Genomic DNA, 42,086 nt, shown 5'->3' with positions numbered 1-42,086 from the left:
TTGAAGCCTACAAAAAATTTTGGAAGGGCTATGTTGATTTTAAGGGCCGTTCAACACCTTCAGATTACTGGTTTGCATGTTCGGCACATCTATTGATTTTCTTTACTTGGTATTTGCTCCTAGCAGTGTTTGAAAGAATGGTAGCTGAAACAGGATCAAGCGATTTATTTACTATTGGTGTTATTTTACTACTTATCTTTTTTGCCTATGGTGTTGCTGCGGTTTTACCTGGTATTGCTCTAACGGTTCGTCGTTTACGTGATGCTGGCTATAATTGGCCGTATATTTTTATTCCTTTAATCCCATTTGTCGGTATTTTTATCTTCATTTTTCTATTATGTCAACCAACAAAAGTAGAAGTGCCATTGAACAACGTCGATAACCCACAGCAATAATGACAATCAACCAACTCTTTGAGTTGGTTTTTCTAATGTCAAAAAAAGTTTTATGTTAATGTTGCACATTTTAATATTTCTGATATAATCTTATCTGAGACTAATCAATACTAAAATATATTTAAGAAATGTGAATATTCTATGAAACTACTTCGTCATTTAAAAGAAAAACGTTACCTTATTTTGGCATTTACCCTACCGGCTATTCTTTTGGCATTGGCTATTGTCTTTTTGCAGCCTGCGCAGAATCATGCTAAGGTCCAAGTTAAGGTGGGGACTAAGCAGTCATCATCAAGCAAACCCAAGGCTTCATCCAAGTCATCGAGCTCAAGTTCGTCGTCATCTTCTTCAACTTCAAGTGAGTCATCAAGCTCAACGGTAGAAGCAGCTAGTCAGACAGAAGCAAGCTCAACTCCTGCGGTAGCATCGGCACCAACGCCTTCTTCAGCACAAGAGGCTTATCAAGCGCCCCAGTATAACTATGTACCACCAACAGCTTATACAGAGTCACATAGTGATGCTCCAAGTTACACAGCTCCTGCCTACAGTGCAGATGTCAGCTCTGGGACAGCAGAATAAGGATTAAAGAAAAGGAATTTAGGTTTAGAGATGAAAAATAAAGTTTTAGCATTAGTAACAGGATTATCTAGTTTAGTCCTATTAGCAGCTTGTTCAAACCAGCAAAATGGGTTGACTTCGACGACTTCATCTTCATCAGTAGAGCAGTCACAATCAAGTAGTAGTGAAAGCTCTAGCATAAGTACAAGTTCAAGCTCTAGTCAAGAGAAAAAGGTAGATACCTCTGCCTATGATAGCATCATTAGTAAGTACCAAACGGCTGTGGCCAACAACCAAACGGATGCCTCACTTAATTCTCTCATTGTGACCTATGCTAATTCTCAAACAAGTCCTGCCTCAACGGTCTATACTTACCATGATTTGGATGGTAATGGTGTTGATGAGTTGATTCTTGCTTTTAAGCCAGGTAAACTCTTTAAAGAACATGTGATTACGGATATTTACACTATATCTAAGGATAGTGGTCAGGTTGTTCGTCTGACAGAGGGGCCACAACTGGGCATGTTGGGTGAGCGTATGACATTGGCCTACCTCATGGATAACACCTTTAGCTACTATGGTAGTGCTGGTGCTATGGCTGGTGGAGGTGCAGGCTACCGCTTTAGTAGTGATGGTCAGTCTCTTGTAAAAGAGGACAGTGATTCGGGTGCTGAAAAAGCAGATCTTTCTAGTTGGGATTGGAAGGACTTGGACAGTGCTTCAAGTAATAGTAGTTCTAGCACAGTGTCACAAACTCAAACCAGTTCGACAGCCCTTAAGGCTGATGAACTCAAAAATGGTAACTACAAGTCAGCTGTAGGGACATGGAAGTCTTCAAATGGAAAGACCATCACCATTACTTCGGACGGACAATTGGAACTCTGGGGATATACCTACCCAATTGATTCAGTGAGTGCAAAACAATCTGACTCAGGTGGGTTCAACCTAACTTATGTTGATTCCAATCCAACAGGTAATACCCCCATTCAGTTCTATCCTAAACGGGTCGCTGATTTTACAAATGCTGGAGACAGTAGCAAGGATCGAATCTTAGCGACGAATGGGATGCCTTCAGAGGAAAGTTATTTTTACAGAGTGGATTAATTTTTGAGAACCAATATATCAATCATAAAGTCAGGCCTAGGGTCTGGCTTTTTTGCCATCCTAACAACTTTCAAGGCGAGACAATTTCTCTATTCTTGTGCTATAATAAAAGTTATGACTAATGAATTTCACCATGTAACCGTTCTTTTGCACGAAACTGTTGATATGCTTGATATCAAGCCCGATGGCATCTATGTAGATGCGACTTTGGGTGGCGCAGGACATTCGTCTTATCTTTTGTCACAATTGTCTGAAAAGGGTCATTTGTACTGCTTCGATCAGGATCAAAAGGCTATTGATAATGCTCAAGTGCGTCTCAAGGATTATATTGATAAGGGGATGGTGACTTTCATCAAGGATAATTTCCGTAATCTCAAGTCCAACCTTGAAGCCTTGGGGGTGTCTGAAATTGATGGCATTCTCTATGACTTGGGTGTCTCTAGCCCACAGTTGGATGAGCGTGAGCGTGGTTTTTCCTATAAACAGGATGCCAAGCTGGATATGCGCATGAATGAGGAGGCGAGCTTGACCGCTTATGATGTGGTCAATACCTATCCTTACAACGATTTGGTGCGTATCTTCTTCAAGTACGGTGAGGACAAGTTCTCTAAACAGATTGCACGTAAGATTGAACAGGCTCGTCAGGTTAAACCAATTGAGACCACGACGGAACTGGCGGAAATCATTAAATCAGCTAAGCCTGCTAAGGAATTGAAGAAGAAGGGGCATCCAGCCAAGCAAATTTTCCAGGCTATTCGTATCGAAGTGAACGATGAGCTTGGTGCTGCGGATGAGTCTATTCAAGAGGCCTTGGATTTACTTGCTGTAGATGGTCGTATTTCGGTTATTACCTTCCATTCTTTGGAGGATCGATTGACTAAACAGCTTTTCAAGGAAGCCAGTACGGTAGATGTGCCTAAAGGTCTACCTTTTATTCCTGAAGACCTTCAACCTAAGGTAGCCTTAGTTAATCGTAAGCCAATCCTACCTAGTCAGGAAGAATTAGAAGCTAATAACCGCTCGCATTCTGCTAAATTGCGTGTGGCTAAAAAAATCAGGAAATAATTATGGAAAATAAGGAACATCAGATTGTTAATAGAGCTATTAGAAACCATATTCGTTTTATGACGCGTATGGAAAAGGCCTTCTATTCGGCAATTGTTTTGACAGCTATTGTGATGAGTATCGCAGTTGTATTTTTACAAGGGCGTAATCAGGCTATCAAGCAACAAATCACAGACCTTAATAGCAAGATTAGTGATGAAAAAACAGAGCTTAACAATGCTAAGCAGGCGGTTAATGAGTTGACTAACTCTGACCGTATTAAAGAGATTGCTAATAAGGCAGGCCTGTCTATTAATAACGATAGTATTAAGAGTGTGAAATAGCCAATGAACAGATTAAGAAAACTTAAACATTTATTTCTAAACTATGTCGTTAGGGATAGGCGAAAGCCAGCCCAGAACCGACAGCACGTTGGTCAGAACCTTATGGTTCTTAGTATCTTTATCTTTTTCGTCTTTATTATCAACTTTGTGGTGATTATCGGGACAGACAGTAAGTTTGGTGTCGATTTGTCGACCCAGGCTGCTAAGTCTTATAACACTAAGACCACAGTGGCTGCTAAGCGTGGTACGATTTACGACCGAAATGGAAATGTTTTGGCTGAGGATTCAACCAGTTATGCCATTTACGCAATCGTGTCTACCAGCTATGTGTCAGCGACTCAAGAAAAACTCTATGTCCAAGATAGTCAGTTTGACAAGGTTGCCGATATTTTAAAGGATAAGCTAGGAATTGAAAAGAGTGCTGCCTTGGCTCAATTGCGTACTAAGGGTGCCTATCAGGTTTCCTTTGGACTAAAGGGGAAGGGAATCACCTACTCTGTTAAAGAAGAACTAGAGAAAGCCTTTAAAGATGCGGGAATTAAGGGGATGGCCTTTGAAGCAACAACGTCACGTATGTACCCTAATGGGACCTTTGCGTCAGAGTTTCTTGGTCGTGCTGAAGCTGTTGAAAATAAAAAAGACGGTTCTTATTCTTTGATTGGTCAGACTGGTTTGGAGCGTTCGCTTAATAGCCTCTTGACAGGGACAGATGGTGAGGCCATCTATGAGAAGGATAAAAACGGTAATACTCTTCTAGGTACGGAAACCATTACCAAGGAAGCAATCGATGGTAAGAACATCTATACAACCTTGTCAGCGCCTCTTCAAACCTTCCTAGAAACGCAGATGGATACCTTTATGGAGCAGACAAAAGGGGTAAATGCTTCAGCGACAGTTGTTAATGCTAAGACAGGTGAGATTCTTGCAACGACACAACGTCCGACCTATAATTCTGATACCCTTGAAGGACAGGCTAAGAAGAACTATGACTGGGTTAACCGTCTTTACGAAGCCCAGTATGAGCCTGGATCAACCATGAAGGTCATGCTCTTGTCAGCTGCTATTAACAATGGAAGCTTCAACCCGAATGCGACCTATAGTAATGCCAACGGTATTAAGGTTGACGACGTTGAAATCAATGACTGGTCAATCAATGAAGGTATCTCAACAGGTCAAAACATGTCATTTGCCCAAGGGTTCTCCTATTCAAGTAACGTTGGTATGACCATTTTGGAACAAGAGATGGGGGACAAAGTCTGGTCTAACTACCTTTCTCTCTACAAATTTGGTCTTCCAACTCGCTTTGGTATGGTAGGTGAGTCTTCTGGTGTTGTCTCTCGAAACTCTGTTAATATCGCTCAATCATCTTTTGGACAAGGGATTTCAGTGACTCAGGTACAAATGCTTCGAGCCTTTACCGCAATTTCTAACAAAGGTATTATGCTGGAACCTCAGTTTATTAAACAGGTTGCTGATGTTAACCAAGGTACTGTCCGTACAGCTAAGAAAGAAGTTATCGGCAAGCCAGTTTCTAAGCAGGCCGCCTCTGAAACTCGTAATTATATGATTTCTGTTGGCACAGACCCAGAGTTCGGTACTCTTTACAATAAATCTGAAGGTTCACCGATTATCCAGGTCGGCAATTATGACGTTTCAGTTAAGTCAGGAACGGCTCAAGTTGCCGATGAAAAGACTGGGACTTACAAAGATGGGGCTAATGAAACTCTCAACTCAGTTGTGGCCATGGTTCCTGCAGATGATCCAGAATACATCATGTATGTGACTGTTCAAGAGCCTAAGACCTGGGATAATAATTTCTATGCGACTGTGGTTAACCCGGTTTTGGAAGAAGCCATGTCTATGGGCGACACCCTAGATACTTCTGTTTCTGAAGGTAGTGAAAAGACCGAAGAAACGAGCTATCAAACTGGCGATATTATCGGTAAGCGTCCAGGTGAGACAGCTAACACCCTTCGTCAAAACTTGATTCATCCGATTGTTTTGGGTGTTGGTGATAAGATTGAGAAGGTTTCTGTAGATGCCAAAGCCAATATTAAGGCTAATGAACAGATTCTTATCATGACCAATGACTTCACAGAACTTCCAGACATGTATGGTTGGACCAAGAAGAACGTTGAAACCTTTGCTAAATGGAAAGGCATTAAAATTACTTACAAGGGTGGCAAGTCAGGGACTGTTACCAAACAAAGTGTTGCGGCAGGAAAAGCCCTGTCTAAAACCAAGAAGATTACCATTACTTTAGGAGACTAAGATGACTATGAGTCTGATAGCAGGCGTGGCCGCCTTTGTGTTGACGGTGCTAGCCATGCCTCACTTTATTACTTACTATAAAATCAAGAAAATCGGTGGCCAACAAATGCATGAAGATGTGAAGCAGCATTTGGCTAAGGCTGGGACGCCAACTATGGGAGGGACAGTCTTCCTAGTAGTTGCTATCTTGGTTAGCTTGATTTTCAACTTCCACGTCTTTAGCGAGGGACACCAAGCCTATGGTGCCACAGTGGGGATTCTCTTTGTCATTTTGATTTATGGAATCATAGGCTTCCTTGATGATTTCCTTAAGATTTTCCGTCAAATCAATGAGGGACTTAAACCTTGGCAAAAGATGGCCTTGCAGATTATTGCGGGTTTGCTTTTCTACTTTATCCACGTACTTCCTAGTGGGACAGATAGCCTAGCTATTGGTGGATTAACCATTCACCTCGGTGTCTTTTATGTTCTCTTTGTCCTATTCTGGATTGTTGGTTTCTCAAATGCTGTGAACTTGACAGACGGTATTGATGGTTTAGCTTCTATCTCTGTGGTTATCAGCTTGATTGCCTATGGGATTATCGCTTTTGTCAAGGGTGAGTTCGCTATCTTGACCATCATTATCACTATGATTGGGGCTCTTCTTGGCTTCTTCGTCTTTAACCACAAGCCAGCCAAGGTCTTTATGGGAGATGTTGGTTCCTTGTCACTCGGAGCTATGCTTGCAGTTATCTCTATTGCCTTACGTGTAGAGTGGACCCTACTCTTGATTGGTGTGGTTTATGTCTTTGAGACAGCTTCTGTCATGCTACAGGTCAGCTATTTCAAATACACTAAGCGTAAGTATGGAGAAGGTCGTCGTATCTTCCGTATGACCCCATTCCACCATCACCTCGAATTGGGTGGTCTTTCAGGTAAGGGCGACAAATGGTCAGAGTGGAAGGTTGATGCTTTCCTTTGGGCAGTTGGAGCACTTGCAAGTGCCATTACCCTTTGGATGGTTCTTGGAAACGTTATGAAATAAATGAAAGGAGCAGAAATGCTCTTTTTTTGTTATAATGATAGGGATAGACTAGATAGAAAAGAAGTAAATAAACATGTCATTTAAAGATTTTAATTTTAAAACATTTATTCAGGAGGCTCTTGACGAGATTAAGTTTAAGGAGCCAACACCTGTTCAACAGAAATTGATTCCTGTAGTCCGTTCAGGTCGTGATTTGGTTGGTGAATCAAAGACGGGTTCAGGGAAGACACATACCTTCCTTTTGCCAATTTTTGAGAAACTCAATCCAAAGAGTGGAGATGTTCAAGTTGTTATCACAGCGCCATCACGTGAATTGGCGACACAGATTTACCAAGCGACAAAACAGATTGCTAAACACTCTGATACAGAAATTCGTGTTGTTAACTATGTGGGTGGTACAGACAAGCAACGTCAGATTGAGAAACTCAAGGTAGCCCAACCTCATATTGTTATCGGTACACCAGGGCGTATCTATGACCTAGTTAAGTCTGGTGACTTGGCTATCCACAAGGCCCATACCTTTGTTGTTGACGAAGCTGATATGACCATGGACATGGGATTCTTGGATACTGTGGACAAGATTGCGGCAAGCCTTCCTAAAGAAGTGCAAATTTTGGTCTTCTCAGCAACCATTCCTCAAAAATTACAGCCATTCTTGAAGAAGTATTTGACCAATCCCGTCATGGAACAAATCAAAACTTCAACAGTTATTGCTGATACCATTGATAACTGGTTGGTATCTACTAAGGGTCGCAACAAGAATGAACAGATTCTTGAGATGCTTAAGGGGATGCAACCATACCTGGCAATGATTTTCGTTAATACCAAGGAACGTGCAGACGATTTGCACAGCTACCTAGTGTCAAATGGTCTTAAGGTTGCCAAAATTCATGGAGGTATTCCACCACGTGAGCGTAAGCGTATCATGAATCAAGTCAAGAAGCTTGATTTTGAGTACATTGTAGCGACTGACCTTGCAGCGCGTGGGATTGATATTGAAGGGGTTAGTCATGTTATCAACGATGCTATCCCTCAGGATTTGTCTTTCTTTGTTCACCGTGTAGGGCGTACAGGACGTAATGGTTTGTCAGGAACAGCTATCACCCTTTATCAACCAAGTGACGACTCAGATATTCGTGAGCTTGAAAAGATGGGGATTACCTTTGACCCTAAAGTCTATAAGGACGGCGAGTTTCAAGATACTTATGACCGTGACCGTCGTGCCAACCGTGAAAAAGCCTATCAAAAACTTGATACGGAAATGATCGGTTTGGTTAAGAAGAAAAAGAAAAAAATCAAGCCTGGCTACAAGAAGAAAATTCAGTGGAAGGTTGACGAAAAACGCAAACGTGAGCGTCGTGCGGCTAACCGTGCTAAGGGGCGTGCTGAGCGTAAAGCTAAGAAGCAAAGTTTCTAAGTATTGGCTTCTAGGTGAGAGCAAATTTTAATTTAAAAATTCAAGAGGTTGAAACCAAAGTGTTTCAGCTTTTTTGATTATTATCAAACTTTTTGGAAACTCAAAAGACCTTATTTAGTTTGAAGATATATTTTTCTTTTGAGCCTAAGGTCTCAAAATTTCCCAACGCTTATGCCTACAAAGTCTTAGTCGTCATTATCACAGCGACAAGTCTCAGTATATGCTCACTACACTCGCAAAATAATTGGCTGTCTTAAGAACTGAAACTATGACAGATTTTAAATAGTTTTATCACAGCCATTTTTAAGAAACTTTTCGTTTAAAGTAAAATAATGTGTAAGTTTGAGGTTATTAGTTGAGTCAACTCTCAAAATCAGGTAGTGACATTTATGTCACTACTTTTTTGTTGGCTTTCTATCTATAATACAATCATAGCTTTTGAGAAAAGGCTAAAAAATATTTTAAAGGAGGTTGTTTTAATGACAACACAAATCATTAACAATTTTAACTCACTTAATTCCGAAGATCTTTCTACTGTTAAGGGTGGAGCATGTAGTTTTTGGGGAGCTACAGCTGCCGTAGGCGTCGGGGCTGTTGGAGGAGCCATTAAAGGTGGTATTCAAACAGGCACTTGGCAAGGTGCAGCCTTAAAGGGTATTGGTTATGGTATTAAAGGTGGGATTACTTATGGCCTTACTTGTCGTTATTAGGCGATTACTGAGTCAATTTTTTGGCCAAATAGTACTTGCGCTCCTAATTTATGGGCTTATATTCTTTGCTTGGCAACACTTTAGAGGAGAAATTTTCTCAATTGTGTGCATCTATGTTAGTATATCCCTAGCAGATGACGTCTATCATCTCGCAGAAGAATATGTAAAAAAGAAAGTTAACTAGGAATACGTTCTTGTTTGAAAAATAGCATGTAAAAACTTGACAGAATGATTGTCAAGTTTTTTTGTGTTAAAATAGAAGTCATGAAAGACATGATTCGAATTCTTCATATCAATGATTTACACTCTCATTTTGAACAGTATCCACAACTCAAGCGAGCTGTGGATGATTTGAGTCAGACGGATAGAGAGCTGATCAAGGTAGATCTTGGGGATAATGTGGATAAGTCCCATCCCTTGTCTGATGCGACAGCCGGGCGTTTTAATGTAGCCTTGATGAATGAATTGGGGATAGACTATGCGACTGTCGGAAATAATGAGGGGATTGGTCTAGCTAAGGAGGAGCTAGACTGTCTTTATGAGCAGGCAAAGTTTCAGCCTATCATAGGAAATCTCAAGGATGAAGGAAGACAACCTGAATGGGCCGATCCCTATCTTATCCATAAAACTAAAGCAGGTACAAAAATTGCTTTTTTGGCCTATACCTTTCCGTATTACATCACCTATGCACCGAATGGCTGGCAGGTGTTAGAGCCTATGGCTAGGTTGGAAGAGGATTTGGCTCGCCCTGAGGTAAGGGATACAGACCTAATCATCGTACTTAGCCATCTAGGTGTCCGCTATGACGAACAGATTGCAGTGACCTATCCGCAGGTAAATCTTGTCATCGGGAGCCACACGCATCACCTTTTTGAAGAGGGCAAATTAGTCAATGAAACCTATTTGGCAGCTGCTGACAGATATGGTTATTATCTTGGCTGTATTGACCTTACTGTGGAAAATGGGCAATTGATAGGATGTCAGATTGAGGCTATCCCCACCAAGTCCTACATCTTGGATTTAGACAAGGAGGACGAAGCCTTTATCAAGGCTATGCGTGAGGAAGGCCATCGTCGTTTAGCTCAGAAAAAAGTAGCTAATCTAGGTCGAGAACTAGATTTTGATGAGACCTGTCAATTGGTTTTACAGGCTGTTTGTCAGGAAACTCATAGCCAATTAACGCTTTTAAATACTGGACTTATCATGAAAACACTAGGTCCTCAAGTGACCATGGCAGACCTGCAAGAAGCCCTTCCTCACCAGATGCGGATGGCACGTCTAGTCGTGACAGGCCAAGAGCTCAAAGAAATCTGTCAGGAAGTTTTTACTAAGGCTGAACTCCTTAAAAATCAAGCTATTAAAGGTATGGGATTTAGAGGGAAGACATTTGGTGAAGTAATCACGGGGAATTTTGCTTACAAAAACGGTAATTTGTTGTATAATAGAAGGGTTGTAGATTCCAATGAGAAGTTTAGTTTGGTCCTTGTGGACCAGTACTACTTTGCTTCTTACTTCCCTACAATTAAGGAAAAGGAAGTTACTCTTCTTTTTCCGGATTTGTTAAGGGAACTTGTGGCCAAGTATTTAGGAAAAAATGGTGCCAATTGGGATAAGATATAGAGACATTATTACAGCATCAGGATAGAAAATAAGAGAGAGCAGAAAGGATGGCACATGCGTAAAGAAATCTTGCCAGAAATGTTTAATTATAATAAATATCCAGGGCCAGACTTTGTGTATGTGGCTGATCTTCTGAAATCAGATGCCTGTCAGTTTACAGTTCTTGAAAATCACAAGGATGCTTTAGACGCTACCCGCTTTGGGCAACGTTTTTCTGAAATCATGCTCAAGTATGATTATATCGTTGGGGACTGGTCCAATGATCAGCTTCGCCTTAAGGGATTTTACGAGGACGAGCGCCCTAATACGCGTAAGACAGACTGCATTAGCCGATTGTCGGAGTATTTGCGTGAATACTGTGCTTTTGGCTGTGCCTACTTTATTTTGAAAAATGAAGAGCCGCAGTTAATAGTCTTTGAAGAGGAGACGGAGCCTCGTCGCAAGCGCCGTCGTTCTAATAATCGTCGTAATTCTTCTCAGGAATCTAGAGATAGAGAGCGCAATGCTTCTCAAAAGAATAAGGGGCAAAAAGCTTCTGCTAAGCAAAAGCCAGACAAGTCCAAACGAAGAGATAGGGATCAAGAGGGCCCAAGCTTTGAGAAAATCAAGCGTCGTCCTAAGTTCAAATCTAGATCCGAGGATGGTGGTCGTGAGCGTAAGCCTAACTTCAAGAAGAGTCAGAAGCAAGCTCCAAAATCTAAAGGTCAAAACACCCCATCGAAGAAACAAAGCCAGACCAAGTCAGATGGTCAGCATTTCACAATCAGAAAAAAAGGAAATTAAACTATGTCAGAAGTAACAACACAAGCAAAACCAGAACGTCGTAAACGTCAGAAGTTAGAGGATATGGAAGGCTACAAACCTTCTATTTATGGTCTTACTCGTGATGAGTTGATTGATTGGGCTATGGAACACGGTGAAAAGAAATTCCGTGCTACTCAAATTTGGGATTGGCTCTACAAGAAGCGTGTGCAATCTTTCGAAGAAATGACCAACATTTCTAAGGATTTCATTGCTAAATTGAATGAGAATTTCTGTGTGAACCCATTGAAACAACGTATCGTTCAAGAATCTAAAGATGGTACCGTTAAATATCTTTTTGAATTGCCAGATGGTATGTTGATTGAGACGGTTTTGATGCGTCAACACTATGGTTTGTCTGTCTGTGTGACAACTCAGGTTGGATGTAACATCGGTTGTACTTTCTGTGCCAGTGGTTTGATTAAGAAGCAACGTGACTTGACTGCTGGTGAGATTGTGGCACAAATCATGTTGGTACAAAAATACTTTGACGACCGTGGCGACGGTGAACGTGTCAGTCACGTGGTTGTTATGGGGATCGGTGAGCCATTTGATAACTATGACAATGTGCTTCGCTTCTTGCGTACCATTAACAATGACAATGGTCTTGCCATTGGAGCACGTCACATTACCGTATCAACGTCTGGTTTGGCACCAAAAATCAAGGAATTTGCTAACGAAGGTGTTCAAGTTAACCTTGCCGTGTCACTTCACGCTCCAAACAATGACCTTCGTTCAAGCATCATGCGTATCAATCGCTCGTTCCCACTTGAAAAACTCTTTGAAGCTATCGAGTATTACATCCAAACAACCAACCGTCGTGTAACTTTTGAGTATATCATGCTTAATGAGGTCAATGACCATCCTGAAAATGCTCAAGAGTTGGCTGATTTGACTAAGAAAATCCGTAAGTTGTCATACATCAACTTGATTCCATATAATCCAGTATCAGAGCACGACCAATATAGCCGTTCAACGAAAGAACGTGTGGCGGCCTTCTACGATGTGCTCAAGAAAAATGGAGTCAACTGCGTGGTTCGTCAAGAGCACGGTACAGATATCGACGCAGCTTGTGGACAATTGCGTTCAAACACTATGAAACGCGACCGTCAAAAGGCAGTGGCGGAAGCTTCTGGTAAATCAGAAGGTAAGTAAGATGTTTCGGCTTAAGACTTGGGTAGATAAGGATGGAGAACTAACACCAAAAGGAAGAAAGCTAAGCCGAGTTTTGGTCTGTGCTTATCTCCTTTGTTTAGTGCTCCTATGTTGGACACCCCAGTACGGGCTAGTTGAAGGTGTTGAAACCCCTGGTATTCAACATTTTGGTCGTGTCGTGGTCCTATTAACCCCATTCAATAGTTTGACCAACTTTTATCAGCTGGATAGTCTTAAAGAGATTGTCTTTGTGCTTGGGCAAAATGTGACCAACATTTTCTTGTTGAGTCCGCTGATTTTAGGACTTTTAGCCTTGTACCCAAGATTCAGGTCTTGGAAAAAGGTCCTTTTAGCGACCTTTGTCATGTCTTTGACGATTGAGGTTGGACAAGTCATTCTAGACCTCCTCATTGATGCTAATCGTGTCTTTGAGTTAGATGATTTATGGACCAATACTTTGGGTGGTTTGGTGGCACTAGCTGCCTACCGCTTTCTTGTAAAACTGATTCAAACACATTTTAAAGAGTAAAAAACCTGGGAGCCTATGTGTCCCAGGTTTCACTTATTTTCTATCATACAAATACAACATATTCAAAAGAGGGAAAAATGAATAAACACGTTTGGAGAAATAATGAAACACTTAATGATGACAGTAGTCACCGTATTAACGTTAGGAGCAACAATGACGATGGTTAAGGCAGATACTTATCAAAGTGGCCGTGATGCCGATATTATGCGAGAAAGAGGACAGGTTTGGAATTATTCTGAGTCTAAGAGAGAGCCTCAATTAGCCAACTACAACACCGATGGTCGCTATCTCAGTGAGGCAACTAACTTTGAATTGTACAATTTTGTCAGAGAGTATAAGACATCTGATGAAATCAGACGCATTTGGAACCCTAAGAAAGATGAATCAGTTATCCATGATAAGGAGAGTTACTCTGTGGATGGTGGGAACAAGGTATATAATTTTGATTCCTTTGCTTATCAATTGCCAGAGTCTACTGATTTTGGGAAGTTATCTTATATTGGTCACTTTCAGTTAGAAGATGGCACAATCTATCGCTATTGGAAGTAACCTTATCATAAGAGACTTATACGAGGTCTATTATTAACCATTTGTAAGGATAGGAGGAGTAACTTGTCTTTTAAAGAATCAATCATTGCAAAACTTTGGTGGTTTTTCAAGTTAGAAAAACGCCGGTATATTGTCGGAATTTTGGCACTGAGTCTGGTTTCAGTTCTTAATCTGATTCCTCCTATGGTTATGGGGCGGGTCATTGATGCTATCACATCGGGAAAATTGACCAATCAGATCTTGCTTCTGAATCTCGTTTATTTGCTTTTGGCAGCTCTGGGGATGTACTATTTACGCTATGTTTGGCGCATGTATATCTTGGCGACTTCTTACCGCTTAGGCCAGATTATGCGTTCACGCCTATTTGAGCATTTTACCAAGATGTCGCCTTCTTTTTATCAAAAGTACCGAACTGGGGACCTCATGGCCCATGCAACCAATGATATCAACTCTTTAACCCGCTTGGCTGGCGGAGGTGTCATGTCAGCCGTGGATGCGTCTATCACAGCCTTGGTAACCCTAATCACCATGTTTTTCAGCATTTCCTGGCAGATGACACTGGTGGCTGTCTTACCTCTACCCTTCATGGCTTTTGCGACCAGTCGTTTGGGCCGCAAGACCCATAAAGCTTTTGGAGAATCCCAGGCAGCCTTTTCCGAACTTAATAATAAGGTTCAAGAGTCGGTATCAGGTATCAAGGTAACCAAGTCTTTTGGCTATCAGGAGGCTGAGCTTCAGTCCTTCCAAGAGACCAATAAGATGACCTTTAAAAAGAATATGCATACCATGAAGTATGATAGCCTTTTTGATCCTTTGGTCTTACTCTTTGTTGGCTCATCCTATGTTTTGACCCTTCTTGTCGGGGCTTTTATGATTCAGGCTGGTCAGATAACGGTCGGAAATTTGGTAACCTTCATTACCTATTTGGACATGCTGGTTTGGCCTCTGATGGCCATTGGCTTCCTCTTTAATATCACACAGAGGGGAAATGTGTCCTACCAACGTATTGAAAATCTTCTGGAGCAGGAATCAGATGTTCAAGATCCTGCGCACCCTCTCCCAAGTATTGAAAATGGTTGCTTAGAATATGCGATTGACCGCTTTGCTTTTGAGGATGAGGATACTTTGAGAGATATTCATTTCACCTTGGACAAGGGGCAAACTCTTGGCTTGGTTGGGCAGACTGGTTCAGGAAAGACCGCCCTTGTCAAGTTGCTCTTGCGGGAGCACGATGTTAATCAAGGAGCCATCTATTTGAATGGGCATGACATCCGAGACTATCGCCTATCAGACTTGCGTAGCTTGATGGGCTATGTTCCTCAAGACCAGTTTCTCTTTGCTAGTTCCATTTTAGAAAATGTCCGCTTTGGTAATCCGGACATCTCCTTTGATAAGGTAGAAGAAGCGACTAAGTTGGCTCAAGTTTATGATGACATCAAGGATATGCCTGAAGGCTTTGAAACGATCATTGGTGAAAAGGGTGTCAGCCTATCAGGAGGACAAAAACAACGTCTGGCCATGAGTCGGGCCATGATTTTGGATCCAGATATTTTGATTTTGGATGACTCCTTATCTGCGGTTGACGCCAAGACAGAATATGCTATTATTGACAATCTCAAACATACCCGCAAGGACAAGACGACTATCATTACCACCCATCGTCTTAGTGCGGTGGTGCACGCTGACCTTATCTTAGTCATGCAGGATGGTCGTATCATTGAACGTGGCCGTCATGAGGACTTGCTAGCTCAGGGTGGTTGGTATGCCAAGACCTATGAGTCTCAACAGTTAGAAATGGAAGGAGGAGAAGCCGATGCCTAATCAAAACCAATGGTCTGTGTTTAAGCGTCTCTTGACCTATCTCAAGCCTTACAAATTCTTGACCTTTCTAGCTTTAGCCTTTCTCTTGTCCACAACGGTTATCAAGAGTATTATTCCCCTTGTGGCCTCTTATTTTATCGACCACTATCTTCATGATATGAATCAGGCAGCAAGCTTAATTCTGATTGGTTACTATGGTCTTTATCTTTTGCAGACACTAGTTCAGTATTTGGGAAATCTCTTTTTTGCGCGTGTGTCCTACAGTATTGTCAGGGATATTCGCCGAGATGCCTTTGCCAATATGGAAAAACTGGGTATGTCTTACTTTGACAAGACTCCCGCAGGCTCTATCGTTTCTCGCTTGACCAATGATACAGAGACTATTAGTGAGATGTTCTCAGGGATTCTGTCTAGCTTTATTTCGGCTATATTTATCTTTGTCACTACCCTTTACACTATGATGATGTTGGACATTCGTCTGACCGGGCTTATTGTACTCTTTCTTCCTTTGATTGTTCTTTTGGTTAACCTTTACCGAAAAAAATCAGTGGTCATCATTGAAAAGACCAGAGCCTTGCTTTCAGATATAAATGCCAAACTGTCAGAGAGTATCGAAGGGATTCGCATCATTCAGGCCTTTAACCAAGAGAAACGTCTCAAAAAAGAGTTTGATGCCATTAATGAGGAACACCTGATTTACGCCAGCCGTTCCATGTCACTGGATTCTCTCTTTCTACGCCCAGCCATGAGTTTACTGAAGCTTCTGGGCTATGCTGTTCTCATGGCTTATTTTGGCTATCGTGGCATCTATCTGGGTATCACAGCGGGGACCATGTATGCCTTTATCCAGTACATTAACCGTCTTTTTGATCCCTTGATTGAAGTGACACAAAACTTCTCAACCTTGCAAACTTCTATGGTCTCAGCCGGTCGGGTCTTTGCCTTGATTGACGAGCGCACCTATGAGCCAGAACAGAGAGATACAGATGCCAAGGTTACTGAGGGGAATATTCGCTTTGAAAATGTCTCCTTCTCCTATGATGGCAAGCACCAGATTTTGGATAATATTTCCTTCTCTGTCAGTAAAGGTGAAACCATCGCCTTTGTCGGTTCTACAGGTTCCGGAAAATCCTCTATTATCAACGTGTTTATGCGTTTCTATGAGTTCCAATCAGGCCAAGTTCTTCTTGACGGTGTGGATATTCGCGATTATAGTCAGGCAGAGCTGCGTAAGAACATTGGTCTTGTCCTTCAGGAACCCTTTCTCTATCATGGTACAGTCAAATCAAATATTGCCATGTATCAGGATCTAACTGATGAAGAGATTAAAGCAGCCGCTGAGTTTGTGGATGCCAATCACTTTATCGACAAACTTCCAGAAGGATATGATGCTCCAGTTTCTGAACGAGGTTCAAGTTTTTCAACCGGACAGCGCCAACTTCTAGCCTTTGCTAGGACCGTTGCTAGCCAGCCTAAGATTTTGATTCTGGATGAAGCGACAGCCAATATTGATTCAGAGACAGAGGCTATTGTCCAAAATTCTCTAGCAAAAATGCGTCAAGGACGCACAACCATTGCCATTGCCCACCGCCTATCGACAATCCAAGATGCCAACTGCATCTATGTCTTAGACAAGGGCCGCATCATCGAACATGGTAGCCATGAGGAGCTCCTAGCCCTCGGTGGCACCTACCACAAGATGTACAGCCTACAAGCAGGTGCAATGGAAGGAGAGTAAGCTAGTCTAGACCATAGATTCTATATTCGAAAAGATTTCTTAAAAATCAAAATCGAGTGGTGACATTTATGTCACTACTTTTTTGTTGTCTTCCACCCTATAATAAAACCATAGCTTGAGAGAAAAAGCTAAAAAATAATATTTTAGGAGGTTGTTAGAATGACAACACAAACAATGAACACTTTTGAAACACTCGATCTCGAGGCACTTGCAAACGTTGAAGGTGGTGGATGTAGCTGGGGAGGTTTTGCTAAACAAGGAGTAGCTACAGGAGTTGGTAATGGTTTACGATTAGGTATCAAAACACGTACTTGGCAAGGTGCTGTCGCAGGAGCAGCTGGAGGTGCTATCGTAGGGGGTGTTGGTTATGGAGCAACATGCTGGTGGTGATGGATTATGTTTGATTTGAAAAGTTATATTTTAGGGATGGTTTGCATGGCCTTGATGACTTTTTTGGATAAGCCTATTATGTCATTGCTTGAAAAACACAAATCTACCAATTCCATTAAAAAGAAATCTTAATTGAGATACCTTGTCAATTGCTAGTCTGTGAATAGCTTGTGAATAGTGGTTGAAAACTTCGATATAAAAGAAGAGGTATTTGTACTTATGACTAAAAAACGTCTAGTGTCTCTAATGATGTCTATGGGCTTCATCCTTGTTGCCTTACATAACTTGGGAGAAAAACTGAGTTTTGGACTTCAATGCCTAAATCTTATTGGGTTATGTCTTTTTCTCTTTCTTATGTGTACGATTATCAAGGATATAAAATCAGACAAGTAGTGACATTTATGTCACTACTTTTTTATCGGCTTCCAATCTATAATAAAATTCATAGCTTGTGCACAGATAGCTAAAAACACTTTAAGGAGAAAAGTATGTTTAAAAACTCAAAACCGTATTTACTGGCTACCATTCTCATAGGAATGGGCCTTGCTAATCTATTTAGAAGTTTGGATGCTGTTCACCATACCATTAACTTGTTTGGGCTAACCTTGCTTCTTTATAGTCTGCTTTTAAAAAAATGGGCACAGTTTAAAAAGTAACTTGTGGCCCCTTTGAACGTGAGGTGCTTGCAAATGCTTATTTTTGATGTTCCCGAAGTAAAATTATTCTTGCTAATGATAGCGGAGATTATATTATATTTGATTGCATATCTTTGTAATAGAAAAAACAAAGATATGTATATTCGCTTATTTAAAGTATCAGTACTAATGACGCTATTGTATTACATCTCCAGTAGAATTTAATCGCTAAGGGCTTATTCTCAAGCCTACTAAAGATAGCAATGTATAAACGAAATATGAAATACAGAAAGGAATATAGTTAAATGTAATAGCTTATTCAGTTTACAAGACTGACTGAGGTTATTCATAGCTTAATTGTTTTATCATGAAGTTAAAGAATATTAGTTCAAGAGTATTGCGATTTTCTAGGGTCGTCACTGCTGTACTGGCAGTTTTCCTTATAAGTACCAGTATTTCTCTCTACAAAAGCAAGACCTCTCCAGAGATTTGGTTAGCAGTCGGAGCACTAGCTTTAGTAGTCATTTTTGTTAATGGACTGCTCTACCGTTTGCTTAAGAAACGTCCAGATTCAGTAAATCCGTTAACAATACGGCAGTCCTTCATTGTCTTTCTTGTCATCTCATTTCTTGTGCTTTGTGTAGAGTTTTACACATTACTTACATTCAGTGATATCACAGACCGTATAGTACTAGCCGTATTAATGCTTTTGTTAATCCTCTGTGATTTTCTAGCTTACTTGCAAGTCAAAAACTATTTTAAACAATAAATGATTTCACTTGATTATTCTGTAGGTAATCTAGAAGATACTTTCATAAGTAGTAAGATGGAGCAACAGAAAAAGCTTGAAACTAGTCAAGCTTTTTTCGATATATTAAGTTCCTGTGTAAATGCAAAAGTCATACTTTCAGTTTTTAAAGAAATATTTTGATAGTTGTCTAATATATTCCTAACGTTGGCCAAACCTATACCGCGATGATCCCCTTTACTGGAGACACCTCTCTCAAAAAGTGATGAGATAGGAATAAATTCTTCCTGGGTTGAGTTTTGGACAATAAAGATTTGCTTATTACCATGATTGAAGTAGCCAATATGCATTTTTGGTATGTCAGACTGAATCGATGCTTCCATCGCATTGTCTAGAAAGATAGATATTACAGTAATAAAATCGACCATCTCCATACCCTCGAGTTTGATAGTTTCAGGAATATCTAAGGAGATATCAATGTTATTTTCTTCTGCCTCTAGGAACTTAGCTGCAAGTAGGCTTTTGATAGTGTTATCTTCTATGTTTATTAAGCGAGTTAAATCAAATGTTTTCGATTTTAAATGCTTATCGGAATCTTTTAGAACTGAGTCGTAGACTTCTTTTACAATAGCCATATCATTTTGATCGATACCAAGTTTGAGTGTTGTTAAAATATTGGCATAATCATGACGAAAACTTCGAACCGACTGATAGAGGTTTTCAATCTGTTTGTTATAATTCGTAAGATGCGATAGTTGAATATCTTTTTGAAAGTCCAACTGACTTTGTATTGTTGCTCGGATATTTCTATCTAAGAAGATAAGCATGATAAAGAACAAGACTAGATAAATAACCACAATTAACTTCCTGATTATCAGAGTGGATGTATGAGTAGTGTTTTCGAGGTAGACGAGATATTGCTGGGTAAATGTATAAGCAATCATAATGATATCAGCAATAATAATACTCTTTGATATGAGAGGGGCTAATCGTCCTTTTTGTATAACTCCAAAGCTTTCCTTGAATAATTTTATTAAAAGAAAGGATAGTAAAATAGTTAGGAAAGAAGATGAGACAGCTATAAGATAATTAACTTTTATTGTTTCAACACTGATTCCAAACAAAGGAAATATAAAGAAAATGATTACTCTAAAACTGATATTATTAAGAGTTGTGGGGAGAAGAGCATTGAATATTTTAAGCTTTGATTGTAAGTAGGGCTTTCGTGATATAAAAAAAGATAATAAAAGATAGAATATTTCTTCGTTAAAGTAGAATAAGAATTTCCAGGATAGACTGTTACATATTTTGGTATATGCTATGCGACAAAATAAGATAATAAGAAAATGCCCAATTGAAACTCTTTTGTTTATTAAGTAAAGAAACAGGCAAATATTGAAACATTCAGAGACAACAGTAAGCAAAAATAAAAAAATAATCATTGAAGGTTCCTTCTTTTAAAAGTATCCATCAGCATTTTAGCTTTGGTACGTGAAAAAGGACAGATACTACCATCAGTCATTTCGACTTCACGTTTTAATTTGTTGATTCTTATAATGTTGTTAGGGTTAATGAGATACGAACGATGGCAAGATACGAGTGAAGGACTAGCTTTTTCAAGGTCCTTTAGATTTGCACGAAAGGTCATTTGATTGTTTGTACCATGGAGTATCACATAATGCTTTTGCGGAGAAGTTTCAATATAGATAACTTGGTTTAAAGGGATGTGAATAGCTGTATGTTGTGTTTGAAAATCAAAAATCTCGTCATTCTCTATTCCAAGTGGTTTCATAGTTATAGCTAAAGCTCTGGTTATCTTTTTCCTAAATTCTATTTCAGAGAGACTTTTATCGATATAGTCTAGGGCAGATACTTGGTAATCAAAAACTAGTGGCATAAACTCTGAGTGGGTAGTGACAAAGATAATAGTAGCGTAGGGATTTTTTTCCCTAATGATTTTAGCAATATCGAGCCCTTTTAATTTTTCTCCCTTAATTTCGATATCAAGAAAAAAGAGCTGGTTAGAAGTTGTTGAATCAATCGCTTCTATAAATTGCTGAGGCTTATCAAAGGTGTGTACAATAGATAAGTCTTTATTGTATTTTTTTAACTCTTGAGACAATACCATCTCCAGTCGTCCTTGTTGAATGAGATTGTCCTCTAAAATATAAATTTCCAAGGGGAGCTTCCTCCATCTTTACTAGCTGTAGCTTTGCTGAAAATATTCATAAATTATGTAATAGTATATCATAATATGACTTAGTTATACAATGAGATGAAAATAAGATTAAAATATCATGTGATATTTATAGTATGAATTTACCATTCGGGACATATAGCCACTTTTTGGGACGCTAGCTCTGATAGAGACACTTGAATGCTATACTAAAGATGTGATTGAAAAATTAGTTGAAAGAAATAAGGAGGTTTTCTTAATGACAGGACTTAAATGGTTTGCAGGAGGCAAAGAGAGACGAGAACAAGCAGTAGCTATTATCGATGAAGTAATTGAAACTATTGGAGATAAGCCAGATTATGCTGATTTGAAGCAGGTCCTGCACTCCTACCGAACGGAACTTGCAGACTCTCGTTCAGCCACTCCCTATATCTTAAGCAGGATGTCACTGGAAATATCCGAAGTGGTCAGAAAAGACCAGCTGACCTTGTCTCCCTTTATCGAGGAGCGAATAGCAGAGTTGCGAAAATTGCTAGCGATTCGTTATGGCTATTGATGTCATTAGGGAGGATTTCTTGGTTTTAAGGTTGAGTTGTCCAGTGAGAAAAGGAAGATGGGGCAAAAAGGTTCTTTTCCAATCTGTTGAGGAGCAGAGAAAGATCCTTAAGTCCTAGTTATGATTATGCCAAGCGGACAAGTGATTGTGATGAAAGGAGAGTGCGATACCTTATCTTAACCGACTTCGTTCAGGAACGTTACGTTATTTACGACTCATGGTTGTTGCCTTTGGTTTGATAGGTGGAAATATTGGTTTAGAATTATTATATAATGGTTCTTCTTTCTTATTTTGGCTGCCTTTAGTATTGCTATCAATCTTTTTACTTGTGTTGCCCCTGTTGATTAAGCGAGAGCTTGACCGTCGTCCACTTGAAGAACGACAGTTTACTCTTAAACAAATTTACGCTGGTATGGGCTTGGCGCATTTGGCTATTATTTTAGCTGGTATTTATCGTTTGCTGACGGTGAGAGATGCCGAATGGCGTCTAATCATTATTGTTGTGATTGTTTTGGATATTTGTTTACTAGTTTTTCTGACACCTAGAGTGCTTAAAATCATTAAACAAAGTGAACGAGGTTAGAATGGCAGTTTATGATAGACACGCCTATAAAAATAGCGAGGCTGTAAGTGCTTATCTATGCTTTGGTAACTTTCTAGGTATTGTAAAAACTTTCTGTTTGAGAGAAGTGTGAGGTTTAAGTTTTATGTCAAAAAATCTACGTGCCCTTACGGCCATTGTTTTGTCCCAATTACTTATTGAGTGGATGGGATTCTTTTTAGGTATTCCTCTAAGTAAGATTCTGGTTTTAACAGTACTTAGCAGTCTAGTAGAGATCTTGATGCATCTTTTCCTAAGTAAAAAATCTAAAGTTACTTTGGGTGATAAAGAGATATGGCATCAATACTTTTTATTCGTTAAGAAGACGCTGTGGTTCTCTATTTTATTAGTTGCAATTTTTCTTTTTTATTCGATAATCAAATCTGATAGCTTTATGCTCTATTTTTACTGGCATATCTTTGTATTATTCCATTGTCTTGGATATATCATTTGTTTAAATAACATTAAAATGAATCGTAAAAATTGAAGCCTAAATCTTGTTTATTTCCACACAATCAAAAAATCCCATGAGAGTTCTCATCCTATGGGATTTTTTTGTTATAAAAAGCTAATAAGGCAATGTCATCTGACTTTGGCTTAGGTCCACAGTCAATTCATAGTTGCTATTATCACGAATAGTGTGCTCAAAGTCTGTGGTATAGAGAACGAGTCGGAGTTTGTCACCCTTGTTGAGTTTGTAGATGGTTGGTTGCAAGTCCAAACCGATAGTCATCCATTCATTTGGAGTGACATTCTCAATGCTAAGGAGGTTCTTGCGATTTTGCAGGTTAAGGTGTCCTTTGGTAATGACACGGTATTTTGCCTGCTTGAATGGCAATTCACGTAAGGCTTCTTCCTTGAAGAGACGGCCATTATCTAAATTCATGCGTTTGAGTGCGGGAATAGGTGCGAGATACTTCTTGTCACCCATTTCTAGAACTTGGGCCGAAATGAGACCACGGTTTGTATTAGACTTAACCTTGAGCTCTAGGTGGACACGACCATTAATCTGGATATCTTGGTCCAGTTCAAAGTCCAAGGTAATGGCATTGGCTTTGTCTGCAAAGAGGTCATCCTTGAAGCTTTGGTAAGCTTTACCATATTTGGTGAAGGTTTCCTCTTCATAATGGTTAGCGATACTAGCTTCAGCCTCACCAAGCTGAATGTTTTTACCATTGTCGTGTCCAAAGTTATCGAGAACTTCCCAGGTCTGTTCAGACTGGTTGTTTTGCCAGATAACAGTAGGCAGTGTGTAGCCATTCTCCAAACCAAGGAGTTTCTGACAAATCAAGGCATTCATGCTTTCTCGGAAGTCAATAGACTGCCAAGCATTCATGTAAACGTGGGCACCATTGTGGAAGAAGAGGTGTTTTTCAAGAGTGTCAGGAAGAGCATTGAACATTTGATAGACGTTAATCGGTTTGACATTCCAGTCTTGGCTACCATGTGTAAAGACAACAGTAGCTTTAACACGATCTGCGAACTGCACATAGTTACGGTCATGCCAGAACTGGCTATAGTCCCCATGCTTACGATCAATGGCTGTGCTTAGCTCTTTGAGGTAGGCTTGGTAGTCTTTTTGGTGGCGTAGGTATTCTCCAGCTAATAGGGCACGAGAATAGGTAAATTCGGTCAAGGTGTCGAGATCTTCACCAGGGTAGCCTCCAGGACTGACGAGGAGTCCATTTTCACGATAGTAGTCGTACCAAGAAGAAATACCCGCTTCAGCAATAACCATTTCCAAACCGTCAACACCAGTTGTAGCAAGGGCGTTGGACATGGTACCCAAATATGAAAGTCCGGTAGTAGTCACTTTACCAGAAGCCCAATCCGCAGTGATGGTATGCTGTCTACTACGGCTAGTAAAGGCGCGTGCACGACCATTGAGCCAGTCGATGACAGCTTTATAGGCCAGAACTTGTTGATAGTCTCCAGAGGTCATGAAGCCTTCGGAATTGAAAGTACCGACACCCGATACATAGATAGAAGCCACACCACGAGCCAACATGTAATCGTTAAGCGTATAGGTATCTGTGTGAGCAAAACGCTCCTGAGCCTTTGTGACAGGATTGATAGGCGTAAGGTATGCCTCTGGTGTCTTGATTTCTGGTTGGCTAAGGGAGATTTCACCTGCTGGTTTGACGAGCAAATCACCTTCCATCTTGTGGGTAAGCTTATCTGAAGCAGGCTCGTTAGTCCCTTGTTGATAAGGGCTTGCGGTCATCATGGCTGGAACCGGGAAGTCCACATCAGGACGTAAGATAGTCACCTTGACCAAATCTAACTGTCCATCTTGATCGGTATCTACAGGTGTTTCGACATAAACCACCTCACGGTGAAGCTGACTAGTGTCAAATGTTGCCAAGCTCTTACCATTAAAGAAGACGTAGTCATTACTTACAGGGATCAAATCCTGAGCTACTAACTGATCAATTAAGGTATTGCCAGCCTGTGTGCGTGTTGCCAGAAATTGATGCAGGTTATTAAGGCTACCATCAAAAGTGATTGGAAAAGCCATTTTCTCTAGGAAAGCAACACTATCTGTAAAGTCTACATTAGGGACAAATCCTAGCATTTGAAGAGCTACCAAACCAAAGACGTCAGCAGTCAAAGGACGGTCTGATTGGAAGAAGGTTAGGAGGTCAGTCTCTGTATCAGCGATCCAATTTTTCAAAGCCAAATCAGTATCTTCAAAGAAAAGGAAGTGCTTGCGAACAAAAGTCTCAAAATTGGCTTTGGCACTAGCGTTTAAAGAGACTTCAAAGCCCAAAGAACGAAGTTCCTGACAAGCAATTTCAGGACTAACAGGGATGTAACTAAACTGGTTAAATTTCATAATTTAAAAACCTCAAAAAGAATACGTAAACATTTCAGAAATATCTTTACATCAGACATTATACTTGATAAAATGATAGATGTCTAAATTATTGTAAAATGTGAAAGGAAATAAAGAGACAAATGAATGATTTTCTAAAAGAAGCGCTCAGTCATGATTGGATTATGAAGTACATTACTGAGTTTATTGGGACAGCTTTGATGGTTGCACTTGGTAATGGTTCGGTTGCCAATGTTGAGCTTAAAGGGACTAAGGGTAATAAGTCTGGATGGCTTGTTATTGGTTTTGGTTATGGTTTTGCGGTAATGATGCCAGCACTTATGTTTGGTGATGTTTCTGGTAACCACATCAACCCAGCCTTCACACTTGGACTTGCTGCATCTGGCTTGTTCTCATGGGTAGCCGTTCCAGGTTACTTGATTGCTCAACTTCTCGGTGCTTTCTTAGGACAAGCTATCGTGGTTTGGGTTCACCAACCTTATTATCTTCAAACTGAGAATCCAAACAACATCCTCGGTACCTTCTCTACAATCTCTGCTGTTGATGATAACTCAGACTCAGAGGAAAATCACAAACGTGCTTGGCTTAATGGTTTTGCCAATGAGTTTGCGGGTTCATTCCTTCTCTTCTTTGGTGCTCTTGCCTTGACTAACAACTACTTTGGTCACAAATTAGTCTCACAAGCAGTTCAATATGGGTATGATAAAGAAGCTGTAACAGGTCAAATGGCTAATGGTGCACTTGCGGTTGCCCACATCGGTGTTGGTTTCTTGGTTGCAGCCTTGGTTATTTCGTTTGGTGGTGCAACAGGTCCAGCTCTTAACCCAGCCCGTGACTTGATGCCCCGTCTTCTCCACCACATTTTGCCAACAACAGTTCTTGGTGAACACAAAGGTGATTCTAAATGGTGGTATGCTTGGGTTCCAGTTGTAGCTCCAATCTTAGCAGGAGTTTTAGCTATAGCTTTGTTCAAGTTCCTCTACCTTTAATCAATACAAAAAATCTGAAGTTAGTGCTTCAGATTTTTTTATGCTTAAAATTTTGAAAGTAATAAAAAACTGAGAAAATATTCTCAGTCACATTGGATTAGTCATTACTAGAATGGTAGCACCTAAGGTGTAAAGATTCCATAAAACATGAAGTGTGATACTTGCAGATAAGTTTTCTCTTTTTTGGTAGACCATAGAGAGAGCCAAGCCCATTCCGATATAAAGAGTGAGGTAGGCAAGATTAGTTGGCATATGAAAGAGACAAAAGAGCCCAGTGCTGACTAGCACAGCCGTTTTTGAATAAGGAGCTAACCAGGTGAAAATCCACTTGCGAAAGAGGATTTCTTGGAGGACGGCTGTCGTGATCATACCAATGGCTACAGGTAGGATAGGAATTGTTGTGAGCGTCTTTTGAAGTTCTGCATGGTAGTTGGTGTGGGTCAGTAACATGAGGTTACTTCCGATGAGTCCCATCAAGAAGATAATGGCAAAGCCCCAGATAATGGCTTTGATATCCTTTCGATTTAAGCTAAAGTTGTGAATCATACCCTCACTCTTAGCCCAAAGATAGCTAATATAAAAAATAATGAGGTTGACAGTGATAATCCCCCAGCTTTCTAGGTTAGTGAAGGTCAATCCAGTCTGATTGTTATATAAGGTTGTCATACCTAAGGTGATGTTTGGGATAGCTATCATCAGCAGTAAAAAAAATCCCTGATAGGCATGTCTAAATGCCAGATTATTGACAAGAGTTTTCATAGACTCTATTATACTCTAAAATGAGGAAAATGCTAGCCCCAAAGTAAAGATAATGTAATAGTTCATAATTTGTGTGAAAGAAAGTGAAAAAATTACAATACTGTTTTTTCTTAGGAAAATCCTTGTCACACAGGCTCTTTTCGGATAAAATAGAAAAGAATGGAGGTTGTCATGACGCAATCAGGGAATTTTAAGTTTCACACACCAATTTTTCGTGTAAATAACAGACAAGAAAATATTGATTTTTACCAAAATACATTAGGACTTAAGCTTTTGACTGAGGAAAATGCCCTTGCGGTCTTCACAGATTGGACAGACCGTAACTCACTTTTTGTGATTGAGGAGTCACCAGCTTATCGTTGTCGCGCTGTTGAAGGTCCTAAGAAAATTAATAAAGTGGTCATTAAAGTTTCAAATCCACTTGAGATTGAGTACCTTTTGGCGCGTGATGATCACCAAGCCAAGGCTATTTTCCAAGGGGAAAAGGGGTATGCCTTTGAAACAATCTCACCTGAGAATGGTCTTATTTTGATGCATGCCGAAGATGACTTGTCTACTCTTAAGACAGTTGAATACGCAGATGTTGAAGAAAAAGAAGATTTCAAAGGAGTGTCAGACTTTACGGTTGAGTCTTTGACCTTGAACGTTGTTGATACAGCTCAAGCAGCTTTCTTCTACGATAATCTTTTTGGCGAAGAATTGCCTTTGTCTATCCACTTTGAAAAAGCAGAAGGTCCTGACCTCCAAGTGAGTCCAGACCAGACTTGGGATTTGGAAATTCTAGAGTTTAAGGTAGCAGAAGACTATGACTTGGTTGCCTTGCATGATAAACTTGAAAAAGAACAGTTCTCTAGTTACCTAGACAGCAAAGGGAACTTGCTCGCACTCACTGACATGAGCAATATTGAGGTTTGGTTTACAAAGTAATGACTAATTTTCAACAAACATTGTCAACAATTACAGACTACATCAAGGCTGACATCTTTCCAGGTGCCAGCCTTGCACTTTATGACGGACAAGATTGGCAGGAGCATTATCTAGGAACTCAGGATGGAACTATTCCGGTAGTTCCAGGACTTACCTATGATCTAGCTAGTATTTCCAAGGTAGTCGGAGTTGGGACCCTCTGTCTTTTCTACTTGCAAGCGGGAAAATTGGACTTGGATGAGAAACTATCGACCTATTATCCTGAAGTTGTGGATAAGACGTTAACCCTTCGTCAGCTTCTTTCTCACAGTAGCGGAATTGATCCTTTTATTCCAAATCGTGATGACTTAGACCAAGCTGGCTTGATTGCTGCTATTAATGCCATCAAAGTTAAGGCTGATAAACCTTTCTTGTATACAGATATAAATTTTATTCTCCTAGGTTTGATGCTTGAAAAAGTCTCTGGACAAACACTGGATAAGCTCTTTGACTCCGAGATTTTTCAACCGTTTGGTATGTCTGAAACACAGTTTGGCCCAGTTGAGGTAGCTGTTCCAACAGTTAAGGGGGTTACGGGAGGGACTGTTCATGATCCCAAGGCTCGAGTTCTCAAAGAACATACAGGTTCAGCAGGTCTCTTTTCAACACTAAAAGACTTAGAGATTTTTGTTAACCATTATTTGACGGATGATTTTGCTAAAAATATGACGCAGAATATCAGCCAATCCAACAAGGAACGCAGTGTCGCTTGGGACCTCCAAGGCGAGTGGATTCTTCACACTGGTTATACAGGTACCTTTGTGCTTATCAATATCCCTCGTCAACGTGCGGCGATTTTCCTCAGTAATCGTACTTACTACAAGGATGAGAGAGCTCAATGGATTAAGGACAGAGATGTTTTAATTGAGATAATGAAGAAGGAGCTGATTCGTGAAACGGTCGAGTAGACACTCCAAGGAAAGAAAGCTTATCCCTTGGTTTCTGAGTTTGCTCTTTTGCATGCTTAACGGGAGTAGTCTCTTTTTCTGTGGTATGTGTTTTACAGTGGTGATCATTTTTTTGACGACTAATAGAGATGTAAGCTCTTTTGTAGTTTTGGTATTTATTAGCTTGTTATCTAACCTTATTATTTCTTTTTATATTTTGATAAGAGAACTACTATACAAACTGATTCATTGCCTTGGGTATCGTGCCCAACCCGATTTAAAAGTCCTTCATATGAGAAGAGGGTTTGATATTCATTTTCCTGTGTTTGAAAAGTATGGTCAAGACTATAAGTTACTCTACAAAAAGCGTTCCAAGAAGCTTCAAATAGAGTATTTGCTTATATGTTTAGGATACTTTAATGGACTTAGTCTTATAATGATTACCTTTACAGCCCTATTGAGAGGACTATTTGAGCTACTAGAACTAGAATCAAGAATGGCATCTTCTGATTATAAACAATTTCTTGGTTTTTTGGTCTACATGGGATTTTTTGTCCTTCTTTTTACAGGACAGAAATACTGGAAAAAAATCACAGAGAGATTAAAAGCTAGAGAAAATGTGACAGTGCTGGCTGTCGAGCATGGTTATCCTATATTTGCGACAAAAGAAGAAGCTTAAGCAGTACGTCAACTGCTTAAGCTTTTTTACTTATTAAGGATTTTTCTACAGTAATGTGTTGGATACCAGCTTCTTCAAAGATGTTACCGACTTCTTGATAGCCATTATTGAGGTAGAACTTAAGTGCACTGAGTTGAGCATGGAGAGAAATAGTCTGGAAGCCTTGTTCTTGTGCAAAATCTTCAGCTTCTTTTAGGAGAATGCTCCCCAGACCTTGACCTTGGTAGGCATCGAGCACCGCCATACGTTGGAGGGTAAGCTGAGTCAAGTCTTTATTCGGTAGTAGGCGTACGGTTGCTGCAGCCTTGCCTTTGTCATCATATAGAACAAAGTGGATGCAGTAGGCTTCATTCGCATCAATCTCAATGGAGCGAGGAACACCTTGCCCCTTAACAAAAACAGTGTTTCGGATGGCTACGGCATCGAGGTAAGTTTCTGAGAGTGTATCTCTTGTATGTTTGATAATCATAGGGCAAGTGTAACAAAGTCTATAACTAATTGTCAACGAAAAAAAGCTTGATGAGAGGAGTCATCATCAAGCTTTTTATCTTGTTTTATTCTTTAATTTGTCGACCGTTTGTATCTTGGATAGGACGGTTATTTTTAAATCCAAGGGTTTGAGTGAATTTCTCCACTTGTTCCTTACTAACGGTTTCTTGATTCTTGAAGACAATCCAGTTAACACCCTCAGTACATGGTGGTGTTGTCAAGGAACCTTCGAAGTTGTAGTAGTCCTTGTCTTCAGGATAGAAATCATCTAGTGAGATAGGTTGAGACAACTCGGTTTCAGTATTAGCAGCCTGAGGCATCTTATCCCAGATTTGTTTTAAGGCTTGATTTTCATCGCCATAATTATAGAGAACTGAGATAACTGTGATTTTTCCATTATCAGTCTTGTAGACGAAGTGACCCTCTAGAGGATAAGTCTGACCATCAATTTCATTCTCACTAGGTGCGTGAAAATGGAACTGCTGTAATTTATAGACATCATCACCAATCGTTAGGGTATTCTTTGGATTTTTAAAGCTGACTTCAATTGTATGCCCGTTATTTTCAACTTGAGCCTCTGATTCTTGATTATTAAGGTTTAGTTCTGGAAGATCAACGTCCTCAGCTCCGGTGATATTGATCGGAGATTGTTCTTTACCATTTTTGCTGAGTTTATAATCTTTAGAAAGGTCACCCCAATGGTCTGGACCAGTAGCACCAGTATAACCCCATTGAACGTCCTTGGACTTTGAGGATTCGGTTTTGGTATCAGACTGGCAGGCTACGAGTAGGATAGTACTTGCTACGAGAGCTACTAATCCAATTAGTTTAAAACTTTTCTTATTCATTTGTCCTCCTTATACTCTTTAATCTTATAACAATGATAGTTTACGTGTTATTAGACACTATCCATTTGACGTAATTGAGTATCGTTTCTCTATGGTGCTTCTGAGAAGGAAGTGTTTGGAGATACCAAACGGAAACGCTTTTATTTTATAGCTAATCTGATAAAAAGTCAAATGTAAATTATAGTAGATTTAGAAAAATATAATGAAAGCTGGTTTTTGCAAAAATAAAAAAACAGCAAACATTTTGAAATCATGATGTTTACTGTCTTTAATGTGTGTAATGATTCTTAATCGAACATTTTCTTTGCAGCTCTTAACAAGGTTTTGACATCTTTATCATAACGAGGTGTTTTAACCAAACGTGACATGGGGATACCAGCAAAATGGAAAGCTGCGATTTCTCCAGAACGAACAGCACTATTTTCTGTGAAAATCATTTGATAAGGTTGTTCGACAAATTCACCAGTAAAGGCAAGATTGGTTGAATGTTTTGGAATAACCTTAGGACGGTCTGACTTGGCTCGATTGTTAAAGAGAGCAGAAGCATATGGCATATAGACAGGGATACAGTTAATAACACTGCCCATGATTTCCTCTTCTTTTTCGCTGATATTGATAGGCCCAGGGTCTACCTTTGAAAGTTGTCCAATAAGTTCCTGAAGCATCTCTTTACCAGTCATTTCGATATAAGGTTTATCAATGATTTCCCCGTGACGACGAGGGTAGAGGAAGTATCCCCAAAGAACCGTTTCGTTTGGTTTTTGACTAGTGAAGTGAGGTTGGTGATGGACAACGATTGACATGGTTACATCTTTTTGACCGAGTGGTGTCACTGGTTCTGTAGAAATAAAGGAATTAAGGGCGTTGCCTGGTTCCTGAGTGGTAATACGAGCAATTTCGTTCAAGAAGAGATGATTTTTAGTAGTGAGAGTGAAACTTACCCATTCACTGGCATCACGATCAGCGAAGAATTTATCAGGATTACCAAGGTTATAAAAATGATCTGATGCCTTTTTCCAAAGACTTGAAGCAGCACCATAATCCATGTTTTCTGCAGCCGGAGTGTTGAAATCACCTAGTGTTGCAGAGTCAGTAATCGAACCGTTTGTAAAGATGACTGCTGTATCGTCATCCACTGGTACGAACTCATTTTCATCAGTTTTAGTATTGACCATGTGAAGACCAGTAACAGTAATTTCGTCTTGCATCTTGCTGTCCTTGAATTTCCAGTCAACAACACGACGATTAAGGACAATGTGACAGCCCTCTTTTTCCAAGTAATTAATCAAAGGCTTCATGATGCTTTCGTATTGATTATAGCGTGTACGGTTAACACCAACTAAATGCTCAATCTGAGTGAATTCATAAATCATTTGGTGCATGTAACGACGAAGCTCTTGTGCAGAACTGCGAGTCCTAAAAGCGAATGTCGTTTCCCACATAAACCAAAAGTTACTTTCGAAAAACTCAGTATTGTCTTTGAAATAGTCAGCAATCGTGATGTTATCTAGTTTTTCCTCTTGTGAATCAGGCATCATAATTAACTGTGTAAGGAGCTTACGACTTTTATTATTCAAACCAAGCTTACCACCATCAACGATACCTTGTCCACCTGCTAAGAGACGAGCCTTATCATAGGTTGGGTGTGCGGCATCAAATTGGCGAGTATCCTTAGCAGCTGTAAGACCTGGTTCTGTCATTGAAGGAACCCGATCAAGCAAATCCATCAAGTCAACGTAGGTACGGTAGTTAAGCATACGACCGCCGCGAGCAATATAACCCTTTTGATTTTCCATCGGATGATTTTTATTCCAATAGTCATCTTTAACATCTTGGGTAGGGGAACCGTCGTTTGATCCGTAATTATCAAGAGCGTAGAAAGTGATTTGGTCTCCTGACCATTTACCTTCTTGAATGAGGTAAACAGCAGCAGCCATATTTGATAAACCAGCACCGATCATAATTGCTTTTTTCTTTTGCATAATAGTTCTCCTCCTTAATCCAACGTAGAATCAAATTCATCATATAAGGCACTATCGTCCTTGAAGAATTCAGATTTGTGGGCAAGGAATAAGACACTAGCTAGGACGCTAAGTGTGATTCCAAGACTAGTTTTGAAAAACACTTTTTTCATAATAATACCTTCTTTCAAATTCAGTTTGTATTATAGTCCTATCCATAATTATTAACAACTATTAATGTAAGGTTTTGTACAGTTTGGTAGAAACTGTTTGAGAAGCTAAGAAAAAACAAGCATCACTAGGATGCTTGTTTCTTGTTATATGCTTAGATTTATCCCAAAGCGTCGTCCATTGAAAGAACTTCGTGGAAGACACGTTGTGTCAATTCAGTTTTTTGTTCTGGAGTGAGGTATTTAGTGTTTACACAGTATCCAGAGATACGTACGATAACATCTTCACCGCTCATGATCTTTTCGTAAACATCTGACAAGTCCATAACGTTCAAGTTAACGTGTTGTCCACCGTTTTCGAAGTATCCGTCAAGGATAGTTACGAGGTTGTCAACTTGTTCGTCGTGAGTCTTACCAAGGGCACGAGGTGATACTTGAGTAGTAAGTGAGATACCGTCAGCTGCATAACCGAAGTCAAGGCTTGCAAGTGAGTTCAAGTTTTGCAACCATCCACCTTTAGCTTTGTTAGATGGGTTAGCACCTGGTGAGAAGAATTCCAATTTAGACAAGTTCACTGAACCATCTTCGTTGAGGTATACCCCTTTGTGAACTGGAGAGTTACCAGTTTGTTTAGAGTAAGCAACGTTAGAAGTGATTGTAAGAAGTGAAACTGTAGCTTCTGCATCTTTGTAGAGTTTGTGGCTACGAAGACGAGTAGTGTAAGCTTCGATCAACCATTCTGCCAATTCGTTTGAACGTGGGTCATCTTCACCCCAACGTGGGTATTCACCGATTGTTTCGTAGTCGTAGATGTAGCCATCTTCGTCACGGATTGGTTTAACTGTAGCGTATTTGATTGCTGACAATGTATCAACAGTGTTGGCGAAACCACAGATACCGAATCCCATGTTAGCACGTTGTTTAGTTGGCAAGAAGGCCATTTGAACAGCTTCGTAGTTGTACTTATCAGTCATGTAGTGGATGATGTTAAGGGCATCTACGTAAGTGTCAGTCAACCAGTCAAGAGATTTTTCGAAGTTAGCTTTAACAGTGTCAAAGTCAAGAACTTCGTCACGAACTGGTTCGATGTCAAATACTTTATAGTCTTTATGAACATCGTCGTAACCACCGTTCAAACCAGTAAGAAGGGCTTTAAGCACGTTAACACGAGCACCGAAGTATTGGATGTTGTGACGTTGTTCTTCGTTTTCTGGGTCAAGTGGTGATACACAACATGAGATACAGCTCATTTCACCGTATCCGTCTTTAGCCATAGTAGTCACACCTTCGTATTGGATAGAAGAGTGTTTGTGGCTCATGTGCATACAGTAGCGACGGAATGAGTAAGGCAATTTGTCAGTCCAAAGAACTGTCAAGTTTGGTTCTGGAGAGTTACCGATGTTATCAAGAGTGTTCAAGAAACGGTAGTCCATCTTAGTAACACGGTGACGTCCGTCAGCACCCATACCAGCCATAGAAGTTGTGATGAATGTTGGGTCACCTGAGTACAATTGGTCGTAAGCTTTTGTACGAGCAAACTTAACTGTACGAAGTTTCATAACGAAATCATCAACGAATTCTTGGATTTCTGATTCAGTGTAAGTACCACGAGCAAGGTCACGTTCTGCGTATACGTCAAGGACGATTGGCACACGACCAAGTGAAGTAGCGGCACCGTTGATTACACGACATACTGCCATGAAGGCGATGTTTGTCCATTGGATAGCTTCTTTAGTATCGAAGGCTGGACGACGAACATCTACACCGTAAAGGTCACCAAGGCGAACAACGTCTTGAAGTGCTTGGTATTGAAGGTTAACTTCTTCACGAAGACGGATAGTTTCTTCGTCGATTTCTTTGATAGCATTCCAGTCGTTAACTTTTTCTTGCATCAAGTAGTCAGCACCGTAAAGGGCAAGACGAGCGTAAACCCCGATGATACGTCCACGTGAGTAAGCATCTGGAAGACCAGTAACTGTGTGAGCGTGACGTGCACGACGGATGTTTGAAGTGTAAGCACGGAAGATACCATCGTTAACTGTAGTCACGTATTTTGTGAAAATTTCGTGTACAGCTGGGTCTGGTTCATAACCGTGTTCTTTCAAAGCAGTTTCCGCCATACGGATACCACCTTTAGGCATGAAGTTCAATTTGAAGAGCTCATCATTTTGGATACCATAGATAAGTTCATCTTCTTTTGAAATGTATCCTGCGTCAATATCAGCGATTGAAGTTGGACGAGTATCCATTGGGAAGCGTCCTTCAGCTTCATAGCCTGCTTTAGTTTCATCTACGATTTTTTTAATTTTTAGAGAGCGTTCAGTTGGTCCTGCAAGGAAGCTTTCGTCACCATCATAAGGTGTGTAGTTTGCTTGAACGAAACGTGAAACGCTAGCTTTTTCTTTCCAGTCAGTTCCTTTAAAGCCTTCCCACGCTTTTTCAAAAACATCTGTGTTAGTTTTAACCGTTGCCATAGTTTGGATCTCCTATAATTCTAGTAACAAAATCATCTGTTACATTCTCTAGAAGTATTCTATCATACAGTAACCGCTTACACAACTTTAAAACTGCGTTTTTAGAGACATTCTTTTATAATACAGTTTCGAAAACGACAAATCTGTATTATAAATTTCTGTTTTTTGATAGATTTTGGTATCATAAGGGGAGAATGCTTTGTAGTCCCAAAGTTTTATGTGAAAAGCTTTACAATGAGATAAATCTGAGAAAGGAGGCAGGGAGCCATGTTAGAGTTTCCTCTAATAAATGATACCAGTAGGAAAATCATCCATATTGACATGGACGCCTTTTTTGCTCAGGTCGAGATGAGGGATGACCCCAGTCTTAAGGACAAACCGGTTATTATCGGTCACGATCCTAGAAAAACTGGGGGACGTGGTGTGGTATCAACCTGTAATTACGAGGCTAGAAAATATGGTGTCCATTCAGCCATGTCTTCTAAGGAAGCCTATGAACGTTGTCCTAATGCTGTCTTTATCTCAGGAAATTATAGTCATTACAGAGAGGTAGGGATGCAGATTCGTGAGATTTTTAAACGCTATACCGACTTGGTAGAGCCCATGTCTATCGATGAAGCCTATCTTGATGTGACGATAAATAAACTTGGTATCAAATCGGCGGTTAAGGTAGCTAAACTTATCCAGTATGATATCTGGCAGGAACTTCACCTGACTTGTTCAGCAGGCGTTTCCTACAATAAATTTATCGCCAAACTAGCTTCTGATTTTCAAAAGCCTGCTGGTTTGACGGTGGTGCTTCCAGAGGAGGCTCAGGAATTTTTGGAAAAGCTCCCTATTGAAAAGTTTCATGGGGTAGGTAAAAAGTCAGTTGAACGTCTTCATGACATGGAAATATACACCGGTGCCGATCTTCTGAAGATTCCTGAGATGACGCTGATTGATCGTTTTGGACGTTTTGGATTTGATCTCTTTCGAAAGGCTAGAGGGATTTCCAATAGTCCTGTTAGGCCCAATCGTGTCCGTAAATCTATTGGAAGTGAGCGAACCTACGGCAAACTTCTTTATAATGAAGATGACATCAAGGCTGAGTTGACTAAGAATGCTAGGCGGGTAGCTGAAAGTGCTCAGAAAAATAAAAAAGTCGGTCGAATTATTGTCATCAAGGTCCGTTATTCGGATTTCTCGACCTTAACCAAGCGTATGACCTTGGACAAATCGACTCAGGATTTCGACACCATCGAAAGGATTGCCCATACCATTTTTGATCAATTAGAGGAAAATAGCAGCGGTGTTCGCCTGCTCGGTGTGACGCTGACGGGTCTGGAAGATCAAGAAGGCAGGCAATTGGACCTAGATGATTTGGAGTCATTATAATAGTAGAGTTTTGATTTTTTCTTTTGGAAAGTGACTTTGAAGAATCATCAGACCTATGCTATCTTAAAGAGTAACTAAAAGAAATGAGGGAATAATCTTAATGAAAAAAGTTCTTACCTATTTAGGACTGATTCTGGTAGCTTGCTTGGTTCTCGTAGCTTGTGCTAATAAGCCAGCTGAGAAGAAAAAAGCGACACCAACTCCGACAGAACGTGCCAAGGCTGATGCGACAGTTTTAATTGATACTATGCTTGGAAAATCTAGTAACGGTTTTTCAAAACTATACGGTGGAAATTACGAAACCTGGACTGAAACGAAAGTCTTTGAAAAACAAGTTGCAGATACTATCGAGGAAAAGGGGTATACACCGGAAGAAAAGTATACGTTTAAATACATTGAAGGTTATGATGCCAAGACACCAACCCAAGTGCTTTCTAAGTTTCTCAAGGTCCGTCGTAATATGATTGGTAAGATTCAGGACTATAAGCTGAAAGATGTTAAAGTTAAAGGAAATGAAGCGACAGTTACCTTTACTTCACGTTCTGTTAGTGCCTATGGTGCTGCAGCTGCTGTTCGTACTCTCCTTATGAGTCTCTATGACAACGACATTGACAAGTTGAAACAATGGAATCAAGCTGATAACAACGATGTGGAAAAAGGTAAAGCCAAAGATCTCACAACGAAATTCCTTTATGGTGAAAACTTTAACGGAGATTTGACACAATTTAAGGATATTGATAAAGAAATGGCCTATACACCTTTGACAGGTGCTGATAATCTAGAAAAGACCTTCAAGCTTACCAAAGATGATGGGGGTAACTGGACGATTTCTGTAGAAGATTATAAAGAGCTTGCCGAAGCCTTGGTTGACCATGATGAATCAGGAAGCAGAGCCGTTTACGCTGAACGCATCCATAAGAATTTATCAGATTATCAACCTGAAGACAGTAGCGATTCAAGCAGTAAGTCATCAAGTAAGGATAAGTAGAGTTTTATTGCATTTGATGTTAAACATGTACGGAAAGCTTTTTTGGGCGAGAAGAGTTGTCACACCAGTGGCAACTCTTTTCTTATTGTTCGTTGTATCCATTCCCCCTATAACCACTTTCTATCACCTCTTAGGATTTTATTATTAGACGAGTTTGGATGAAGATGGTAAACTGTTATCACTAACTATTAATGAAAGTATCGAGGATTATAGATATGAAAAAATGGCTTGCAGGTTTAGGAATTCTTGGCTTGTCTGTTTTGACTTTGGCTGCTTGTGGAAACAAGAGTGACAATAAGGCATCTGGTGAGAAGCAGACGATTACGGTTGCGACGGACTCTGATACGGCGCCTTTCACTTTCAAAAAAGGTGACGACTTCAAGGGTTATGATATTGATTTGGTCAAGGCTATTTTCAAGGATTCGGACAAATATAAGGTCAAGTTTGTGACGACACCTTTTGATTCTATCTTGACAGGGGTGGATTCTGGACGTTATCAGATTGCGGCTAATGACTTCAACTACAATGAAGAACGTGCGCAGAAATATGGTTTCTCAGATCCGATTTCACGTTCTAACTATGCCATCACTAGTGCTGAGGGTACCAAGTATACTAGCCTAGATGATTTGTCTGGTAAGACAACAGAGGTGCTTCCTGGCTCTAACTATGCTCAGTTGCTTGAAAATTGGAACCATGCCAATGCGGACAAGACACCAATTACTATCAACTATGCTTCTAGCTCAACTGGTCTTTCAACACGTATCCAACACATTCAAGAAGGAAAGATTGACTTTATCCTTTACGATGCCATTTCGTCTGAGTACATTGTTAAAGATCAAGGCTATAAGCTAGCTGTAAACAAGATTAAAGACGATATCGGTATGAAGACTGATGGTCTTGAATATCTTCTATTCTCAAATGATAAGCAAGGTAAGGAACTCAAGACTTTTGTTAATAAGCGTATCAAAGAGCTTAAGAAGGATGGAACCCTTGCCAAACTCAGCAAGGAATATTTCGGTGACGATTACGTCAGTGATTTGAAATAAGACTGTTAAAAGTTGAGACTGCCATCTCAGCTGTGGATTAAACACAAAGCTTTCTTTTGAGGCTTTCCTGAGGTGATGACGGACGTCAGCGACCTTCTTCGAAGTTCCATGACTAAGTTTTGAGCCTAAGGTCTCAAAACTTCCGAACACCTGAAACTTTAAAGTTTCAGGTGTTTTTCTCACGCCGGAAAGCTTAGGTTTATGCTCACTTTGTTCGTAAAATAAGTAATGAGTTCAAATCTTTTTGGTCTTAACAAGGTATTACTATCAGTGATACGATTTTCTTATCACTATGATAAGAAAAGACTATTTCACAGACTTTCTGAGTCGTGCTAAAATGAATACTATAAAATTATGATAAGATATTTGAATGGTTAGCACTAGGCTAACCTACTTTTTTAGAAAGAAAGGGCGACATTGTGAAAAAGAGTATAGAAGCATTTAATCGGTCACCTTGGTATCTCCAAGTTATCATTGGCTTGGTTGGTTTGGCAGTAGCAGTTGCTTTAGCCATTCCCTTGTCTTGGCTAGTAGAAATTCTTTGGGGCTATATTTTGCAACTGGTTACAATTGTCTTCAAGTGGATCTCATCTTGGATGCCAGCTGGTAAGCTCTTCTCATGGAAGGCAGTCTTTGATGCTGTTCCTAAGATTGTGGAACGCTTGCCTTTGACTTTGGGATTGACCATTGCAGGTGCTTTCTTCGGTTTGATTTTAGCCCTTGTCTTTGCGGTCGTTAAGATCAATCGAGTACGCATCCTTTATCCGATTCAAGCAGTTTTTGTGAGCTTCTTGCGTGGGACACCAATCCTTGTACAACTCATGTTGACTTACTATGGTATTCCACTCTTCCTTCGTTATTTGAATGGTGAATTTGGTTTGGATTGGAATATTAATGAGATTCCACCAGCTATCTTTGCTATTACAGCCTTTGCCTTTAACGAAGCAGCCTACATGAGTGAAACTATTCGTGCAGCGATTCAGGCTGTTGATGCCGGGGAAATCGAAGCTGCCCGTTCTCTTGGGATGACATCAGCACAGGTTTACCGTCGTGTCATTATTCCAAATGCGGCAGTTATTGCGACACCAAGTTTGATTAACAGTTTGATTGGTTTGACTAAGGGAACATCACTTGCCTTTAGTGCTGGTATCGTCGAAATGTATGCACAGGCTCAAATCTTGGGTGGTGCCGACTACCGTTACTTTGAACGTTATATCTCAGTTGCCCTTGTATACTGGGTAATCTCAATCTTGATTGAGTACATTGGTCGTTCAGTTGAAAATCACATGGCCATTAAGGCGCCTGAAGTGACTGACATATCTGGAATTGGAGGTGACCGCTAATGATTAGTATCAAAAATTTGACCAAGGAATTTTCAGGTCAAAAGGTTCTCGATGGTATTGATATTGACATTGATAAGGGTGAAGTTGTAGCTCTTGTTGGTGCCTCTGGTGCAGGGAAATCAACAATCCTTCGCAGCTTAAACTATTTGGAACAACCTGATTCTGGTACCATTACCATTGATGATTTCAAGGTAGATTTCGAAACAATTACCAAAGAACAAATCCTTACCCTTCGTCGTAAGTTGGCCATGGTTTTCCAACAGTTCAACCTCTTTGAACGTCGTACAGCCTTGGATAATGTTAAGGAAGGTCTTAAGATTGTTAAGAAACTTTCTGACGAAGAAGCTACCAAGATTGCGAAAGAAGAGCTCGCTAAGGTTGGGCTTTCTAATCGTGAAAATCATTACCCACGTCACTTGTCGGGTGGTCAAAAGCAACGTGTGGCCTTGGCCCGCGCCCTTGCAATGAAGCCTGATGTGCTCTTGCTTGACGAACCAACATCTGCTCTTGATCCTGAGTTGGTTGGTGAGGTTGAAAAATCAATCGCTGATGCGGCTAAGTCAGGCCAAACCATGATTTTGGTCAGTCACGACATGAACTTTGTTTATCAAGTGGCTGACAAGGTGCTCTTCCTTGAAAAAGGTCGTATCCTTGAACAAGGAACACCTGACGAAGTCTTTAACCATCCAAAAGAAGAACGAACAAAAGAATTTTTCGCTTCTTATTCAAAACAATATCTTTAAGATGGGATTTTTGTTACAATAGAAAAGGTGGTGGGAGTGGACGACATTTTAGTCCATAGTCAAAGTCCCACAAGGATGATTAGGAACTTTTGAATGTTTCAAAGGCGACTATAGTCCAATCAGAGACTGCATCGTGCAGTTATTACTAGTCGAATTTAGGGGTTGGAGAATGTTATCTCAGCCTTTTCTATTTCTCACTTTAGGATGATTTATGTTATTAAATATTTTTAAATTTTACCTCTTAGGCCTTGTGATTGCTTTCTTTGTGTGCTTGGTGATTGGTGCCATTTGGCTTGGATGGCGTGCCTTACGTCGTGCAGACAAAACTGTTAAGGAGCGTCAAGGTGCCCTCTATGATGCTATTATGATGTCGATGGTTTCGATTCCCGTTTTGGCATTTGCTTTTATGGCGATTCTTATCGTGCTGAATGCATAATTCTAGCTTTGTTGGCACATTAGGTGTAAGATATCTCTACAAGAAAATCATATAAGGAGTTACTCATGTACGATACAATTGTTATTGGAGCTGGTCCTGCGGGGATGACTGCAGCACTCTATGCAGCACGTGCCAACCTTAAAGTGGCAACTTTGGAGCAAGGTGCTCCTGGTGGACAGATGAATAACACGTCTGATATTGAAAATTACCCTGGTTTTGAAAGTATTTCTGGTCCAGAATTGTCAATGAAGATGTTCGAACCCTTGGAAAAATTGGGCGTTGAAAATCTTTATGGTATCGTGTCTGGTATCGAAGACAAGGGTGACTATAAGGTTGTCAAAACTGGTGATGAGGAGTACCAAACCAAGACAGTGATCATTGCGACGGGTGCTAAACACCGCCACATTGGTGTTGCTGGTGAAGAAGAGTACAACAGCCGTGGGGTTTCCTACTGTGCGGTCTGTGATGGTGCCTTCTTCCGTAATCAAGACCTCTTGGTTGTTGGTGGTGGAGACTCTGCCGTTGAAGAAGGAATTTATTTGACACGCTTTGCCAATAGCGTGACCATTGTTCACCGTCGTGATGAATTGCGTGCTCAAAAGGTTCTTCAAGACCGTGCCTTCGCCAATGAAAAAGTCAAGTTTATCTGGGATTCAGTCGTTGAAGAAATCAAGGGCGATGACATCAAGGTTCGCAGTGTTGATATCAAGAATGTCAAAACTGGTGAGGTGACTAACCACGAATTTGGCGGTGTCTTCGTTTATGTGGGACTTGATCCTGTTTCAGATTACTTGACAGGTCTCGACATCACTGACCAAGACGGTTGGGTAATTACAGATGATAAGATGGCGACAAGTATTCCAGGTATCTTTGCCATTGGGGATGTCCGTCAGAAAGACCTTCGCCAAA

At 40.2% G+C, this 42,086-nt stretch carries 41 protein-coding genes (1 of these 41 running past the window's edge); 32 read left to right on the top strand and 9 right to left on the bottom strand.

Annotated elements, in window-relative coordinates:
* The 19 genes from HMPREF2697_RS07195 to HMPREF2697_RS10780 all read left to right on the top strand — a co-directional run.
* The coding region (locus HMPREF2697_RS07195) for a DUF805 domain-containing protein (protein WP_070850138.1) at nt 1-395 on the top strand (395 nt) is incomplete at its 5' end.
* A 141-nt stretch (nt 396-536) separates the two neighbouring features.
* Complete coding sequence (locus tag HMPREF2697_RS07190) at nt 537-974, top strand: Wzz/FepE/Etk N-terminal domain-containing protein (RefSeq protein WP_070850135.1); 438 nt, start codon at nt 537-539, stop codon at nt 972-974.
* A gap of 30 nt (nt 975-1,004) precedes the next feature.
* Nucleotides 1,005-2,057 carry a hypothetical protein gene (locus tag HMPREF2697_RS07185; protein WP_070850133.1) on the top strand — a complete coding sequence of 351 codons (1,053 nt, stop codon included), beginning with the start codon at nt 1,005-1,007 and terminating at the stop codon, nt 2,055-2,057.
* 114 nt (nt 2,058-2,171) lie between these two features.
* Nucleotides 2,172-3,122: a 16S rRNA (cytosine(1402)-N(4))-methyltransferase RsmH gene (gene rsmH / locus HMPREF2697_RS07180; protein ID WP_002888254.1), complete on the top strand. Its 951-nt coding sequence runs from the start codon at nt 2,172-2,174 to the stop codon at nt 3,120-3,122.
* Between the two features lie 2 nt (nt 3,123-3,124).
* Nucleotides 3,125-3,445 carry a cell division protein FtsL gene (gene ftsL / locus HMPREF2697_RS07175; RefSeq protein ID WP_002891750.1) on the top strand — a complete coding sequence of 107 codons (321 nt, stop codon included), beginning with the start codon at nt 3,125-3,127 and terminating at the stop codon, nt 3,443-3,445.
* Nucleotides 3,446-3,448: 3 nt separating this feature from the next.
* Entirely contained in the window at nt 3,449-5,716 is a 2,268-nt protein-coding gene (gene pbp2X / locus HMPREF2697_RS07170) for a penicillin-binding protein PBP2X (protein WP_045001445.1), read from the top strand.
* Nucleotide 5,717: 1 nt separating this feature from the next.
* The gene (gene mraY, locus HMPREF2697_RS07165; protein WP_014632644.1) at nt 5,718-6,740 is read left to right on the top strand and encodes a phospho-N-acetylmuramoyl-pentapeptide-transferase; all 1,023 of its coding nucleotides are present in this window, start codon (nt 5,718-5,720) and stop codon (nt 6,738-6,740) included.
* A 73-nt stretch (nt 6,741-6,813) separates the two neighbouring features.
* Entirely contained in the window at nt 6,814-8,157 is a 1,344-nt protein-coding gene (locus HMPREF2697_RS07160) for a DEAD/DEAH box helicase (protein ID WP_014632645.1), read from the top strand.
* 479 nt (nt 8,158-8,636) lie between these two features.
* Nucleotides 8,637-8,867: a Blp family class II bacteriocin gene (locus tag HMPREF2697_RS07155; protein ID WP_014632646.1), complete on the top strand. Its 231-nt coding sequence runs from the start codon at nt 8,637-8,639 to the stop codon at nt 8,865-8,867.
* A gap of 264 nt (nt 8,868-9,131) precedes the next feature.
* A complete protein-coding gene (locus HMPREF2697_RS07145; protein ID WP_045001451.1) occupies nt 9,132-10,487 on the top strand; it encodes a bifunctional metallophosphatase/5'-nucleotidase in 1,356 nt (451 codons plus the stop codon).
* Between the two features lie 54 nt (nt 10,488-10,541).
* On the top strand, nt 10,542-11,270 hold the full coding sequence (locus HMPREF2697_RS07140) for a YutD family protein (protein ID WP_014632648.1): 729 nt from the start codon (nt 10,542-10,544) through the stop codon (nt 11,268-11,270).
* Between the two features lie 63 nt (nt 11,271-11,333).
* Complete coding sequence (gene rlmN, locus HMPREF2697_RS07135) at nt 11,334-12,443, top strand: dual-specificity RNA methyltransferase RlmN (RefSeq protein WP_096832658.1); 1,110 nt, start codon at nt 11,334-11,336, stop codon at nt 12,441-12,443.
* Nucleotide 12,444: 1 nt separating this feature from the next.
* Nucleotides 12,445-12,972: a VanZ family protein gene (locus HMPREF2697_RS07130; protein ID WP_070850131.1), complete on the top strand. Its 528-nt coding sequence runs from the start codon at nt 12,445-12,447 to the stop codon at nt 12,970-12,972.
* A 102-nt stretch (nt 12,973-13,074) separates the two neighbouring features.
* A complete protein-coding gene (locus HMPREF2697_RS07125) occupies nt 13,075-13,521 on the top strand; it encodes a hypothetical protein (RefSeq protein ID WP_257375243.1) in 447 nt (148 codons plus the stop codon).
* A 63-nt stretch (nt 13,522-13,584) separates the two neighbouring features.
* Complete coding sequence (locus HMPREF2697_RS07120; protein ID WP_014632650.1) at nt 13,585-15,342, top strand: ABC transporter ATP-binding protein; 1,758 nt, start codon at nt 13,585-13,587, stop codon at nt 15,340-15,342.
* Nucleotides 15,335-17,080 (top strand): ABC transporter ATP-binding protein, encoded by a 1,746-nt coding sequence (locus HMPREF2697_RS07115; protein ID WP_070850129.1) that lies wholly within the window; start codon nt 15,335-15,337, stop codon nt 17,078-17,080. The genes HMPREF2697_RS07120 and HMPREF2697_RS07115 overlap by 8 nt, the downstream gene beginning before the upstream one ends.
* A 159-nt stretch (nt 17,081-17,239) precedes the next feature.
* A complete protein-coding gene (locus tag HMPREF2697_RS07110; protein ID WP_014632652.1) occupies nt 17,240-17,470 on the top strand; it encodes a Blp family class II bacteriocin in 231 nt (76 codons plus the stop codon).
* Nucleotides 17,471-17,958: 488 nt separating this feature from the next.
* Nucleotides 17,959-18,126 carry a hypothetical protein gene (locus HMPREF2697_RS10530; protein WP_013991122.1) on the top strand — a complete coding sequence of 56 codons (168 nt, stop codon included), beginning with the start codon at nt 17,959-17,961 and terminating at the stop codon, nt 18,124-18,126.
* Between the two features lie 346 nt (nt 18,127-18,472).
* Nucleotides 18,473-18,874 (top strand): hypothetical protein, encoded by a 402-nt coding sequence (locus HMPREF2697_RS10780; RefSeq protein ID WP_013991121.1) that lies wholly within the window; start codon nt 18,473-18,475, stop codon nt 18,872-18,874.
* An 86-nt stretch (nt 18,875-18,960) separates the two neighbouring features.
* Here HMPREF2697_RS10780 and HMPREF2697_RS10690 read toward each other — a convergent pair whose 3' ends face one another.
* Nucleotides 18,961-19,710, bottom strand: a complete 750-nt coding sequence (locus tag HMPREF2697_RS10690) for a sensor histidine kinase (protein WP_013991120.1) — start codon at nt 19,708-19,710, stop codon at nt 18,961-18,963.
* 581 nt (nt 19,711-20,291) lie between these two features.
* Entirely contained in the window at nt 20,292-21,032 is a 741-nt protein-coding gene (locus HMPREF2697_RS07095; RefSeq protein ID WP_013991119.1) for a response regulator transcription factor, read from the bottom strand.
* Nucleotides 21,033-21,288: 256 nt separating this feature from the next.
* Between HMPREF2697_RS07095 and HMPREF2697_RS07090 the strand changes: the two genes are divergently transcribed.
* Nucleotides 21,289-21,585 carry a bacteriocin immunity protein gene (locus HMPREF2697_RS07090; RefSeq protein WP_013991117.1) on the top strand — a complete coding sequence of 99 codons (297 nt, stop codon included), beginning with the start codon at nt 21,289-21,291 and terminating at the stop codon, nt 21,583-21,585.
* A 217-nt stretch (nt 21,586-21,802) separates the two neighbouring features.
* Entirely contained in the window at nt 21,803-22,168 is a 366-nt protein-coding gene (locus tag HMPREF2697_RS07085; protein WP_013991116.1) for a hypothetical protein, read from the top strand.
* 586 nt (nt 22,169-22,754) lie between these two features.
* Here the strand turns inward: HMPREF2697_RS07085 and HMPREF2697_RS07075 are convergent.
* Nucleotides 22,755-25,022 carry a Xaa-Pro dipeptidyl-peptidase gene (locus HMPREF2697_RS07075; RefSeq protein WP_070850127.1) on the bottom strand — a complete coding sequence of 756 codons (2,268 nt, stop codon included), beginning with the start codon at nt 25,020-25,022 and terminating at the stop codon, nt 22,755-22,757.
* 122 nt (nt 25,023-25,144) lie between these two features.
* Here HMPREF2697_RS07075 and gla point away from each other — a divergent pair, with 122 nt between their 5' ends.
* The gene (gene gla / locus HMPREF2697_RS07070) at nt 25,145-26,011 is read left to right on the top strand and encodes an aquaglyceroporin Gla (RefSeq protein ID WP_014632658.1); all 867 of its coding nucleotides are present in this window, start codon (nt 25,145-25,147) and stop codon (nt 26,009-26,011) included.
* A gap of 87 nt (nt 26,012-26,098) precedes the next feature.
* Here gla and HMPREF2697_RS10180 read toward each other — a convergent pair whose 3' ends face one another.
* Nucleotides 26,099-26,770 carry a CPBP family intramembrane glutamic endopeptidase gene (locus tag HMPREF2697_RS10180; protein ID WP_013991113.1) on the bottom strand — a complete coding sequence of 224 codons (672 nt, stop codon included), beginning with the start codon at nt 26,768-26,770 and terminating at the stop codon, nt 26,099-26,101.
* Nucleotides 26,771-26,941: 171 nt separating this feature from the next.
* Here HMPREF2697_RS10180 and HMPREF2697_RS07060 point away from each other — a divergent pair, with 171 nt between their 5' ends.
* The 3 genes from HMPREF2697_RS07060 to HMPREF2697_RS07050 are packed head-to-tail and all read left to right on the top strand — an operon-like array spanning nt 26,942 to nt 29,302.
* On the top strand, nt 26,942-27,697 hold the full coding sequence (locus tag HMPREF2697_RS07060; protein WP_070850125.1) for a CppA family protein: 756 nt from the start codon (nt 26,942-26,944) through the stop codon (nt 27,695-27,697).
* The gene (locus HMPREF2697_RS07055; protein WP_070850123.1) at nt 27,697-28,644 is read left to right on the top strand and encodes a serine hydrolase domain-containing protein; all 948 of its coding nucleotides are present in this window, start codon (nt 27,697-27,699) and stop codon (nt 28,642-28,644) included. The genes HMPREF2697_RS07060 and HMPREF2697_RS07055 overlap by 1 nt, the downstream gene beginning before the upstream one ends.
* A complete protein-coding gene (locus HMPREF2697_RS07050; protein ID WP_070850120.1) occupies nt 28,628-29,302 on the top strand; it encodes a hypothetical protein in 675 nt (224 codons plus the stop codon). Before HMPREF2697_RS07055 ends, HMPREF2697_RS07050 begins: the two co-directional genes overlap by 17 nt.
* A 16-nt stretch (nt 29,303-29,318) precedes the next feature.
* Here HMPREF2697_RS07050 and HMPREF2697_RS07045 read toward each other — a convergent pair whose 3' ends face one another.
* From HMPREF2697_RS07045 to pflB, 5 genes are all read right to left on the bottom strand, one after another.
* Nucleotides 29,319-29,771 (bottom strand): GNAT family N-acetyltransferase, encoded by a 453-nt coding sequence (locus HMPREF2697_RS07045; RefSeq protein ID WP_049529020.1) that lies wholly within the window; start codon nt 29,769-29,771, stop codon nt 29,319-29,321.
* An 85-nt stretch (nt 29,772-29,856) separates the two neighbouring features.
* The gene (locus tag HMPREF2697_RS07040) at nt 29,857-30,639 is read right to left on the bottom strand and encodes a carbonic anhydrase (RefSeq protein ID WP_014632664.1); all 783 of its coding nucleotides are present in this window, start codon (nt 30,637-30,639) and stop codon (nt 29,857-29,859) included.
* A gap of 287 nt (nt 30,640-30,926) precedes the next feature.
* Nucleotides 30,927-32,621, bottom strand: a complete 1,695-nt coding sequence (locus HMPREF2697_RS07035; protein WP_014632665.1) for an oleate hydratase — start codon at nt 32,619-32,621, stop codon at nt 30,927-30,929.
* Between the two features lie 14 nt (nt 32,622-32,635).
* Nucleotides 32,636-32,773, bottom strand: coding sequence for a hypothetical protein (locus tag HMPREF2697_RS10525; RefSeq protein WP_004183341.1), 138 nt, complete (start codon nt 32,771-32,773; stop codon nt 32,636-32,638).
* Nucleotides 32,774-32,931: 158 nt separating this feature from the next.
* On the bottom strand, nt 32,932-35,244 hold the full coding sequence (gene pflB / locus HMPREF2697_RS07030; RefSeq protein WP_045769046.1) for a formate C-acetyltransferase: 2,313 nt from the start codon (nt 35,242-35,244) through the stop codon (nt 32,932-32,934).
* A gap of 267 nt (nt 35,245-35,511) precedes the next feature.
* Here pflB and dinB point away from each other — a divergent pair, with 267 nt between their 5' ends.
* The 7 genes from dinB to trxB form a co-directional block, all read left to right on the top strand.
* Nucleotides 35,512-36,621, top strand: coding sequence for a DNA polymerase IV (dinB, locus tag HMPREF2697_RS07025; RefSeq protein WP_014634976.1), 1,110 nt, complete (start codon nt 35,512-35,514; stop codon nt 36,619-36,621).
* A gap of 100 nt (nt 36,622-36,721) precedes the next feature.
* Nucleotides 36,722-37,609: a peptidase gene (locus tag HMPREF2697_RS07020; RefSeq protein ID WP_070850118.1), complete on the top strand. Its 888-nt coding sequence runs from the start codon at nt 36,722-36,724 to the stop codon at nt 37,607-37,609.
* A 215-nt stretch (nt 37,610-37,824) separates the two neighbouring features.
* Nucleotides 37,825-38,655 (top strand): transporter substrate-binding domain-containing protein, encoded by an 831-nt coding sequence (locus tag HMPREF2697_RS07015; protein WP_070850115.1) that lies wholly within the window; start codon nt 37,825-37,827, stop codon nt 38,653-38,655.
* 596 nt (nt 38,656-39,251) lie between these two features.
* A complete protein-coding gene (locus HMPREF2697_RS07010; protein WP_096832659.1) occupies nt 39,252-39,998 on the top strand; it encodes an amino acid ABC transporter permease in 747 nt (248 codons plus the stop codon).
* Nucleotides 39,998-40,741, top strand: coding sequence for an amino acid ABC transporter ATP-binding protein (locus tag HMPREF2697_RS07005; RefSeq protein ID WP_070850111.1), 744 nt, complete (start codon nt 39,998-40,000; stop codon nt 40,739-40,741). Before HMPREF2697_RS07010 ends, HMPREF2697_RS07005 begins: the two co-directional genes overlap by 1 nt.
* Nucleotides 40,742-40,952: 211 nt before the next feature.
* Complete coding sequence (locus HMPREF2697_RS07000; protein ID WP_002884393.1) at nt 40,953-41,177, top strand: DUF4059 family protein; 225 nt, start codon at nt 40,953-40,955, stop codon at nt 41,175-41,177.
* 32 nt (nt 41,178-41,209) lie between these two features.
* Nucleotides 41,210-42,086, top strand: the 5' portion of a protein-coding gene (trxB, locus tag HMPREF2697_RS06995; RefSeq protein WP_257375244.1) for a thioredoxin-disulfide reductase. 77 nt of this gene lie beyond the right edge of the window; only the first 877 of its 954 coding nucleotides appear in the window; its start codon is at nt 41,210-41,212; its stop codon lies beyond the right edge, outside the window.

Origin of the sequence: Streptococcus sp. HMSC064D12 (genome assembly GCF_001837205.1) — a bacterium.
Taxonomy (GTDB): domain Bacteria; phylum Bacillota; class Bacilli; order Lactobacillales; family Streptococcaceae; genus Streptococcus; species Streptococcus salivarius_D.
This window is presented reverse-complemented; position numbering and strand designations above follow the sequence as displayed.

Excerpts from the sequence above, each read along its gene's own strand:
- pbp2X (WP_045001445.1), top strand. The coding sequence starts at position 3,449 with ATGAACAGATTAAGAAAACTTAAACATTTATTTCTAAACTATGTCGTT.
- HMPREF2697_RS07040 (WP_014632664.1), bottom strand. The coding sequence starts at position 30,639 with ATGAATAAGAAAAGTTTTAAACTAATTGGATTAGTAGCTCTCGTAGCA.
- dinB (WP_014634976.1), top strand. The coding sequence starts at position 35,512 with ATGTTAGAGTTTCCTCTAATAAATGATACCAGTAGGAAAATCATCCAT.
- HMPREF2697_RS07140 (WP_014632648.1), top strand. The coding sequence starts at position 10,542 with ATGCGTAAAGAAATCTTGCCAGAAATGTTTAATTATAATAAATATCCA.
- HMPREF2697_RS10180 (WP_013991113.1), bottom strand. The coding sequence starts at position 26,770 with ATGAAAACTCTTGTCAATAATCTGGCATTTAGACATGCCTATCAGGGA.
- HMPREF2697_RS10530 (WP_013991122.1), top strand. The coding sequence starts at position 17,959 with ATGTTTAAAAACTCAAAACCGTATTTACTGGCTACCATTCTCATAGGA.
- HMPREF2697_RS10525 (WP_004183341.1), bottom strand. The coding sequence starts at position 32,773 with ATGAAAAAAGTGTTTTTCAAAACTAGTCTTGGAATCACACTTAGCGTC.
- HMPREF2697_RS07045 (WP_049529020.1), bottom strand. The coding sequence starts at position 29,771 with ATGATTATCAAACATACAAGAGATACACTCTCAGAAACTTACCTCGAT.
- HMPREF2697_RS07155 (WP_014632646.1), top strand. The coding sequence starts at position 8,637 with ATGACAACACAAATCATTAACAATTTTAACTCACTTAATTCCGAAGAT.
- HMPREF2697_RS07130 (WP_070850131.1), top strand. The coding sequence starts at position 12,445 with ATGTTTCGGCTTAAGACTTGGGTAGATAAGGATGGAGAACTAACACCA.
- rsmH (WP_002888254.1), top strand. The coding sequence starts at position 2,172 with ATGACTAATGAATTTCACCATGTAACCGTTCTTTTGCACGAAACTGTT.
- HMPREF2697_RS07125 (WP_257375243.1), top strand. The coding sequence starts at position 13,075 with ATGAAACACTTAATGATGACAGTAGTCACCGTATTAACGTTAGGAGCA.
- rlmN (WP_096832658.1), top strand. The coding sequence starts at position 11,334 with ATGGAAGGCTACAAACCTTCTATTTATGGTCTTACTCGTGATGAGTTG.
- HMPREF2697_RS07060 (WP_070850125.1), top strand. The coding sequence starts at position 26,942 with ATGACGCAATCAGGGAATTTTAAGTTTCACACACCAATTTTTCGTGTA.
- HMPREF2697_RS07090 (WP_013991117.1), top strand. The coding sequence starts at position 21,289 with ATGACAGGACTTAAATGGTTTGCAGGAGGCAAAGAGAGACGAGAACAA.
- HMPREF2697_RS10780 (WP_013991121.1), top strand. The coding sequence starts at position 18,473 with ATGAAGTTAAAGAATATTAGTTCAAGAGTATTGCGATTTTCTAGGGTC.
- HMPREF2697_RS07015 (WP_070850115.1), top strand. The coding sequence starts at position 37,825 with ATGAAAAAATGGCTTGCAGGTTTAGGAATTCTTGGCTTGTCTGTTTTG.
- HMPREF2697_RS07035 (WP_014632665.1), bottom strand. The coding sequence starts at position 32,621 with ATGCAAAAGAAAAAAGCAATTATGATCGGTGCTGGTTTATCAAATATG.
- HMPREF2697_RS07055 (WP_070850123.1), top strand. The coding sequence starts at position 27,697 with ATGACTAATTTTCAACAAACATTGTCAACAATTACAGACTACATCAAG.
- mraY (WP_014632644.1), top strand. The coding sequence starts at position 5,718 with ATGACTATGAGTCTGATAGCAGGCGTGGCCGCCTTTGTGTTGACGGTG.
- HMPREF2697_RS07185 (WP_070850133.1), top strand. The coding sequence starts at position 1,005 with ATGAAAAATAAAGTTTTAGCATTAGTAACAGGATTATCTAGTTTAGTC.
- HMPREF2697_RS07010 (WP_096832659.1), top strand. The coding sequence starts at position 39,252 with ATGCCAGCTGGTAAGCTCTTCTCATGGAAGGCAGTCTTTGATGCTGTT.
- HMPREF2697_RS07005 (WP_070850111.1), top strand. The coding sequence starts at position 39,998 with ATGATTAGTATCAAAAATTTGACCAAGGAATTTTCAGGTCAAAAGGTT.
- ftsL (WP_002891750.1), top strand. The coding sequence starts at position 3,125 with ATGGAAAATAAGGAACATCAGATTGTTAATAGAGCTATTAGAAACCAT.
- gla (WP_014632658.1), top strand. The coding sequence starts at position 25,145 with ATGAATGATTTTCTAAAAGAAGCGCTCAGTCATGATTGGATTATGAAG.
- pflB (WP_045769046.1), bottom strand. The coding sequence starts at position 35,244 with ATGGCAACGGTTAAAACTAACACAGATGTTTTTGAAAAAGCGTGGGAA.
- HMPREF2697_RS07160 (WP_014632645.1), top strand. The coding sequence starts at position 6,814 with ATGTCATTTAAAGATTTTAATTTTAAAACATTTATTCAGGAGGCTCTT.
- HMPREF2697_RS07075 (WP_070850127.1), bottom strand. The coding sequence starts at position 25,022 with ATGAAATTTAACCAGTTTAGTTACATCCCTGTTAGTCCTGAAATTGCT.
- HMPREF2697_RS07000 (WP_002884393.1), top strand. The coding sequence starts at position 40,953 with ATGTTATTAAATATTTTTAAATTTTACCTCTTAGGCCTTGTGATTGCT.
- HMPREF2697_RS07145 (WP_045001451.1), top strand. The coding sequence starts at position 9,132 with ATGAAAGACATGATTCGAATTCTTCATATCAATGATTTACACTCTCAT.
- HMPREF2697_RS07110 (WP_014632652.1), top strand. The coding sequence starts at position 17,240 with ATGACAACACAAACAATGAACACTTTTGAAACACTCGATCTCGAGGCA.
- HMPREF2697_RS07190 (WP_070850135.1), top strand. The coding sequence starts at position 537 with ATGAAACTACTTCGTCATTTAAAAGAAAAACGTTACCTTATTTTGGCA.
- HMPREF2697_RS07115 (WP_070850129.1), top strand. The coding sequence starts at position 15,335 with ATGCCTAATCAAAACCAATGGTCTGTGTTTAAGCGTCTCTTGACCTAT.
- HMPREF2697_RS07020 (WP_070850118.1), top strand. The coding sequence starts at position 36,722 with ATGAAAAAAGTTCTTACCTATTTAGGACTGATTCTGGTAGCTTGCTTG.
- HMPREF2697_RS07085 (WP_013991116.1), top strand. The coding sequence starts at position 21,803 with ATGGTTGTTGCCTTTGGTTTGATAGGTGGAAATATTGGTTTAGAATTA.